Below are 54,884 nucleotides of genomic sequence, written 5' to 3'. Positions count from 1 at the left end.
ACGCGGCGCAGCAGGCGCTGATCCTGGAGCTGTCGGCCCGCATCGAGCAGCTTGAAGAGAGCGCCGCGGACTGATCCGCCGCCCGAGCATTTGAAACCGATGAAACGCCGCCCTGAAAGGGGCGGCGTTTTGCATGACGGACGGGGGCTTTTTCAGCGGTCCTGATGCCGGTCTTGCCCCGGATGCTCCGGGGTTTTCCCCTGATCGGGAACATGACATACAGGGCCGTATGAAAACGCTGTTTTTGCACATTGGCCGCGGGAAAACCGGCACCACGGCGCAGCAAAAAGCACTCGCGGCTCACCGCGAGACCTTATTGGCTCAGGGCATCGATTATATCCTCGCAGGGGACGAAGGGCGCGGTGGCGGGCATCAGGACTTCGCCAAGAGTTTTATAGACGAGCGGCCCGGCTATATGGTGCCTCCCGCGAACCCCGAGGCGCTGCGTGCCGAGACCGCGCGGCAGATTGTCGAAAGCCCGGCACAGGCCGTCCTGCTCAGCTCCGAGAATTTTCCGCTTGTGAACAAAGCGGCGCTGAAGGCCTGGATCGAGGCGCTTGGGGTCATCGCATCGGTCAGGGTGATCCTGTTTGCCCGGTCCCAGGACGAGCTGGCGGAATCCGAATACAACCAGATGGTCAAGGTCGGGGCCGAGACAGGGTCTGCGATGGCTTATGCCGAAACCCTCGAGGGGGCCGATTTCTTTGCCGAAGCGGAAGCATGGGCTGCGCATTTTGGCCGGGATGCCATGATCGCGCGTCTGTACGACGGCAAGGCGCAGGATGCTTTGGCAAAGATGGCGTCCTGCCTGCCCGGTCAGCCTGACTTGCAGCCTGCCGAACGCGCGGCCACCCGCCAGGGCGCGAACCGGTCTCTTGGCGCGCGCGCGCTGACCGTGGCAAGGCTCATGAACGGGGCCGGTGTTTCCGATCACCGTCTGCGGCATCCGATTTTCCAGGCCTTTGACGGGAAAGACCGCCCCGCCGTGCTGTTCACGGCACAGGACGCGGCCACCATTCGCGCGCGCTTTGCCGAAAGCAACAGGCGTTTTGCCCGGCGCTATCTCGGGAACCCTTGTGATGGTGATCTCGGCGGGCGGCGCTACGACGATGCAACCCGCGACCGGCTCCATGCCGAAGCGCAGGACCTTTTCAGTACCTGACACAGGATCAAAGGACATCTTGATGCACGACAGCCCGTCCCAGCCGTCCCTCGAATTCCGCATTCCGCTCAGTCCGAGTGACAGCATGATGCGCATGGTTCGGTATTTTCTCGAATCCATCCAGGAGTTTGGCGGGCCTATCGGAAAATCCGCCCATTGCGCCCTGGTTGTCGGGGATGAGACCCCGCCCTTTGATCTCAGGGAGACATACCCCTGGATGAACGATCATGACATGTCGGTGCATTGGGTCGATCAGGAGAACTTTGCCAAGTGGAAGTACGACGCCACCGGGTTCGAGCGCTTCTGGGTCGAATCCCGGGCGGATGTGGTGGCCATGATCGATGCGGATCTGCTCGTGACGGGGGATTTCGACGATGTGATCCTGCAGGCGCACAGGGATCAGACGATCCTTGGGGTGATCGCCCATGTGTCGCCCTTCGGGCGGACCAATTCCGATGGCCGTCCGTCCGCCGCATGGTGGCAGGATATCTTTGACGCCGCCGGTGTGGACATGCCGCCTTTGGAGTTCGAGTGCTCGGCATGGGGCATCAATTTTCGCACCATCCCCGGTTTTGAGCGGACAAACATCATTTTTGGCGATGAGGCGCATCGCTATGGACCGGCTTATTTCAACGCCGGTGTGGTGATCGGCCCGCGGGCGCATTTCGACACGATGGGGCGCACGTTTGTCGACGACCTGACGCTTGTGCACCGCTTCCAGCAGACCCATTTTGCCTATCAGATGGCGCATCCGGTCTGCTGCGCCCGCCACGGGTTTCGCTGTGAAACGATCCCGGTTGATTACAACTTCGCCCTCAACATACCGACAGACCTGTACCGCTCCCTGAATCCGGGCCCCGACGGCCCCGGCACGCATGAGGACACCAGGATTTTTCACTACATTGGTGGCGGCAAATACTTCACCGGAGAGGATGCGGTGGATGAGCTGATCGAGAATGGCAGGGATGACGGCGCCTGGCCTGTCTTCCGCGCGCGCCTGGGCCGGGTGCGGGAGAGGATCAGACAGCAGGATAGCCGGCCCTAGACGATCCAGAAATCGCCCGCGCCCAGCTCTGACAGCTGGGTATCCTGCAGCGTGACATCGCCGCCCGGCAGGCGCAGCACCACGTCCTGGCCGACCTGATCCATCTCGATCTGGGAGAAATTGCTGATCCCCGGCACGCCGATCTTGATCAGGTCGACCCCGTCTTCGAAATCGGTGATCGTGTCGTTGCCATGCCCGGCGTAGAAGGCAAAGGTATCCGCGCCCCAGCCGCCGTAAAGCGTGTCATTGCCCGCGTCCCCGCCGAGCGTGTCATTGCCGTTGCCGCCAAAGAGCTGATCACTCCCCTCCCCGCCCCAGAGCGCATCGGCACCGTCATTGCCATAGAGCGTGTCACTGCCCGCCCCGCCGGCCAGCGTGTCGTCACCGGCCTCGCCGTTGAGCAGGTCCGCGCCCGCGTCCCCCCAGACCCTGTCATTGCCGTCCCCGCCCCAGAGCGTGTCCTGACCATCGCCGCCTCCAAGCGTGTCATTGCCCCAGCCGCCGCTGCCAAGGTCATTGCCGGCATCGCCCCAGACCTTGTCATTGCCGCCGCCGCCCCAGAGCGTGTCATCGCCGTCGTTGCCGCCAAGCGTGTCATAGCCCGCGCCGCCCCGGACCAGATCGTTCAACCCTCCGGCCCAGATCTTGTCGGCGCCGTTGCCGCCATCCAGCGTGTCATTGCCGTAGCCCCCGAGCAGCGTGTCATTGCCATCCCCGCCGAGGATCTCGTCATCGCCATTGCCGCCGTCGAGGCTGTCATTGCCCCTGTCGCCGCCCAGGATGTCATCGCCATCCCCGCCCCAGCCGCTGTCGTTGCCGTCATTGCCCCAGAGCCGGTCATCGCCATCGTTGCCGTGCATCCGGTCATGGCCGTTGCCCCCGGCCATGGTGTCATGGCCGGCGTGGCCGTGCAGATGGTCCTGGTCATGGCCGCCCCAGAGCTTGTCGTTGCCGTCCTCGCCCCAGAGCGTGTCATTGCCGATATCACCGCCAAGCGTGTCGTCATTGGCGCCGCCGGAGGCGAAATCGTTGCCCGCGTCGCCCCAGACCTTGTCCATGCCGTCTTCGCCGTAGAGGCTGTCATGGCCGGAGCCGCCGCCGAGCACATCGTCGCCGTATCCGCCCCAGGCGCGGTCCTGGCCCGCATCGCCCCAAAGCTGATCGTTGCCGCCATCGCCCCAGAGCAGATCATTGCCGTTTTGCCCGCCCAGGGTGTCATTGTCGCCGCCGCCGCGCAGCGTGTCATTGCCGTCGCCGGACCAGATCAGATCGCTGCCGCCCTCGCCCAGCAGGCTGTCATTGCCCGCCTCGCCGGTGATGGTGTCGCCCAAGAAGGTGCCGGTCAGCACGTCATCGGCCGGGTTGCCTGCCATCACCGCGCCGGTGGGCGGCGGCGAGGGCATGATGTGATCGGCCCAGGTGAAACCGTTCGGAAAGATGTCCGCCTCGCTGAGCGGCCCGCCGCCGCCGGAGGTCACGTCGATGATGGTGTCGCGGATGGTGATCCGTGCCCCCCAGGTGGTGGGGGTGATGGTCAGCTGCGCGGTGGAGCGCAGCATGGCAAAGCCCGAAAGATCGAGGCTGTCCTGTCCGGGGGTGAAATCCAGAATGCGCACGCGCTGAGCCGTATCACCTTCACAGATCACGAAGGTGTCGGAGCCCGCGCCGCCATGCAGCGTTGTCCCTTCGGTGCCCGCCACCAGGATGTCATTGCCGCCGTGGCCATACAGCGTGTCCTGCCCGGTCCCGCTGGCGGCGATCAGGTCATCGCCCGCGGTGCCGTCAAAGCGCGTGTTCGCCGGGCTGGTGTCGTGGATGGCCTGCCCGAGGTTGCCCAGGGAGACCGAAAGCTGGGTCACCCCGTCATCGGTGCCGCTGGTGACGAAGATCTGCAGTTCCGTGCCGACCACCGTCGCGGCGATGGCGGTGACATTCTCCAGCCCGAGGCCGATGTCATGCTCGATCGTGTCGAGATGCAAAAGCCGCCCGTCCGGCAGCAGGGTAAAGAGGCTGAGCCCGTCATCGCCGCCGCCCGCGACGACAAAGACCTGCCCATCGACCTCGGCCACGGCCATGGCCTGCACATTGCCAAAGCGGGTGGTCAGCCCGTCGACCACGTGATCGACCGGGGCAAGCCCGCCGCCGGGGTTGACCTTGAACACGCTCAGCGAAGAACTGTCCGCCGAGGCCACAAGCGCCCATGTGGTGCCAAAGGCGGTGACCGTTTCCAGCGCGGTCGGGGTGGCGATCCCCATGCCTTTTTCCGCGCCTTCGTAATCCACCGGGCTCAGCGCGCCGGTGACGCCGTCCACGGCATAGCTGAGGATCCCGCCCCGGTCCGGATCGGTGGCCAGCAGGATCTCCTGCCCGTTCACGTCCGTGATGGCAAGCTCGACCCCGACCCCAAGCTCGAAACTCGCGCCGGTCTGGCTCAGCCCGCCGCCCGCAGACGGCACGTAGCAGCGCAGCATGCCGGTGGTGGCATCCACCACGTAGAGCGTGCCCCAGGCGCTGCCGGAGGTGACCACATCGGAGATGTTCCAGGTCCCGCTTGTCAGCCCGGTGTTCTGATCGAGCCAGTTGATCCGGCCATCGGTGCCGATCTGGTAGCCGCGCAGCATGCCGGTGCCGGTGGGCGAGCCGCCGCCGATCAGCAGCTGGGTTGTGCCATCGACCACCGCGTATTCGAGGATGTCCCCCGCCGTGCCGCCGAGCCATGAGGGGAAATAAAGCGTATCAAGCCGCGTCGGCAGACCACCCGCAGGGTTGAGCGCATAGGCGGTGATGCCGCCGCCCTGCCCGGTCCCGGCATAGAGCACCGGGCCGGACGCCGTGATCACGATTTCCAGAGAGTGCAGGTTGTTGTCGAGGAACACATCCCCGGCACTGATGCGGCCATCCCATTCGAGTTTCATCAAAGCGCCCCACGCGGCAGGTTTCTGACCGCAGGCATGCCTGGGCAAAGCGGATGCAGGAGGCCCGGATTGGGGCAAAACGGGGCGGTTTCTTTAGGGTTTGTTTAAACTGCGCGGGGGTTTGAGGGCCGGTTTGGGGGCTTTGGCGGTCATTGAGCCTATCCCGTCCCGGACTTGATCCGGGCCCTCATGACCACAGGACAAGCCGTGCCCATCATGCTGGAAGCATGTCTCCGACATGACGGGCCGTGGTGCGGCGATGCACTCGTTGATCCCCTTGATTTATACCGGCCACTGGCGCGCTAGACAGGTGTGGCTCGTTACGACAACCCAATCGCCGTGCCGTCACGCCAAAGGCGTGCCGAGAGCATGTCGGCGCACCTTTGGTGCGACGGGACGGCCCGTCGATGGCACGGCGCCCTTCGGGCTTGATTCCGCGCTGGGGTGCAAAGAACCAATGACCGCTTCAGCCCCAAAACCACCCCGCCCGCCGCACGCGTGAGACATCTCCGATGACCCGTTTCAAATCGGATCGAAAACACTCTAGGTTGCCTCCGAGTCGACAGGCAGGCAGGACACCATGCAGATCACCATTGTTGGAGCGGGGCTTTCCGGGGCCGTGGCCGGGCGCACGCTGGCCGAGGCCGGTCACCATGTGACGATCCACGACAGCCGCCCCCATGTGGCCGGGAACTGCCATACCGAGCGCTGCGATGAGACCGGCGTCATGGTGCATCTCTATGGCCCGCACATCTTTCACACCGGCGATGCCGAGGTCTGGGACTATGTGAACCGCTTCACAACCTTCCGACCCTATCGCCACCAGGTGAAAACCACCGTTCAGGGCGCGGTCTATGCCATGCCCATCGGGCTGCACACGATCAATCAGTTCTTTGGCAAGACCTTCCGCCCGGAGGAAGCCCGCCAGTTCATCGAAGAGCATGAGGCGGACCTGAGCATCACGGACCCGCAAAGCTTTGAGGAACAGGCCCTGCGCTTTGTCGGCCCGCGGCTCTACGAGGCTTTCTTCAAGGGCTATACCGAAAAGCAATGGGGGATGAGCCCCAAGGCCCTGCCCGCCTCCATCCTCAAACGCCTGCCGCTGCGGTTTGACTATAACGACAACTACTTTGCCCATGCCTTTCAGGGCATGCCCGAGAACGGCTATACGCCGATGGTCGAAGGCATTCTGGACCATCCGAACATTGATCTGCACCTTGGGTCCGCGCTGGATGCCGCGAGCGCTGGAACAGGCGATCACCTGATCTGGACCGGGCCGCTGGATGCCTATTATGGCGGGCGGTTCGGCGCGCTTGGCTATCGCACGCTGGATTTCGAGCGGTTTACCAGCACCGGCGACTGGCAGGGCTGCGCGGTGATGAACTACGGGGATCCGGATGTACCGTTCACCCGCATCACCGAACACAAGCATTTCGCGCCTTGGGAAGAGCACGAGGGCACGGTTTTGTACCGCGAGGTCTCCCGCGCCTGCGAGGCGGGGGATATTCCCTATTACCCGATCCGCCTGACCGGCGAGATGGCGATGCTGGCGCAATACGAGGCTTTGGCCGAGGCGGAAGAAAACGTCACCTTCCTCGGGCGGCTCGGGCGCTATGCCTACATGGACATGGACGTGACAATCCGGGCGGCTCTGGATGTGTCTCGGGGGTTGGCCCAGCGGTTTGAGTGAGGTCTGACGGAGTGGCCCCATGCTGAAGAAGACACGGGCTCTCCTGAGCCTCCTCGTCCCGCAGTCCTGGCTGTCCACGGCCTATATCACTGAGCGCCTTTCCATCCTGATGGACGATCCTGCCACATGCGAGCATGACTGGTACGTGGTTGCAGGCATCCTTGATACTGTCGAGTTGCAGGTTCAGTGCATGAAATGCGGGACCTACAGCGAGGTTCCGGAGCCGACACAGGAAGAGTGGAACGCCTGCGCCGGAGCCATGGAAAACCCCTATCCTTGGGAGGACACCTCCCGGATCAGATACTATCAGACAGACGAGGCAGCCCACTGACTCAGCATGAGGCGCGGTTTGGGTGAGGTTTTTGGCTCTGAGTCGGTTGGAACTGAGTGCCTATCGGTGAAATCTGTCCCCCGGATCGCTTGCCGAGCCAGAGCGATTAGATACTGGCGACATCCAGACCGGCGTCCTTGAGACACGGCGCGATCTCCCTCAGTTCTGAAAAGTTCGAACGCCCCCTCTCCCCGCTCCAAAAGTCGGCCTTGAGGTGCTTTCGTTTTGCTGTATTCCACAGGCATGGTTGGGTTGATCAAAACCTTTGTTGTTTTTCCCATGCTGATCGCTGGGTTGCTGGTGCCGAAGGTTTCGGCGCTGGCGCTGCATCTCAACCCGAACATCATGGCCATCGTCATCTGTACCGGAACCGAGATGGTGACCATTCACATTGGCGCCGATGGCGAGCCCGTCGAGACAACGGAAGCCGGTCAGGCGTCCTGTGTTCTGGCCGATCCGAACGCCGGGGCCAATCCCGCCTACGCTGTCTGGACCCAGGCCCCGCGCAGCTATCGCGCGAGCTTTGTCGAGATCGCCAACAGCGCCCGGACCGAAGCCGAAGTGGGGCTTCTCCCCGATCTCAGGGGGCCTCCGCGTGTGATCTGATCCACCAGTTCTGATCAAATCACACACGAAAGAGACCCGATGACTGACTCCACCTACCAGGGGGGGCAAACCCGTGCCGATGCCACGGGGGGCCTGCTCTACCGCCTTGTCTGGAAATGGCATTTCCTGGCTTCCCTTTACGTTCTGCCCTTCATGCTGATGCTTTCGCTGACCGGCGGGATCTACCTGTACAAACCCCAGATCGAAGCCTGGCTGTATGCCGATGCCTTCACCGTGACGCCGGCGGGGCAAACCCTGCCTTACGAAGACCAGATTGCCGCCGTCGAAGAGGCCGCCGGCATCACCCGCCTGCGCGGGGTGACCGCCTATGATGACCCGGCCCGCTCCACCCTGATCGAGTTCAACGATGCGGACAAGGTGCGCTCCTACGCCTGGGTGAACCCCTATACCGGCGCGGTGCTGAAGATCGCCGCGCGCGATGACATGGCGATGCGCGTCCTGCGCAAGTTCCACGGAGAGCTGCTCCTGGGAAGTGTCGGCACCAAGTTCGTCGAAGCGGCGGCGCATTGGGCGGTGGTGATGTTTGTCACCGGCCTGTACCTGTGGTGGCCGCGCGGGCAGCGCAGCCTGGCCAAGGCGGTGAGCCTGCCCACCGGCAAGGGCCGCAGCTGGTGGCGCGAGACGCATTTGTTCACCGGCTTTCTGGCGACCATCCTGATCGTGCCGATCCTCGTCTCCGGTCTGCCGTGGACGGATGTCTGGGGCGGCGGGCTGTCTTATGTGCAGGAACAGACCGGCACGAAGTCCAAAAGCCTGCGGTTTGGCGGCAATGTGCCGAATTCGACCGCCGACACGGGCGAGACCATCGCCTATGCGCAGGTGTTTGACATCGCCCGGGCGGAGGGGCTGCACGCCCCCTACGAGATGCGCCCGCCCAAGACCAACGAGGCGGCCTTCTGGCTGCGCTCGGCCAGCGTCCACCGGGCCGAGCAGACCGAGCTGATCATTGATCAGTACTCCGGCGCGCTGCTGAAACGGCACGATTTCGGCGACAATCCGGGTGTGGCGCAGGCCGTGTCCTACGGGATTTCCTTCCACCAGGGCGAGCTTTATGGCTGGCTCAACATCGCGCAGAACACGCTGGCTGCGCTGCTGGGCGTGGTGCTGTCCGTCAGCGGCTTTGTCGCCTGGTGGATGCGCCGTCCGGCGGGCAGCCTTGGCGTGCCTGCCGCCCCGGACGCCGCCCTGCCGGGTGGGATCATCGTTCTGGCGATTGGCCTTGCGATTGTCTTCCCGCTGATGGGAGGCACCCTGATCGCGGCGCTGCTGCTTGATTGGCTGATCTTCCGGCGCCTTGGCTGGTTCAGGGCAAAAACCGCCTGACCTTGCAAAGAGGCCGCCATGTGCGGCCTCTTTCTTGGTCCAGGACCCTCACACCAAAGAGCGCAGGCGTCCTTCCCAATCCGCCGCCGCGCCGCCCGCCTTGCCCATCGCCTGTTTGCCGAAATAGAGGTGCAGGATCAGGTCGGCGGTTTCCGGCAGGGTCCGGTCCGGAGACGGGGAGGCGAAGTGCTCAAGCACGGACAGGATGGCGCGGCGCAGGCGGTCTGCCATGGCGCGGGTTTTCTGGGCCGCTTCCGGGTGCTCTGGCCCCATCTCCACCATGGCGTTGCAGATAAAGCAGCCGCGGGTGTCGGCCTCCGAGCTTTGGAACATCGGCAGCAGGCAAGCCACCGCAGAGGGCGCGGCGCAGCGGCCCAGCCTGTCGACAACCGTGCTCACCACGGCGGTGTCATAATAGTCGAGCGCCGCGAGGTAGGTCGCTTCCTTGTCGCCAAAGGCCTGATAGAAACTGCCCCGCGTCATCCCCATCGCCGCCAGCAGGTCCGGCAGGGTCGTGCCCCGGTATCCCCTTTGCCAGAAGATCTCCATCGCCCCGCGCAGGGCGTCGTCATAGTTGAACTCGCGGGGGCGGGCCATGTTTGTTCCTTCGGATCGGTGCGTTTTGTGTCTAACAAAATAATCGCGGGACAGGCTCACGAAAATTGACATTTAGTTGTTTTGTACCATTCGGTCTTAAACGCTATCCCTTCTCCTGCACGGGGCAGCCGGGACCCGGGTCTGGACATCCGGCGCTGTTCACGCCCCGCACTCAGGAAAGGAAATGCCATGTCTCTCTTCAAATCCGCGGGGATCGCCGCCGCTTTGACCTTCGCCGTTGCCAGCGCCGCCCTGGCCGCGGGCCCCGAACTGAATGCGTCCTCCACCGGTCTTGCCTTGCAGGGCTATGATCCGGTTGCCTATTTCACCGAAGGGCAGGCCACCAAAGGCAACTACACGATCACCGCCACCCATGAGGAGGCAACCTATTGGTTCTCCAGCGAAGAGCACAAAGCCGCGTTTGAAGCGAACCCCGATGCCTATGCGCCGGAATACGGCGGCTATTGCGCCTTTGGCGCGGCCATGGGCTTCAAGTTTGACGGCGATCCGCACCACTGGAAGATCGTGGATGGCGAGCTGTATCTGAACCTGTCCAAGGACATTCAGGAGCGTTGGTCCGAAAACATCCCCGGCTTCATCGAACAGGCGGACGCCAACTGGGTCACCATCGAATCCGCGACGCCAGCCTCGCTGCAGAACTGACGCGATACCATGGCGTGGGTGCCCCTCACGCCATGACGGCGGCGCGCCAGACTGTCCCCCTGAACGTTGCAGCGCCGCCCGCCCCGGGCTCCGGTTGGAGCCCGGGAATGCTTTTTGAAGCGCCCCGTCCCGGACCTGATCCGGGACCTCATGGCCAGCGCACAAGCCGCGCCTATTGACGGGCCGTGGCGCGGCGATCCGCCTTAAGATCCCCTCGATTTATCTCAGAAACTGGCGCGCTAGACTGGTGTGGCGCCCAGCAACAACCCAATCGCCGGGCCGCGGGGACGGCCCGTCAATAGGCGCGGCGGCCTGCGGCCTTGATTCCGCGCCTGGGGTGAGTGGAACGCGCCCTCTCCCCCTTTACCCAATCTTAGCCCTCACCGGGCTCTATGAGGATCACTCGCATTTTCCTCAAAAAGGACGAATCCCCGGTGTTTCTCTCCCAACGCGCTGCTGCCCCTTCCCTGTCCCCTGATGCCAAGGAGGAGGCCGAGGCGCTTGTCCGGCAAGCCAGTGAGCAGCCGCTCACCGATGGTGGGCTTGTCACCGATCATCTGCTGACCGAGGCGCTCCGGCGCGATCCGGCGAACCATGCGGCGCGCACCCTGCGCGAGCGGCTTTACCAGATGTTCGTGCCGCGCTGGCATTTCCCCATGCTGGGGGATACGCGGCGCAATCACGCCTATGCCCGCGCCATCGCCGCGCGTGTGCGGCCCGGGGATATCGTGCTTGATATCGGCACCGGCGCGGGGCTGACCGCGATGCTGGCGGCAAGGGCCGGGGCGGGGCATGTCTATACCTGCGAGATGCAGCCGATGATTGCCGAAGCGGCGCGCCATGTGATCGCCACCAATGGGCTGTCGGAGAAGATCACGGTGATCTGCAAACCTTCTCAGGCGCTGGAACTGGGGGTGGATCTGCCGGAGCGGGCAGATGTGGTGATCTCGGAGATTGTCGATAGCGTTCTCTTGGGCGAAGGGGCGCTTGGGGCGCTGGCCCATGCCATGCGCGAGCTTGCCAAACCGGGCGCGCGGGCGATCCCCGAACGCGGACGGCTCATGGCGCAGCCGGTGGAAAGCGCGGGGCTGCTGGACCTCTGGCGGCCTGCCCGTGCCGAAGGGTTTGATCTCAGCGCCTTTCACCGGTTTGCCTCTGTCGCACAGCTGACGCCCAATGATTTTATCGCCACCGCCCCGCGCGCGCTTGGTGAGCCTGTGCGGCTGTTCGATTTTGATTTCACCCGGCCCGATACCGATCCGGACCGGCGGGATGTGGCGCTTCCCTGTTCCGAAGATGGCACGGCGCATGCGGTTCTGGTGAGTTTTCGCATGGCGCTGTCTCCGGGCATTCACCTCTCGAACGGGATCCATGCGACCGGGCATTGGGGGCGGATTGCGGTGCTGTGTGACCGGCCTGAAGCGGTCACCCCCGGCGATGTGCTGCCGGTGACCGCCCAGCACGACGCGGCGCAGCTCAGCCTGTGTATCCACCCGGTGAGCAGGGCGGCGCAGGAAAGCCTGCAGCCGCTGCCGGTGAATGGCCTCACGGCGGGCACCATCACCCTGTGTCAAAACGCCCCGTAACCCGGGCGCGGGCGGCGGGCGGGACCACCGTACGGTGCGTTTGGACCCTGTAAACGGATGCGCTCAATGCTTGTGCGCGACCCGGATCAGGAGCCCGTTTCATGGATACATCAGCCCGCCTCTCCCTGCCCTACCTCATGCCCGCACAGGCGCAGAAGCATGTCACCCACAATGCCGCGCTGGAGCGGCTTGATATCGTGGTGCAACTGACAATCGAAGAATTTGACGCAAGCGCCCCGCCCGTCACCCCCGTGGCGGGGGGTGTCTGGGCGCTTGGGCTTGCGCCTTCGGGGGCCTGGGACGGCCACGGCGGGGATCTCGCCGCCTGGATCGATGACACCTGGATCTTCGTGACCCCGGTCGAAGGCTGGATCGCAACGGACAAGCCCGGCGGCGGATTGCGTCTCTATGCCGGCGGAATATGGTCCGCGCTGAGCACCGGCGGGGGCGGCGGCGGCGGGGGAACGCCTTCGTTCGACAATCTCGATGGCATCGGCATCGGGACCACCCATGACACCACCAACCGCCTGTCCGTTGTCGCGGACGCCAGCCTGCTCAGCCATGACGGCACGGGCCACCAGATGAAGATCAACAAGGCCAGCGCCACGGACACCGCCAGCCTGCTGTTCCAGACAAACTGGTCCGGCCGCGCCGAGATGGGCACCACCGGATCGGACAATTTCGCGGTGAAGGTCTCCGCCGACGGCACCGCCTGGACCGAGGCGATGGTGATCGATGGCGCCAATGGCAACATCGGACTCGGCATGGACAGCCCCAATTACCCGCTGCACATTCACCGCCCCGGCGGGCAGGGCGCAGCGCTGCAGATGAGCAATGACAACAGCGGCTCGGGGACGTCTGACGGCTTCTGGTTTGGCTTCTCGAACCGGGCCTATTTCTGGAACTACGAGGCCACGGACATCCAGTTCGCCACGGACAATGCCGCGCGCATGACAATTGCGCCTGATGGCAAGGTCGGCATCGGCACCACCACGCCTGCCTCGACGCTGGACGTGTCCGGGCCGGTGCGCTGCGGCGCCTATGCCAGCGGTGCCCGCCCGGATGCCGCCGCGGCCGGCGCTGGTGCGATGATCTATGACAGCACTTTGAACAAACCGCTCTGGAGTGACGGGACGATCTGGCGCCTGTCCGGCGGCGCCGCCGCCTGACCCAGGGTCCTGGCCCTGGACCAATACACGTCTGCGCTGAACCGGCCCGATCCTCGCGGATGGGCCGGTTTTTTCATCTCCTGCCGTTTTCGCCCGTGTTTTCCCCGCGCAGCCCCCGCCTTGCGCGGGGTCTTCGTATTGTGACCTTCGGGGGTTTGGGGTAGAGACGGGCTGCCGGGCGGGAGCCCTGCGCCTGCCCTGTCAGGCAACCAAGAACAGACAACCAAGAGCCGAGTATGCCCTCAGCGATCCATGCGGTTATCATCAGCTGGGAAGGCCAACATGACCGGGCGCAGGACATTGCCCGCCAGCTGACAGGCGTGGTCGATAAACTCACGGTTCTCTACTCCAACACCGCCGAAGCGCCGGAAGACGGGCCGGGCAGCTGGGTACAGGTGCCGCAGAGCTGGTATTTCGGGCGCAAGTTCCGCGCCGCGCTTGATCTCGTGGAGCCCGGCGACATCCAGCTGCAGATCCAGGCCGACGTCTCTTATGACGATTGGCCGCGGCTGGTGGCGGACTGCGAAAAGGCCTTTGCCGGACATCCCGATGTCGGCGTCTGGGCCCCGGACCTGACCTGGACCCCCTACCCCACCGCGGACGTCTCCGAAGGCCCGCTGGAAGGCAGCGGCCTGACGCGCGTGGCGCAGACCGACGGCGTGGTCTGGGCCTTTGGTCCGCGTGTTGCAGAGCACATGCGCGGGCTCGACTATGAGGGCAACAATCTCGGCTGGGGCATCGACTGGGTTGCGCTCAGCTTTGCGCGGCAGGGCGGCCAATGCGCGGTGCGCGACACGGCCCATCTCGTCACCCATCCCGAAAGCCGCGGCTATCACGGCGGTGAAGCCGCGCAGCACATGAAAACCTTCCTGTCTCAGCTGCCCAAGGCCATGCAGGCGGATATCCTGACTTTGCACGCCCGGCTGCAGGATCGTAAGAAGGCCTCCTTTATGCCGGGGTCCTCCTCCGGCATGACCAAACCATCAACAAAGACTCTTATGGATACCTCCCAGATGTTTAAATCGAAGTCTGCCAAAACCAACCTGTGCGAAATTTCCTTTGCCGGGGGCACGGTTTTTGCCAAGGCTGGCCCTGATTTCCTCTCCACGGGGCCGCATCTTGTCAGTGGCCGCACCGAGGTGACCTTTGCACCGGCTGATCCTGTCCCGACGCTGGATGACATGTCCCGCAGCTTCCCGCTTGGCGTGGCCGCCGATCCCGTGGGCGGCCAGAAATTCAACGAACTGGACGAATGGCAGGTGCGCGGCTGGAACACCCTGCGCGTTGTCATGGACCCGAGCATCGGCGCGCAGCCCGTGCCGCTTGGCGGCGAGATGGCGCTGAGCCCGGCCGATGGCGATGTGATCTTCATGGCGGAGCTGGCCTGCCACCGCGCGCGCGGCGCGCTGGTGCTGCGGCTCGAAGACGCGGACGGCAACGCGGTCTGGAGCAACCGGGTCAATTTCGACCGCAGCGCGCTTGGCGGGGCCAATGCCGCAGGCTACCAGTCGGTGCAGATGCGCCTGCCCGCCCGCCGCGGCGACCAGATCCTGAAGCTGGAGATTGACTATACCGGCGGCGACAGCACCGCCTCGGGCGACCCGCATGTCTTCTTCGTGGCGCGCCCTTGCGTGACCCGCGCAGGCAGCTCCGGCCTGCAGGTGCCCGTGGGGATGCATCTGGACAATGACACCACCGGCACCGCCGTCTGGTATCGCGCCGATCTCGACGTGGCCAAGCTGAACCCCGGCGATGACATCGTGCTGAAGGTCGATGGCACCTCCATGGTGCTGCAGCCCGGCCATGTGGTGGGCGTGCACATCCACAAGGACTGGGGCCATGTGCTCGAGTTTCACGCCAATGGCCCGGTCAAGGCCGTGGCCTGGATCAATGGCAAGCCGGCTTTCCCGGTGCGCCTTGAGGATGGCAACAACATGCTGCGCGTGCCGCAGACCCATCTGACCGGCCAGCACAGCTGGCTTGAGCTGCGCGATCCCTCGGGCAACCGCGTCTACTGGGCCAACTGGTTCCTGCCGCCGCGCCAGCTGACCCCGGTGCCGGTGCTCCAGCACGAAGGCGCAAAGGCGATCGGCAGCGATCTTTTCCCGCAGTCGCCGCTGCGCTTCAAGGCGCTGCGCGCCCATATGAAGGCGGGCACCCCGACCGAGGAGATGGCCCAGCTCTCGATGGCTTTGGAGGCGCTGGAACGCGGCTATGAGAAGCTCTCGATGAAGCCGCTGAAATTCCCCGAGGTGGAAAACCCCGATGTCAGCATCGTCATCCCCGCGCATAACAAGGTGAAGGTCACCTATGCCGGGCTCTGTGCGCTGCTTCTGGCCTGGAACAAGGCCAGCTTCGAGGTGATCCTCGTCGATGACGCCTCCACCGATGAGACCGCCACCATCGAAGAGCTGGTCAGCGGCATCACCGTGATCCACAACGAAGAGCCGATGCGCTTCATCCGCGCCTGCAACGCCGGCGTGGCGCGGGCGAAGGGCAAATACGTGGTGCTTCTGAACAACGACACCGAGCCGACCGTGGGCTGGCTCGATGCGCTGATCGACGGCTTTGACCGGTTCCCGAATGTGGGCCTTGTGGGCTCCAAGCTGCTCTATCCCGATGGCACCCTGCAGGAAGCGGGCGGCATCATCTGGGGCTCGGGCGATCCGTGGAACTACGGCAACCGCCAGAACCCGCATGAGCCGCGCTTCAGCTATGCGCGCCAGGCCGATTACCTGTCCGGTGCCGCCGTGATGACCACCCGCGAGATCTGGGAAGAGGTGGGCGGGCTGTCGTCCTACCTCGAGCCGATGTATTTCGAGGACACGGACCTGTCCTTCAAGGTGCGCGATGCGGGGTACACCACCTGGTTTATCCCCTCGTCGGTTGTCTACCACTACGAAGGCATGACCAGCGGCACCAGCACCTCCTCGGGCTTCAAGCGCTTTCAGGAGGTCAACCGGCCCAAGTTCAAGCGCCGCTGGGCCGCCGCCTATGCGAATTTCTCCAAGGTCGGCACCGCGCCGGACCTGGAAAAGGACCGCGGCATCGCGGGCCGTGTGCTGTTTGTCGATTACACCACCCCCACGCCGGACCAGAGCGCGGGCAGCTATGCCGCCCTGCAGGAAATCCGGCTGGTGCAGTCGCTGGGCTACAAGATCACCTTCCTGCCCGAGAACCTCGCGCATCTGGGCGGCTATACCGAAGAGCTGCAGAACATGGGGGTCGAGGTCATCCTCTCGCCCTTCTACCGCTCCATCGATGAATTCCTCGCCGAGCGCGGGGCGGAGTTCGACGCCTTCTACATCACCCGCTACCACGTGGTGAATTCGGTGGTCAGCCAGATCCGCGCCGCCAATCCGCAGGCACCGATCCTGATGAACAACGCCGACCTGCATTACCTGCGCCTTTTGCGCAAAGCCGTGGCCGAGCAGGACGAAAACCAGAAAGAAGCCGCCCGCGCGGTGCAGGCCGAGGAGTTTTCGGCCATGCGCAGCGTCGATGCGGTGCTCTCCTACAACGAAATGGAGCATTCGGTCATCGAGGCCCAGTCCGAAGGCGCGATCAAGGTGCTGCCCTGCCCCTGGGTGCTGGACCTGCCGGACACCGTGCCGCCGCGCGACGGGCGCAAAGGGATTTCCTTCCTTGGCGGCTTCCAGCATCACCCGAATGTCGAAGGCGTGGAATGGTTCGCCAAATCGGTCATGTCGCGGCTGGCCAACTCCCGCCCGGAGATCACCCTGTCGATCTATGGCTCGCGCATGGGGGCCGATGTCGAGGCGCTGGAGGCGCCGAACGTTGCGCCCATCGGCTTTGTCGAGGAAATCGAAGACGCCTATGACCAGCACATGGTCTTTGTCGCGCCGCTGCTTTCGGGCGCGGGCATCAAGGGCAAGGTGCTGAGCGCCCTGGCGAGCGGCATTCCCTGCGTGCTCAGCCCGCTGGCCGCCGAAGGCATTGGCCTGCTGCACGGGCGCGACTGCCTGATCGCCAAGACACCCGAGGAATGGGAGGAGTCGATCACCCGGCTCTACGACGATCCCGAGCTGTGGCAGAAACTGGTGACCAACGCCCGCGATCTGGCCGCCCTGCGCTTCTCCTTCGAGGTGGGCCAGGAGCAGATGCGCGATGCCTTCGAGGCCATCGGCCTGTTCTCCAGCACCCGCCCCTGGGCCAAGTAACGGAGCAGGCGCTTCATGCCGATCATCCGCATTTCGGGCAAGCTCGTCTATTTCGCCCATGTGCCCCGCGCTGCGGGCACCTCGGTCGAACGCTACCTGCGCGCCCGCTTCGGCCCGCTGGCCTTTGCCGATCCGGGCTATCTCTCGGTGCCGGAGGGCGCGCGCTGGACGCGCTCTTCGCCGCAGCATGTCACGCGCGATGCGCTGGACCGGCTCTTTCCGGCCGGGTTCTTCGACGCCAGTTTCGCCATCGTCCGCAACCCCTACGACCGGCTGCACAGCGTGTTCCTGCGCCAGCGCGACATCGAGCAGACGATCCCGGCGGACATGTCCTTTGCGGATTGGGTCGGCAGCCTGCCGCAGCCACGCTTCGCGCTCGACAACCACACCCGCCCGATGCTGGATTTCATCCCGAAGGGCGCGCGCATCTTCCGGCTGGAGGACGGGCTGGGGCAGGTGGTGGACTGGCTGGATGACCTGGCGGGCAACAGCCGCGGCCCGCGCGAGATCGGCGTCTCCAACAGCCACGCGGAACGGCTGGCCTTTCTGGGGCGCGAGACGGACACCCAGATCCCGCAAACCGATGAAAGCCTGCGCCGGGCGATCATCGACCGCTACGCCGCAGACGTATATTGGTGTGGGTACACGCCACGCAAAGAAAGACCGAGTATGACGAACGAACAGCCCACCCGGACGGTTATCCTGCACTATCACCTGTTCAAGAACGCGGGCACCTCGCTGGACGAAATCCTCAAGCGCAACTTTCAGGAGCGCTGGGTCACGCGCGAGTTTTCCATGGCGGGCGGCGACAACAGCGCCGAGCTGGCGAAATGGATCGAAAGCGAGCCGGAGGCGGTGGCCTTCTCGACCCACACCGGCATCGGTCCGGTGCCGGAGGTGCCGGGCGTGCGCATCCTCACCGTCATGATCCTGCGCGATCCGATTGCCCGCATCCGCTCCGCCTATCGTTTCGAGCGCAACCAGAAGGCCGACACCTTCGGCGCGCGGCTGGCCAAGGAAACCGATCTCGAAGGCTATGTGCGCACCCGCCTGAAGAACCCCGCCGACCGCCAGTGCCGGGATTTCCAGTGCTCGCGCCTTGCACCGATGATCCCCGGCGAGGCGCCGGAGCTTGACCGCGCCATCGCCGCCGCCCGCGATCTGGACGCCCTGGGCAACGTGGCGGATTTCGACGGCTTCCTGGCCCGGCTCGCCGAGGTGCTCAAGGAGCCGTTCCCCGAGTTCACCTGGGAAAGCGTGCAGGCCAATGTCTCCAAACCGGCGAAAAAGGCCGAGGCCAACAGCGAAGAGGTCACCGCGCTTCTGGAGAAGGCCAATCAGAACGATCTGAAGCTGGTCGACGTGCTGTTCCCTGAAAAACCCGCGCCCGCTGACTGAGCCATCACGGCAGCCCCGGCCCCTCTTTCGCACAGGATTTCCAAATGCTTTTCCCCTTTCTTCGCCCCGCACTGCCCGAACCTGAAAGCTGGACGCCGTATCTGACGACCTCCTACGATCAGCGCTATTTCTCCAATTTCGGCCCGCTGGCCACGGATCTCGCCGACCGGATGAGCAAGGCCTACCTCACCGAGGACTATCGCGGGCTGCTCTGCGCCAGCGCGACCGCCGGGCTGGTGGCCGTGCTGCAGGCGCTGGACGTCTACGGCAAGAAGGTCGCCCTGCCCGATTTCACCTTTGCCGCGACGGTGCAGGCGGTCTTTGCCGCCGGCGCAACGCCGGTCATCTGCGACATCGACCCCGACCGCTGGGAGCTTTGCCCGAACAGTCTCGAATCCGCCTTTGCGGAGCATCCGGACATCGCCTGCGTCATCCACGTGCGCCCCTTCGGCCTGCGCCGTGACATCAGCGCGCAAAAGGCGGTCTGCCGCGCCCATGGCGTGCCGCTCATCGTGGATGCGGCCGCCGGTCTGGGCGCACCGAACAGCGGCCATCCCTTCGGGTCGGAGGATGGCGAGATCGAGGTCTTCTCGCTGCATGCCACCAAGGTCTTTGCCATCGGGGAAGGCGGGCTGATCGCCGCGCCCCGGGCGATGATCGGGGCGATCAAGGCAGCGATGAACTTCGGCTTCCAGGCGGACCGGACCTATGGCGAAGGCCAGAACGCCAAGGTTGACGAGTTTCGCGCTGCCATCGGTCTTGCGATGCTCGAACGCATGACTGCGATCACCGAGACCCGCAGCCGTCACGCGGCCTTCTACGACACGGTCTTTGCCGGGCTGGACGGGTTTCAGACCGCGCAGGATCCGGGGCCGACCCCATGGTCGAACTACCCCGTGGTCTTTGACGAGGAGGTGACCAAGGAAACCCTTGGCGCCTTTGCCGACAATGGCATCGAGATCAAGAAATACTACTGGCCCGGCGTGCTGAAGGGCTACACCGGTCCGCGCCCGGTGCTCTCGGTGCCGACCCCGGTCAGCTTTTCGCTGCAGGACCGCTGTGCCTGTTTCCCGGTCTATTCGGATTTCACCGCCGAGACGGGACTGATGATACAGGAACGCATCGAACGCACCCTCGATCTGCTGGCAAGGACGCGCCCATGACAGAGCCCAAGACCCTGCCGCTGGGCATGACGGATGCCGATGTCCAGCTGCACGCCTGTCTCGATCTGCTGCTGATGAAGGCGGCGATGGACCATCCCGGATTCCAGGCGCTGGCGATGGAGCTGATGACCTCGGACATCGTGCTCGAGACCGAACAGGGCACCCCGGGCTGGGCCTATCACATCGCCCGCCGCAGCGGCATGGGATTTGACGCGCGGTTCATGATGGGGGTCATCCTGTCACGGCTCACCCGCAAGCCGGAAATCCTGCACAAGCTTCTTGATGTCGAACTGGAAGCGCTCGACGCCGAGGACCCGGATCTCGAACTGATGCGCCGCATGCATGCCGCGATGACCGGCGCGCTGCTGCGTCCGCTGCTGAAGACGGCATTGGGGGCCTCGCCCACCGATCAATTCCGGCTGGTGTCGGAATCCCACCGGGTTCTGGACAACATGCAGGACTGGACCAAAAAGCATATTGCGCCCCCGTCCCCGTCCCGGCAGGCCGCGGCAAAAGACGGCACGTCGATCCTGCTGCTGCTGTCCTGGGTGCCTGCCGAGCCCAACACCGGCGCCCATCTCAAGCAGCTGGCCAGCTATACCCACGGGCTGATGATGGCCGGGCAGGCGCAGGGCCGCGGCCCGGTGCGGGTCAAGCTCATGCTGACCTATGACAATCACACCACCTGGCTGGTGCGCAATTATCAGGCCTATTCCAAGAATTCCGCCGCGATCATCGAGACCGCCGTCAAGGACGCGCTTGGCCCGGAGCTGGCCGAGCAGTTCTCGGTCGAACATATCCTGCCGCCGCACCATGACAGTGCCGCAGACTGGGTCCGGCACATTGTCAAAAGCGCCGAGGACTTCAACCCTGACGCCATCCTGCGCTGGTACGGGTTTTACGCCTCGAACGTGGCAGTTCCGGCGCTGCACCAGCGTTTTCCGATCCTCGGCATCCAGTTCAACGCCAAGAACCCGGTTGATGCCTACTCTGACATCCTGCTCAATCAGGGCGAGCTGGCCCCGGAAAAGGCCGACGATCCGCGCTGGCGCGAGCACCGCACGCCGATCGAAGTGCCCCCGCGCCGGCTTGACCTCACAAGAGAAGAGCTTGATCTGCCCGCAGGCGCGCGCACCCTGGTCAGCACGCTCAGCGGCGGCCGTCTCGAAAAAGCGATCCAGCTGCTGCCGCCCGACGCGCGCGGCCAACTGCTCGATTTGTTCGAAAAATACCCCGATCTTGTCTGGTTCTGGGTTGGTGTCGCCGATGAGGCAGGCCTGCGCGCCCTCGATCCCCGGCTGCAGAGCCTGATCGAAACCGGCCGGATCCGCTGCCTGCAGTTCTCTGACGATCTGCGCGCCCTCTACCAGCACTGCGATCTCTATGTGCACCTGCCCGCGATGCACGGCGGCGGCATGGGCGTCGCCATGGCTGTCGAAGAAGGCAAACCGGTGCTGTGCCACGCGGGCGCCGACCCCTGCAACTTCCTGCCGGGCAACACCATCCCAACCTCCTGGCCCGGCTTCCTGGCCGAACTCGAGCAGCTGATCGCCTCTGAACAGACACGGGGAACCTACGCCAGCCAGCAATCGGACTGGATGCGGGACAAGCACAGCCTTGCCGGTGTCGGGGGCGAGGTGCTTGGTTACATCGACGAGGCCGTCGCCCTGCACCGGGCCGCCGCCAGCTCCCAACAAACCGAGCCCACCTCATGATCACGCTTCACCTCGGCCAGCCCAAAACCGGCACCAGCATCCTGCAATCGGCGCTTTTCCTGCTCTCCGAAGAGTCCGACAGCTTCGTCTACCCCAAGGCATTTCAGGGCCCCGGCCGAGGCCATCACACCCTGGTCCACAAGCTGCGGCAGCCCGGAGGCTTCGAGGAAATCCGCCCCGAACTGAAGGCGCTCCTCACGCGCGAGGCCGCGCGGGACATCGTGTTTTCAACCGAGGAATTCTGCAATCTCATCGGCCCCCGGCACCAGCCGGTCCTGCGCCGTCTTGCCGGGGTCTGCGCCAGACATGCCGAGGTTCAGGGCGTCCTCTACCTGCGCCGCTATGACGACTTCTTCAATTCGATGATGCTGCAAAGCATGCGCTACGGGGATTTCCACGGCTCGCCGGAGGATTACGTCTTCATGCGGCTGAGCGACATCTACGTGTTCTTTGCCAGCCTCAAAAAATTGCGCGAAGAGGCCGCCATGACGCTGCGGCTGGTCCCCTATGGCCCCGGTTTCGACATCTTGCAGAACTTTCAGGAGGTCTGCCCGGCGACGCGGGGGCTCGATGCCGTGGGGCCGCTGCCAAAAACCGAGAAATTCAGCTGGAAACAGCAGGTCTTTATCGCCCAGTCGCCCGACATCCTCGGCACACGCCTGTCGCGGGCGCAGATGGAGAAAATGATCATCGCAATGCGCGAGGCGGGCACAGGGCTTGAGGGTGATCTGACGAACTACTGCATCATCCCGCCAGAGCTTGATCAGGTGGTGAACGATGCGGCGCTGATTGCGGCCCGCACCCAGGGCATCACCGAATACAGCGAAGCCTTCTCCGCCCCGGGCGACAAGGAAAAGCACTACGTGCCCTTCGATCGCAGCATCCTGACCAAACAGGACATCGCGATCCTGTCCGAGATGGCCGGCGTGACGCCTCTTGCCCCCTAGGAAGGGCTGTGCGTTTCTGGACCTGTACACTGGTAACGAAAACACCCTCGGGAGGCTGACGTGGAAAACCCCTTTGATGCTGGCTACTACCACAGCGAAGAGCTGCGGACCTTCGGGTTTGCCGAGGTCGGCGATGACGTGATGATCGCGCGGAACTGCACCATCATCGGGCTTCCCAACATTTCGATCGGGCACAATGTGCGCATCGACGGCGGCACGACAATCGCGGCGGCGCGCGGGCGCTGTTCCATCGGCTCTTTCATCCACATCGGCGGCGGCTGCCATCTTGCCTGCGTGTCCGATGTGACGCTCGAGGATTTCACCGGCCTCTCCCAGGGGGTCAAACTCTACTCGGCTTCGGATGATTACTCCGGTCGCAGCCTGACCAACCCGACAATCCCGCCTGAGTTCCAGACGATCCACAGCGCGCCGATCCGGCTGGGGCGGCATGTGATCATCGGCTCCGGCAGCGTCATCCTGCCCGGGGTGCATATCGGCGAGGGGTCCTCCGTCGGGGCCCTGTCCCTGGTCGGCAAATCCCTTGATCCCTGGGGCATCTACTCCGGCATTCCGGTGCGCCGGGTCAAGGACCGGCGCAAGGATCTGCTGGCCTCCGAGGCACAACTCCTGCAAAGCCGCGGCCTCTGATCCCCGCGCGGCCGCCGACAAGACCGAGACCGGCCTCAGGCCCCGGGCAATACGGAACAAGAAGACCATGAGCCAGACGCCCTCCCCCCTGATCTCGGTGATTGTTCCCGTCTACAATGTCGAAGCGCATGTCGGGGCCTGTCTGGCCAGCCTGCGGGCGCAGACCTTTGACAATTTCGAAGTTCTGGTCATCGACGATGGTGCCACCGATGCCAGCGCCGCGCGGGCACAGGAGGTGATCGCCGGAGATGCGCGCTTTTCGCTGATCCAGCAGGACAACCGCGGCCTGTCCGGCGCACGCAACACCGGGCTGGATCATGCGCGCGGGGATTTCATCGCCTTTGTCGACAGCGACGACCGCGTCACCCCCGATTATCTCATGCAGCTCTATCAGGCTTTGCAGACCAGCGGTGCCGATTGGGCCGCCTGTGCCGTGCGCTCCTGTTTTGCAGGCAGCCCCAGCCACGTGCATTCCGCCATCCATGACGCGCCGCAGATCGGCAGCCACCCGACCGCCCGCCGCTTTGGCCTGAATACGTGGTCCGATGTCATCCGGCATTTCCCCTCCGCCTGGAACAAGCTCTACCGCCGCACGCTGATCGAAGGGCTGCGTTTCGAGATCGGCACCTGGTTCGAGGATCACGGCTTCTTCTACCGCGCCGCCGCCCGCACCGATCATATCGTGCATGTCCCGCAGCCCTTGTACCTGCAAACCCGCGGCCGCGACGGGCAGATCACCGCCAGCGATGACGAGCGGGTCTTTGAACAGTTGGACGTTTTGCGCGACATGCGCACCATCATGGATGAGGGTGGCAAGCCCGGCAGCGATGAGGCCTTTGCCCGCATCGCCTCGCGCCTGCTGTTCGAGCGCTCCTCTGCCCTGAAAACTCCGGAGCGCCGCGCCCGCTTTGCCAAGGCCGCAAACGGTTTTCTGCAGGAACAGGGTCTGATTTTCACGCCGGACTGGGACGACGGCATCGCCCGCGCCTGGGGTCTGGAGATGGACGGTGAGTTGCCGCTCAGCGTGGTGATTCCATGGGACGGGATTGACCCGGGCGCGCTCAAACGCACTCTCACCAGCCTTGCCGAGCAGGACGGACCGGGCCGCGAAGTGCTGCTGGTCACCAAAGCCACCCCCGAGGCGCAGACCCTCGCCAAAGCCTTCCCCGGCACCCGCCTCCTGCCCCCTTCAGGCGCGCCTTTGCAGGCCGGGGCCGAGGCGGCGCAGGGTCTCTATCTCACCTTCCTGCAATCCGGCGATCTGCTCAAACCTTCCGCCCTGCGCGATTGGGTGGAGGTCATGCTGCGCACAGGCGCGGACAGCGGGCTTTGCCCGTTCTGGCAAGGCACCGATGCCGATGCCCTGCCCCACAATGGCTTTGACGACATGCGCGCCCTGCCCGGCGGCACCCCTCTGGCCGGTCTGCTCGATCTGACACCCGCCGCCGTGCTTGGCATGAGCCCGATCCTCTCAACCCGCATCTTCCGCCGCGCCGCGCTGAACGCCCTGCCCGGTTTCACCAAAGGCCCGCGCGCCCATTGGGCGCTCTGCCTTGCCGCGCCGCTGATGGGGCCGTGCGCCTATATCGACTGGGCCGGTGTCGCCGTGGATCTTGCGCCAGATGGCGCACGCGGGCGGGCCTGCCCGCAGAGCAGCCGCGCGCTGAGCAAAGCCCATGATGCGCTGATCCGCGCCCTGCCCGAGCCGGTCAAAACCCGCCTGCCCAAAGGCTGGCAGCGCCGTCTTTACGCCCGCGCCATGCGCGATCAGGTCACCTTCGGCCTGCCCGCCTCGAAACCGCGCAAGGCTTTGCTGCTGGGTGGCCTCACGCTTGGTGCCGCCACCCGGGGCCTGACCGGCGCAGGGCGCGATCCCGCCGGGTTCGATCCTGCCTTTGGTCCCGGCCTCGCCCGCCTGCTGCACCCGGTCAGCCTCCTGCGCGGCGCGCCGCTGCAACCGCATGTCTCGGGGCTGTTCCCCTCGGGTCAGGACGCCCCGATCGCCGAGGCCACCGCCGGCGCGCATCTGCTCTATGCCTTCCCGCTGCAGGGCACCGGCCTCTTCCGCTTCCGCGCCGATTTCCACGCCGACCCTTTTGCCAACCTCTCCTTTGTTGCCGAGGATGGGGTCGAAGTGCCTTTCCACCTCTCCCTGCGCCAGAAAGACGGGCTGATCGTCGCCAATGACAGCCGCCCCGATGGCGCGTGGCGGGCCGAGCGGCCAATCCCCTGCCCGCTCCCCCAAAATGGCACCGAGGTCACCGTCGAGATCACCCCGCCGCAGGTGCGCGTCACGGTGAACGGCCAGGAGGTGCTGAGCCTTGGCCGCCGCACCGCGCGAAACCGCACCGGGCTCACCGGACTTGAGCGCATCACGTGGCTCGCCGCGCAAGGCGGCGTGACCGTGCTCGACATCCTGCCCTGCCCCGCAGGCCCCGCCTATGCGCTTGATCCGCGCCTGCAACTGCGCGCTTCCATGCTGCCTGAAAACCCCGTCCTGCATGTGGCCCATTCCGGCGAAACAGTCTCTGTTACGGCCCAAAACGGCACCGACAGCCTTGTCGATCTGCCCGGTCGGCACTGGCAGGGCCTCGCGCCGGACGCCCCGCTGGAACTGACCAATGACAGCGGCGCAGTGGTTTTCTCCCTCACCCGCGAAGCGCTGGCGCAGCGCATCAACCAGCTCATGACAGCGCCCCCCGGCCCCGCCGACAGCGCGCTTGTGCTGACCCTCTTTGACCACCTGCGCTTTGGCGGCCTGCACGCGCATCTCACCCCCGAGACCCGGCAGGCCCTGCACGCGCTGGCCGAACACTATGATCTGGGCAGCTACATCGCCGGGGCCGGCGAGACCCCGCCCCGCCCGCTCGGCGCCACCGAGACAGACGCGGCGCGCATCGACGCCGCGCTGACCCGCTTTGCCCTCAGCCAGCAAAACACCCCCGCCCCCGATCCGCTCGACGTGGTGCGCGAGCTGGACTTGCCCGCCTCCGCGCAGCGCGGCGCGTATCTGACGCTCACGGATGTCTTCTGCCGCGAGGGGCAGGATTTTGACGGGTTTTATGCGCTGACCGATCCCGCCCTCTGGACGGATCCGGACCTGCCCGAAGACGCCTGGACCCGCTCCGCCATCCTGCCGTTCCTGATCAAGGCCGGGCGGTTTGACGAGGCCGCCGCCTGCCTGAAGGCCATCGCCTACCCCGCCCCCGGCTGGGTCATGACCCCGGCCATCGCATGGGCCGCCCGCCGCGCCGCGCAGGACCCTTCCATGCCGGAGCCCGCGCGTGCGGCGATCATCGAGGCGTTCCTGTCCTTCGTCACGGAGCGCGCCGCGCTCTATTGGAGCCGCACGCCCTGCGCGGCGCTGACCGCCGCCATGGTCTCCTTGCTGCTCGACCTGCCCCGGAGCGATGCCCTGTCGCAGCGCATCACGGGGGCCGCCCTCAAGGCTTACGGCCTGTCGCGGCAGTTCTGGCGGCTGATGGCCGCGCGCGCGCCGCTGCCCCTGCCCCTCCAGACCGCCCAGAGCCTCTTTGCGGTGATCGAAGAGGGCCGCGATCCCGTAGCCGTGGACGAGTCCCTGCGCTTCTTTGAACGCGCCGGGTGCCTTGATGCCCCGCGCCTGCGGCTGGAGCGGCTTGGCCCCTCTGGTCTGCCACTGAACGGCGCGGCCCCGGACGCCCCGGCGCTGATCCAATCGAGCAAGACCCCCGCCGAGGCCGCCCTGCGCCACATGGCCTGCCCCGGCGCGGCAGAGGTCTCCGGCGCTGTCTCGGACCTCGCCGCCTCCGCCCTGCCAAAGCTCTACGCGCCCACGGCCGAGGCGCCTTATGAGGCCCTGCAAAGGGATCTCGGTCAGCGCATCCTGCATATGCTCAAAACCGGCGATTGCGCAGAAATAGACTCTGTATTGCACAGCTGCGCCCGCCTCTCCGATCAGGGGCTCGGCCTTGGGCTGGCGCTGCTTTTGAAGGACATCGCGCCGGAGCCTGTCCTGACCTTCCTCACCGAACAGCTTGCCGCCCTGCCCGAGGACGCGCGCACCGCGCGGCTCATGGCCCCTGCCCCGCGCGCCGCGCTTTCCCGCCTCAAAGACGATGACCCGCTGCTTGCCCTGTTCGGCGGCAAACCGGCTCTGCCGGAGGCCCCGGACCTCTCCCATGGCAACCCGCTCTATGACACGCTGGTCGTGGTCTTCTCCTGCAAGCCTTATCTGGGTACCCGCATCCCTGCCCTGCAAAACGGCTGGCTCTCGCTGCTTGATGCGCTCGACATCCCCTATATCGTTGTGGTTGGCGACGGCGACGGACGGCGCGAGGGACACATCGTGCACCTTGATGCCCCCGACGATTACGAAGGTCTGCCGCAAAAGACCCTCGCCGCCATCCGCTGGGTGCATGACAACACGGCCTTTGGCCACATGCTGAAGATCGACGACGATTGCTTCCTCAACGCGCCGCTGTTCTTCGAGGGGCTGACCTGGCGCAAACACGATTACTATGGCCGCAAGCTGACCCGCGGCGTCGGCCAGATGGACCGCGTCTGGCATCAGGGCAAATCCGCCTCCGCACGCGGGCAGTTCGAGCTGGACCGCTCGCCGGAGCCGTCTTTCTACGCCGATGGCGGCTCGGGGTATACGCTCAGCCGCCGGGCCATGGGTGAGGCGCTGGCCGCCGCAGACAGCCCCGCCGGGCAACGGCTTATCCAATTGTCCTTCATGGAAGACAAAATGCTGGGCGATCTTCTGGCCCTGCGCGGCATCCATGTGATGGACGAAGGCTATCGCGTCTCCGTCCGCCGCCGCACCTTTGGCGCCGCAACGCCGGTGGCGGCCTGGGTCAATTCCTTCTTCCCCGGCCCTTCTGCGCCCCTGCAACTGATCCATCTCGACACCGAAAAGGATCAGCACTTTGCGCTGGAACGGCTGGGAACCCCCGGCCTTCACCCGCCGAAAATCTGGCCGAGCTATCAGCCGGTCAAGCTTGGCTACCAGAGCAACGCGCTGGAACTGCTCTCGCCCCCCGAGACGATTCAACGGGCAAAAGAGGCCGAAGTCGCCGTCGCCGCCGTGATGCGCAACGAGATGTTCATGCTGCCGCATTTCCTCGCCCATTACCGCGCGCTTGGCGTGACCAGCTTCCTGATCGCCGACAACGCCTCGGACGATGGCACGCGCGAATACCTGCTTGAACAGCCCGACGTGGCGCTTTTCTCCGTCGACACCGATTACAAGCAATCGCATTACGGCGTGGCCTGGCAGCAGGCAATGATCTCTGCTTTCCGCACCCATAAATGGACGCTGGTCGCCGATGCGGATGAATTGCTGGTCTGGCAGGAAAAACAGAGCCAAACCTTGCCCGATCTGCTCAAAACAGAGGCTTTCAGGGACGCCGAAGCCGCGCGGATTTTCATGCTCGACATGTATCCCCAAGGGCCTTTGGAAGCGGTGGATTTCGCCAGCGGCGATCCTTTTGCCGAGGCCGGCTTTTGCGACGCCCAGCCTTTCCTGACAAACACGCCTGCGCGCGGACCTTATTCGGACAATCCCACATGGACCTCCGCCCTGCGCCACCGGCTGATCCCCGGCTCACGGGCGACGCTCTTTGTGGCGCAGAAGCTGGCCTTGCTGAAATACCACCCCTTCATGCGGCTCTCGGACGGGCTGCATTATGTCGGTGACGCCAAACTGGCGGAGCGCGAGCTGCTCTTTGCCCATTTCAAATACAACGCCGCCTTCCGCGAAAAGGCCCAGACCGAGGTTACCCGCCGCCAGCACTTCAACGATGCCGAGGAATACCGCAAATACCTCGCCCTCGCCTCCGAAGGGCGCAGCGTGATCTATGATCCGGACCTGTCGGTGCCATGGGCCGACTGTGCCTTTGCCAAGGCCCGGTTGGGGTGAGCGGCACGCAAAACCCGGTCTTTGCTGTGCGCAGCCTGGAGTTATGAAAGCACGAAGATGACCCGAATTGTTTCGTTTTCCGGATCCGGCCTTGACCTCGGCGCTTTGCATGACGCCATGCTTGCCGCGTTTTCTGACTATATCGTTCCGTTGCAACCAGATGCCGCCACGTTCAAAGCGGCGCTGAGTGCGAGAGGGTTTGACCCCGAGGCGTCCTTCGTCGCCATCGACGACAATGAAGTCATCGGGTTTTGGAACGTCGCGACGCGGAACACCAAACGGTATCTGATAGGCAGCGGAACACGGATTGAGCACAGAGGCCGGGGATTGGCGTCTCGTTTGGGCATGGCGGCGATCGCTGCGGCCCAGAATGCCGGGATCGAGAGCTTTTGGCTTGAGGTTATCGAGGGAAACACAGGCGCTGAACGTCTCTATCGGAAGCTGGGATTTGAGGTGGCCAGAAAGCTCGACTGCTATCGGCTTGAACACCCCTCTCCTGACCGGTCCTCATGCGCCTTGTCGGATTTCGGCACCGTGGCCACTGTCATTCAGCGCTATGCGACCTGGACGCCATCTTGGCAAAACGCCACCGACTCCCTTGACGGCGCACAGCTGACGCCCCTCCTTCATGAAAAAGGCGGCGTCCTCATCGGCGCCGGTGGCCTCGTGCATCAGATTGCCGCCAGCGATCCCTGTGCCTTGGAAGAGCTCCTCGCTGCGGCAGCCACAGTCGGCTCGCTGACATTGGTCAATGTCGATTCCGCGGACAGCGCCTTGTGTTCTCTTTTGCAAAAACTCGGCGCGCATCGCTTTATCGTTCAGTCCGAAATGCGCCTGTCGTTGCCAAACGTCTCCTAGGGTCAGGGCCCTAGCGCGTTCGCGCCCGGCGCCCCCTCAGTGCGTCAGCCGCTTGCCCATGATCTGCGCCACCGCACCCGCGTCATAGGGCTCGCCCAGCTTCTCGAACAAAGGCCTCAGAATCTCGGGATCGGCCACCAGCTCTTCGTATTGCACGTGATGGGCAATGCGCGGGTGGTTGGTGGAGAAGCGCGTGAAAATCTCGTCGGCGCGCTCAAGCTGCGGGCGGATCACCGCCTCGGGATGATCGGCCCACCATTTCGATTTGCACACATCGCCATGATTGCGCGAGTTGAACACGAAAAACGGGTTGTGAAACACCCGGCGGCAGAAATTCAGGAACTGCGGCAGGTTCGCGCCCATCTGCAGATAGCGCACCTCCTTGAAGCCAACCCAGCGCGCGCCTTCCGGCGGGCGCAGGATCTCTTCCATGAACACATGCGCCAGACGCCGCTCATAGGCGCTCACGTCGATCTCGGCCATGCCGTGCCAGGGATGATCGGCAGGCTGCGCCTGAAGCCCGTGTTCGCCATGGGCGCGGCGCAGCGGCGTCGCCGATTGGAACAATCCCTGCAGCGCCCCGCCATTCTCACCGCGCAGGCACGCGCCGGGAATGGTCTGCAACAGACTTTGCAGCAACGTCGAACCGGACCGGCCATAGGTCACCACAAAGAGCGTGCCCTTGAGGGTCTGTCCCTCTCCTGCGCCTGCGGGCTTGATCATGCGGGGTCGTCTCCTGTTGGTGCGCTTTGGCCTTTAATTGGCAAAAGCCGCGCCAGAGGCAACCGGTTCCGTAACCGGCGCGCGATAATGTGCCATAAGATCCGCAAGGTGCGTCTGCATCTCCACGGGCGCGCGCGCGCCCTGCCAATAGGCGTCCATGTCGACCTCCCCATGCAAAAGCGCGCGAATACGATCATGGAACGAGGCCACGTCCCCGGCGGCAAAGCTCATCTGCGCTGAGTTGCCCAGCTCCTGCGCCCCGCCCATGTCGGAACAGAGCAGCGGGATATGGCGCGCGTGCATCTCGATCGCCACTTGCGGCAGGTTGTCATGCCAGAGCACCGGGATCAGCCCCACGTCCACCTGCGCCAGCAGCCTGTCGAGATCGTCATGGGAATAGCCATCCGCATGGGTCAGCCCCGCCAGCCGCCCCGACAGCTCGGACAGCCGGTCCATGGTGGCCCGATCGCTGCGCCTGGCCGCCACTTCGAGCCTGAGCCGCCCGGCCAGCTCGCGCGGCATGGTCTCAAGCGCGTTCAGCAGGAAGTAAAACCCCTTGTCGCGCCGCATATAGCCCAAATAGGCCAGCCGCAGCGTGCCATCCGAGGCAATCGGGAAGATCCGCGGTTTTGTCTCATGCCAGGCCGAGGCCTCGCGGGTGCCGATATAGCTGGTGTGCACAAGGCTCTCGCTCACGCCAAAGCGCCGCGCCAGATCACAGACCGCGTCCGACACCCCCAGCACCACATGACAGTGTTCATTGATCAGCCGCACGATCTCGGCCCGCCGCGCGGCAAAGGGCGCACCATCCGGCGGGGCCATGGGGCGCAGCTGCCCCGGTTTGCCGCCCCGGCGCAGACGCCGCGCGCCCTGCCCCTTGATTTTGCGCAGAAGCCGCGAGGCGCGCCCGCCGATCCGCATGGTCCAGCGATAGGCCTGGTCAAAGGCCCATGTCCCCGGCGTCAGCCCCATCAGCCGCAGCTTGTACCCAAGGCCCCCCGACAGGCGCATATGGCGCGGATCGTGTACATGCGGCAGGCAATGCACGCATTTGCGCCCCTCGCCAAAATCGGCGCAGGTCTCACGTTCCTGGTGCCACAGGTTCACCTGCGGGCAGAACGGATAGTAGTTGTGCAAGGACAGGATCACCCGCATCTGCGGCCAGAGGCGGCAGCGCTCCAGCACCTTGGCGGGCAGCCCTTCGAGCGTGTTGAAATGGATCACGTCATAGGGGCCGGTCTTGTCGATGAAATCCACAAAAGCCGCTTCGGTGTCTTCGTCCGAGACCTGCGCCTCATTGCCAAAGCCATGATGCGCCGGGGCGAGCACGCCCGAATTGACGATCTCGAAGCGCCGCGCCCTGTCCTGATCCGGCCCGTGCCGCACCGTCTCCCAACGCGGCGCCCCGCCGCGCGGGAAATCGTAGGACACACCGGAGAACAGGAAACTGGCCTCGACATCCGGCTCGCCCGCCAGCGCCCGCATCAGGTTGCGCTGATAGACCGACACGCCGCCGCCGCGGCGCTCCTCGTCGAGATAATCGACCCAGTTATAATAGAGGATGCGCACCGTCAGCTGTCCCGCCCTTCAAGCCGCGCTTCCAGCGCCGCAACCCGGTCGCGCAGCTCGACCATACGTTTGTGGATGCTCTCGCGCTGCAGGTTCTGTTCGCGCAGGAGCGTGGCCAGCACCAGCCCCAGCTCCGCGCGCCACGGCACCTCCGCACGGGGCAGATCCGCCTTGAAAGCGGCGATGTCCACCGCCGAGCCCGGCAGATCCGCCAGCCCGTCGAGCCCCTGCTCCACGGTCCGGATCACCGCCTCAAAGCTCTGCGCGCCGCTGGCGATCTCCGCGTCCTGCCGCTCCAGCATCTCCCCGGCCCGCTTCACGACCCACGGCGCGACATTGTTTGGCACCTCCGCCAGCTTCAGCGCCCGCGACAGCTCCAGCAGGCGATCGTCCATGCGCGGGTTCACGTCCTCTTGCGGCGCAGACCAGCTGCTCAGCCCCGGCGGCTTGTCATAGTCGAACCCCAGCAGCGGCAGGAAATCCCGGAACAACCCGCCGTTCTCGCGCATCTTTTCGTGGTAGGGCCGCACGATCACCGCCTCTGCCCCGAAAATCTCGACCCAGGGCTTCAACGCGAGGGCATAATCGCTGTGCACCGGCTCCATGCCCTGCTGCACCGCGTGGTTATAATCGCCGGTTGTGGCCCCCATCTTGACCATCTGGTTGTACCACGAGCGCAGATGGGCATCGGGGCTGCGCAGATAGGCGATGATGCGAAAATCAAGCTGATCGCGCACGCCGTCGATGATGGCCCCCAGCCGCTCCGCCGCCGCCGGATAGGCCCCCAGCCGCATGAACTCCTCGGTGCTGATCATCACCCGGTCCGAGGCGCTGGCCTCTACCGCCTCGAACAGCCGCCCCCAGAGCGTTTCGGGGTCCGTGGGGTTGTTATAGCCATGCATCAGGGTCTTCACGCGGGCGGCGCGATAAAGCGCAAAGGCGTACATCGAGTGCTTTTGATGATGCTGGCACAGATCGGTGTAATCGAGCCCGTGGCGGCGCAGCTTGCGGGCATTGTTGCCCAAGAAGACCTGAAGCGCGGTGGTGCCGGTCTTGTAGTGGCCCACGTGGATAAAAAGAGTTTTACGCTGGCGCATCGACTTCTGATCTCATCATCACTCCTGAACGCGGGCGTCCCAGGTTCACGCCTTATGGCGGAGCGCGGCTTGCGTTTCAAGCGGGCCGCAGCGGCAAGCACCCCGCCGCGCTTACCGGTCCCGGATCAATGTCAGATGCGCTTCGATCGCCTCGTCGATGTCCTCGAAATAGGTCAGCTTGCCCTCCGACAACAGCACCCCGGCATCACAGAAGTCGCGCATCTGCGACATGTCGTGCGAGACGAGAATGGCGCTGGCGTTCTTCACCCGATCGGCAAAATAGCGCTGGCTCTTCCAGCGGAACGCGGCATCGCCCACCGAGGTCGCCTCATCCACCAGGTAGGTGTCAAAGCGAATGCCCATGGAGGCGCCAAAGGCCAGACGCGAGCGCATGCCCGAAGAATAGCTGCGCACCGGCATGTGGAAATGTTTGCCCAGTTCGGCGAAATCCGCGACGAAATCCACCAGCTCATCGGAATCCACACCATAAATCCGCGCAATGAACCGCACGTTCTCCGCGCCGGTCAGCTGACCATGGAACGAGCCGGCAAAGCCTACGGGCCAGGAAATGGTCCCGTCCGAGAACACCTCGCCGGTGTCCGGGCGCAGGTTGCCCGCGATGATCGACATCAAGGTCGACTTGCCCGCCCCGTTGCGCCCCAGAAGGCCCAGCGACTTGCCGGTCGGCAGGGTGCTGTTGAGGTGGTCGATCACCACCTTGCGCTCGCCGCGCACCCAGAAGCTTTTGCTCAGGTTGTCAAAGCGGATCATGACGCGGGCCCGGGATCACGAAACATGGCGTCCATCCTACCCCTTACCGACGATCGCGGATCGAGTAGTAGACCAGCGCGCAGATCGACCACAGCAGCAGCAGGAAAATCCCCGCCAGCAGCGAAATCGTCAGGCGCTGCGGGTACTCGCTGCTTTCGGCCCGGGTGGGCTGCACGTAGGTCGCCAGATAGCGGCTCTGCCGCGAGGCCTTGGCCCGCGCCACATCCACCGCCGCCAGCGAGGCGCGATAGCTTTCCTCGGCAAACTCCCGGTCCACCACAAGCCCTTCGTATTCGGCGATCAAGGTCGGGTAATCCTCGCCGTCGGTGCTGTTGGTGGTGGTGTCCGAGGTAAAGGCCTGCCGCTCTTCGTCGATGCGGTTGCGGATGGCATCGATGCGGCGGCGCACCTGGGTGATGCGCGGATCGTCCTCGTTGGTCTGCTCGCGCAGAAGATCATATTCGATAAGCGCCGTGGCGAGCTGCTGCTGCAGCCCGTTCATCACCCCCATGCGCCCCTGAAGGTCAGCCCCCGGATCCACGATGGTGGTGCGCGTGCGGAAATTGGTCAGCGCCTCGCGCGCCTCCTTGAGGCGGGCCACCGCCTCGTCCAGCTCCACCTCCGCATAGCGCATGGCGTCCTCGCGCGCCTGCTCGTTCAGCGCGTTGATCATCGCCTGCCCTTCAAGGATGATCTGCCGGGCAATGGCCTGTGCCTTGTCCGGGTCAAAGGCCAGCACCCGCACATCCATCAGACCAGAGCCCTGATCATAGGAAATGCGCACGATGCGCTCCCAGTATTCCTGCAGGTCCTCGATGGTGGCCTCCGGGCTGAGCGCAAACACCGGGTCATCGTCCCAATAGGCGCTGTAATGCCCCTTCAGGCCGACCTTTTCGTCGATGGTGCGCACCAGTGCCTGGCTGAGAATGAACTCGTAGAGAATATCACTGTCCGAAGAGGTGCTGGAGCCCGCCAGCTGCGCCAGCCCGCCCAGCACCGCCGAGGCGCCGCCATCCTCTTCCTGCCGCACGGTGAACCCGACGGTGGAGGCGTATTGATCCTCGGCCACCAGCCACATGTACAAAAGCACCAGCATCAGCGGCGCGATGACCATCAGGCCAAAGGAGACGATCAACCCCCAGTGGCGCCGCTTCATGCGCGCCGGACCGGCCATTTCACGCACCGGTGGCGGCTGCCACTTTTTCTTGGGCTCCTGCTGCTCGCCGGGGGCCTTGGGGGGATTCGGGTGCGGTTGATTTGGACCTGTGGCCTGACCGGCCGGGACCGGCTTCGGCGCGGCAACCACGGGCCCCGGCGCATTCGCCCCACCGCCCTGTGCTGCATCATTCATGTGGATCAACAATAAGCTGTTTTGATTTGTGCGCGACTTTTACATATTGGTCGGATGAAGCCAATACGGATGCACCCATGACGCAGCTGCCGCCGCTGACCGCCCCGCAAAGACCCAAACCCCTGCCCCGGCGGTCCTTTGGCAGTTTCCGCTCGATTTCGGCTCTGATTCTGCGGGAAATGGCCACACGCTATGGCAACTCGCCGGGCGGCTATCTCTGGGCCATCCTGGAACCGATCGGCGTGATCGTGGTCATGGCGCTGGCGTTTTCGCTGCTGATCCGCAATCCGCCGCTCGGCAACAACTTCATCCTGTTCTACGCCACCGGCTTCATGCCGTTCCTTTTGTACCTGAACGTCTCCAACATGACGACCAATGCGATCATCTTCTCCAGGCCGTTGCTGCAATATCCCGCGGTCACATGGGTTGATGCCATTGTCGCGCGCCTCCTGCTGAACGCGCTGACCGGGATGCTTGTGACGCTGATCGTGCTGTTCACGATTCTCACCGCAACCGAGGCCCGCGTCCTGCTCGACCTGTCCCCCGTTCTGGTCGCCATGGGCCTCGCCATCCTCATCGGGGCGGGTGTCGGCACGGTCAATTGCGTCCTGTTTGGCCTGTTCCCCGTCTGGGGACAGATCTGGGGCATTCTCAACCGGCCTCTGGTGATCGCCTCGGGGGTGATCTTTCTCTATGAAAACCTGCCGCCAAGCGTTCAGGGCTTTTTGTGGTACAACCCGCTCATGCATATAACCGGCTGGATGCGGACCGGGTTCTACCAGACCTACAAGGCCGATTACGTGATGCTCGCCTATCCTGCGCTCTTTGGCCTGATCACGCTGTTTTTCGGCGTTCTGCTGCTGGGCCGGCACCACCGCGATCTGCTCAACAACCGGTAACGGAGCGCAAGGGGCAGCGCCTCAGCGCCTGCCCTTCGCCCACTCCAGCACCTGCGCGTGGGGCACATCGGTGCGGCTGAGCAGCCCGTCACGCAGCGCCCTGAGCACCAGCCCGGTAAAGGCCAGCCGCTCGCCGCCATGATAGCGCACCTTCAAAAGCCACTTGCCGGAGGCGGCCAGCAGCACCAGCGGGAACAGTTTGCCTGACGCCATGCGGTAGACCATCAGCAGGTTGCGGTAGTGGTAATAGCTCTTCCACAAGGGCCGGAACCGCTGATCGCCATCGGTCATGGTGGAGAAATCATGCTCGAACCGCAGGGTCGGGTCGAACAGGATCCGCCCCCCCGCCCGCGTCAAACCCAGCGTATAGAGCACGTCATCGCCGTAGATAAAGAGCGAGCCATCGGGATAACCCGCGAGCCGCATCCCCGCGCGCGAGACAAAGAAGCCGACAAAAGACGTGCCATCAATGGCCACCGGGGCGGTCCCCTCATACTCGGCCTTGCCGATGTGAAACCCGTCACGCCCCTTGCCCGAAATCGTCCGCCAGAGCACATCGCGGTGCCAGAACGGATTGATCGACGGGCGGTTCATATCACAGATGCGCCCATCGAGATGATAGACCGCCGCCGCCCAGGCCTCTGCCCCGCTGCGATCCTCGGCCTGAAACCGCGCCAACACGCCCGGCTCGGGCCGCGCGTCATCATCCATGACCACCACCCAATCGGGATCATAGCGGTCCACAGCGGCGCGCATGCCGGTCTCGAACCCGCCTGCCCCGCCCAGATTTGCCTCAAGGCGCAACACATCGAGCCGCGGCGCATCCTGCCCGTCCAGCCATTCCCCGGTGCCGTCGCTCGAGGCGTTGTCGACCACGATCACCGCCTCCAGATCGCCCTCGGCACTCTCCAGCAAACGCGGCAAAGTCACCTGCAATTGCGCCAGCCGGTTGTAGGTGACAACCACCGCCACCAGCCGCCCCGCCCGCTGCTTTTTGCTCAATGTCATGGCCCTTCTGACCTCTGCCCGTGCGCCCTGTCCACAGCGCGCAAAGGTCATGAAACACCTCCCTTGTCAAATGGCGGCGAAACCCTCAGGTTGGCGCCGCGCCTCAGGCCCCCCGGATTGACCCGAAAAAAGGATTGCGGACCCCATGGAAATCGAAACCACGGCAATTGATGGCCTGGTCTTCCTGACCCCCAAACGCTTCGGCGACAATCGTGGCTTCTTCTGCGAAAGCTGGAACGCGGACCGCATGCGCGCAGCAGGCTATGACATTGATTTTGTGCAAGATAACCATTCGATGTCCGAACAGGTCGGCACCCTGCGGGGCCTGCACTTCCAGGCGCCGCCACACGCCCAGGCGAAACTTGTTCGCTGCGGACGCGGGCGCCTGTTTGACGTGGCCGTGGACGTCCGGCGCGGCAGCCCGACCTACGGCCAATGGGTGGGTGCGGAACTGAGCTTTGACAATGGCCGCCAACTCCTGATTCCCGAAGGGTTCCTGCATGGCTTTGTCACGCTCGAGCCGATGACGGAAATCATCTACAAATGCTCCCACGGCTACGCGCCCGAGGCGGACGGCTCCGTCCACTGGGACAGCTGCGGCATCGACTGGCCGCTGACCGGCACGCCCACCCTGTCGGAGAAAGACGAAAAGGCCGTCTCCCTCGCGGATTTCGACAGCCCCTTTGAGATCTAGCATGATGGAACCAAAGCCCCTACCTCGAAACAAGGCCCCCGGATCGCTTGCGATCCGGTTCGCGCCCGGCCTCGCCCCCGTTTCGCCGGAGGCGAACCTTTGGTTCGACGGCGGGCGCGAAGTGGCGGAACGCTGCTACGGGTTGCGACGTGGATGCTTTGAAGAGATGTCGGCGCAAGCTGCATGGCCCGCCCTCGAGGCCGGGCGCGAACCTCTGTCAGCGCTCCCCTTCAACACTGCTAATTCCGTTTCCGGATGACCAAGGATAAACACATGAAACTTCTTGTGACCGGCGGTGCCGGCTTTATCGGCTCGGCGGTTGTGCGTCTGGCCATGGCGCGCGGCCATGAGGTGGTGAACCTCGACGCGCTGACCTACGCCGCCTGCCTTGAAAACGTGGCGAGTGTCGCCGATCTGCCCGGCTATGTCTTTGTGCAGGCCGACATCCGCGACCGCGCCGCGCTCGATGCGGTCTTTGCCGAGCACAAGCCCGATGCGGTGATGCACCTTGCCGCCGAAAGCCACGTGGACCGCTCCATCGACGGCCCCGGCGATTTCATCGAGACCAACATCACCGGCACCTACAACATGCTCGAGGCCGCCCGCACCTATTGGACCAATGCAGGCAAGCCCGAGGATTTCCGCTTTCACCACATCTCCACCGATGAGGTCTTCGGCTCCCTGCCCGCTGATCCTTCCGTGATGTTCACCGAAGACACGCCCTACGATCCGCGCAGCCCCTATTCCGCCTCCAAAGCCTCCTCGGACCATCTGGTCCGCGCATGGGCCGAGACCTACGGGCTGCCGGTGGTGCTGACCAACTGCTCGAACAACTACGGCCCTTTCCACTTCCCGGAAAAGCTTATCCCCGTGGTCATCCTCAACGCGCTCGCGGGCAAGCCGCTGCCGATCTACGGCGATGGCTCCAACGTGCGGGATTGGCTCTATGTCGAGGACCACGCCGACGCTTTGCTGACCGTGGTCGCCCGTGGTCAGCTGGGCCGCTCCTACAACATCGGCGGCGAGAACGAGCGCAGCAATCTGGAGCTGGTTCAGACCCTGTGTGAATTGCTTGATGAGCTCAGCCCGCGCGCCGATGGCAAGGCTTACGCCGAGCAGATCACCTTTGTCACCGATCGCCCCGGCCATGACGCGCGCTATGCGATTGACCCGTCCCGCATTCGCAGCGAACTGGGCTGGCGCCCCTCTGTGACCGTCGAAGAGGGGCTGCGCCGCACGGTGCAGTGGTATCTCAATAACGAAGACTGGTGGAAAGCGCTGCAAGCCCGCCACGGCGTGGGTGAGCGGCTCGGGGTCAAGGCATGATCCTTGTCTTCGGCAAAACCGGGCAGGTGGCCTCCGAACTGGCGCGCCGCGCGCCTGAGGCTGTCTTCCTCGGGCGCGATCAGGCCGACCTGAGCAACCCCGCCGCCTGCGCCGAAGCGATCCGTCAGCATCAACCCAAAGCCGTGATCAACGCCGCCGCCTATACCGCCGTCGACAAGGCCGAAGAGGAAGAGGCGCTGGCCACCGTGATCAACGGGGATGCGCCCACGGCCATGGCGCGGGCCTGCGCGGGTTTGGGCATCCCTTTCATCCATATCTCCACCGATTACGTCTTTGACGGCTCCGGTGAGACCCCGTGGCAGCCCTCCGATCCGGTTGCGCCTCTGGGCGCTTACGGCCGCAGCAAACTGGCCGGCGAGCAGGGCATTCTCGGCACCGCTGCACAGGCCACGATCCTGCGCACGTCGTGGGTTTTTTCCGCCCATGGCAATAACTTCGTCAAAACCATGCTGCGCCTTGCGGAAACCCGCGACGCTTTGAACGTGGTTGATGACCAGATCGGCGGCCCAACCCCCGCGTCGGGCATCGCCGAGGCCTGCCTGACAATTGCTGAAAAAATGATGAGCGGGCAGGGCGGTGGTGTTTACCACTACGGCGGACAGCCCCCCGCAAGCTGGGCCTGTTTCGCGCGCGAAACATTTGCCCTCGCAGGCAAAGAAGTGGCTGTGACGGGCATCCCCTCAAGCGACTATCCCACCCCTGCAGCCCGCCCTCTGAACTCCCGCCTGAACTGCGAGTCCCTGACCGCGGATTTCGGCATTTCACCCCCCGATTGGAAGGCCGCATTGGCCGAAACTGTGACTGAATTGGTATCATGACACAACGCAAAGGCATTGTCCTCGCAGGGGGCTCCGGCACCCGCCTTCACCCCATCACCACCGGCGTCTCCAAGCAGCTGATGCCGATCTATGACAAGCCGATGATCTACTATCCGCTGAGCGTGTTGATGCTCTCCGGCATCCGCGAGATTGCGATCATCACCACCCCGCAGGATCAGGAGCAGTTCAAACGCACCCTTGGCGATGGTTCGCAATGGGGGCTGGAATTCACCTACATCGAACAACCTTCCCCCGACGGTCTGGCGCAGGCTTATATTCTGGCCGAAGACTTCCTCGATGGCGCGCCGTCTGCGATGGTTCTGGGGGATAACATCTTCTTTGGCCATGGCCTTCCGGAACTGCTGGATGCGGCCAATGACACGCCCGGTGGGTCTGTGTTCGGCTACCGTGTGACCGATCCGGAACGCTATGGCGTGGTGGATTTCGATCAGGATGGCACCGTCAAAGCCATCGTCGAAAAACCCGAAGTCCCGCCCTCCTCCTACGCCGTCACCGGGCTCTATTTCCTTGACGGCACCGCCCCGGAACGCGCCCATAAAGTGCAGCCGTCAGAGCGGGGCGAGCTTGAGATCACATCGCTTCTGGAGACCTACCTGCACGACGGGATGCTCAGCGTGCAACAGCTTGGCCGCGGCTATGCCTGGCTCGACACGGGCACCCATGCCAGCCTCCTGGATGCGGGCAATTTTGTGCGGACACTGGTGACCCGTCAGGGGCTTCAGGTCGGCTGCCCGGAAGAGATCGCTTATGCGCAAGGCTTCATCGACGCCGAGACCCTGCGGGGCCATGGGGAAAAGTTCAAAAAGACCGCTTACGGGCAGTACCTTCTGGGCCTGCTGAAGTAAGGGTTTGGGGCGGAATAGAGACTGTTTTAAGCTCTGATCCGCCTCCCTCCCCAAAGGTTAAGAAAGTGTTTCGCGCGCGAAACGTTTGGGGAGGCAAGGGGAGAGAGTTCTGCGCCGGAGCGTGATATGCAAGCAAGGTACTTTCAAGCGCATAAGGCCGACTCCGTTCTGGGGCGAACAGGCGTGACACTCGACTGGCCCAGATCAATACCAAGTTTTGACCCCAAGTTCTGGGACGGCTATGTGGCAACACCACCGCACAACTCCAATTGGCATGACCATTTAAAAAATGGGACACAAATGGTGGTACGCAATGCGGTCCAACCGTTTGCTCTATACTATGAGAACCCGTGCAACCTCGTACTGCTTTCCGAGGAACTCCACGAAAGCATCGGAGATTGGAACGGAACCATCGAAGGCGTCAAAGATGGAGAAATCTCTTTTGGAAACCAGCGACGGCCTTATCGCTTCGCCAGCCTCTGCTTTCCGAACGTCTTGGGTGCCTCTCACTTTTCGCCAATGAACCGATTTTCTCGGTTTGAAGCTTCCGAGTATCATGCGCACGGAACACGCGTTTTAAGGGGCATGGAGACGACAGGTCAAATCCCCAAGGCCTTAGAAGAAGACCTCTCGTTTGCGGACAGGGACGCGTTCAACAACGCTTGGCAAAATCTCACGAAACTTGTTCCACAGCACATGGAGTTTAAGGCCGAAAGACCGCCAAAGCTTTTCGCAACCGGCTCCGACTTGTTCGTGATTGATCAGGTGGTCGATGCGCTTTCGAAACTGCCGACTCCCGGCATCACTTTCCCATATCCACCAATCTCAGTGACTGTCGATGGTAGCGGCGGAAGTTGAATTTTGCAGACCGCGTGGCCGATCACCCCAACCACTCTGCTCAAGCCGCGCCAATCGACGGGCCGCCCCCCGGCGCGGCGATGGGCGCGGCGGCCTGCGGCCTTGATTCCGCGCCTGTGGTGAGGTGGTTTAGCTTTCCCGCGAAGCCAGCCACGCCGCCAGTTCCTCGCGCAACGCGTCTGTCAGGCCTGCGCCGCTGATCTCCAAACGATTGTCCTTTGCGTGGTAGCGCAGGCGCATGTCGGGGCGGGGGCGGGTCTCCAAGGGGGGAGGGGGTTTGGGCTTTTTAGGGCGGGTTAGAGACTGTTCCCCCGCTTCCTCGGCCTCGCACCCAGACACCCAGGCGGTGAGGAAGGCGAGTTCGTCCTCCGACGTTTCAAACCGCTCCATGACCAGATCGCCGCGCAGGTGCTGGGCCTTGTCTTCGTAGCTCTCAAGCTGGCGCGAGAGGCGCAGGCCGAGGCGCTCGCCGATGGCTTCGGGAAATTTCAGGTGGCCGTCTAGATGCTCGACCACGGTGATGAAGCTGCCAATCTTGGAGCGCTTGGGGCGGGAGGCGGTGCCAAAAAGACCCTGTAGAGCCGCGCGTTTCGTCTCGAACACGCCTTGATTCACCGCAACGGCCACAATGCGGGCGCGCTCAAAATAGCTCAGGTCCGCGCGGATTTCGTTCTCTTCGACCATGGCCTGATAGGCCTCTGCCGCGCCTTCGGGGCGGCGTTCGAGGGCCAGCACCATGCCATCGCCCACCTCCCAATCGCGCAGGCGGGCAATGGCCTTGCAGCGCCGCCAGCCGGAGATCAGCCCATAGCGGCCATCACCCAAGGGCGTGACCTCGATCGGGGTTTGCTGGCCGCGTTTTTGCAGGGAGGTGGTGAGCGCCTCCATGTCTTCTTCGTTCACGGCGGTGCGGTCGCGCACGAGGTGGCCCATGTCGATCTGATCAACCGGGATGCGCAGGATCATGCGGCCGCTTTCCCGCGCCTCGGCCAGTTCGCTGGCCATGGCCTCTATGGCGGCGGTGGAGGCGCTTTCGGCGGCGACATTGGCGATGGGAGGGCGGTTTTGCGGCGTGTTAGGCTCTGTTTTGCCGCCATCGCTCGTGTCGAGGAAGAGCGGGTTGGCGGGGGTCAGGCGTTTGCGGGCCATGGCGGGCCTCCTACTCTGCGGCGGCGGTGGTTGCGGCCAGTTCGTCGCGCCGCCAGCTGCCCACGAGGAGCTGTTTGAAGGCGGCATAGGTGGCGTCGAATGTTTCGCGCCCGCGCACATAGGTTTCGCGGTTGAAATCGCGGTAGTCGGCCTCGTAGATGCCACGCACCTGCTCGCCGGCCTGGCCGATGAGGGCGGTGAAGTCCTGCTTATGCGGGGAGAGGGTGGGGCCGAGGTAGCTTTGCATGAGGGCAGACAGCTCGGCCTGTTGTGCGCCGTCGTAGCGGGTGATCACGGCCCGAACCGCGTCCCATTCGAAATTGAGTTCACTGCGCCCCAGAGCGCGGGCGGCGAGGTTTTCGGCTTCTTCGATGGAGCCGAAGGTGGCGTGCAGCATGTCGAAGAAGCGGCCGGTGGAGTCAAATTCGAGGAAAGAAGCGCCGAGCGGGACCAGCAGGATATCGGCGGCGGCCAGCCCGTTGATGGTGAGGTAGCCGAGGGCAGGGGGGGTGTCGATGAAGATGACATCGTATTGGTCCAGGAGGCCATCGCGTTCGAAGCTGTCGGTGAGCGCCTCCCAGAGCTTCCAGCCGCGCGCCTGCATGCGCCAGACGGGGACCTGAAATTCGGCCCAGTAGAGATTGAGCTGAGCGCCGATCAGGTCGATGTTGGGCCAGTGGGTTTTCTGGACGAGATCGGTGGCGTTGACGGAGAGGGCCTCGGTGAGGGTTTCATCGAGCGGGACGGGGGCCTCGCCGAGATCGGCGCGGCGCTGGTTGGCCTCACGCAGGTGCGAGGCGTAGTGGCGGGCGAAGAGAGGGAAGACGGTTTGCCATTCGTCCTCGACCTTGCCGCCGAAGATGGAGGTCATGGAGCCTTGGGAATCCAGATCGACCACGAGGGTTTTGTACCCGTCCAGAGCGGCGGACATGGCGAGATGGGCGGCGGTGGAGGTCTTGCCCACGCCGCCTTTGAAGTTGGCGACGGCGACCATCTTGGCGGGCAGGCCTTCGGGGCGGTAGGGGAGGTACTCCTTGGATTTGGAGCCCTCGGTCCCGAAATGGGCCTTGAGGCGGAGCACCTCGTCGAAGGTGAACCATTTCGCGCCGCCGGTGGTTTCCGAGACGCCCTGCGGCAGCTCGGGGTTCTGTTTGAGCACCCGGCGGAAATGCCCTTGGGCGACGGGGATCAGGTAGCGGCAGATCTCCCATGTGGAGAAGCGGCGGAGCTGACGCGCGCCGCTGTCCTCAAGACCCCGGTTCGCCAGATCGCTGCGTCCGGCTTCGCAGGCCTGCGCGACCGATTGAAAGCCGCGCGTGGTGGCCGGGTTGCCCAGGGCGGCCAGCGCCTCATCGGGATTGATGTTGAAATAGGGGGGCAGATCGCCCTTGGTGTCCGCTCGCATAAGATGTCCTCAAACCGCCTGCGCCTCTTTGAGCGCTTGGGAAAACGCTGTGATGTGCGCTCTTTTGGTCAGTGTAGCGAAAAACGGCGAACATGGAAGAGAAAGCTCAACACCGAGGTGATTTTCTCTGCAATTCAAAGGCTTCGATGCAGCGCAGGCCCCGAATTTCCAGGCGCAGCATGACACAAAACGGGGCGAAGATCAGTTATTTTTTGTTAATTAAGAGTTACAGGAGTCATCGGTTTGGTGCAAATCTCTGAAAACCTTTAGAGAATTTGCGCTTTGAAAGAGGAGGGCGACTCTGAACCCCCGATAAGATGACTCTGAAGCCCCGAAGGGATGACTCCAATCCCCCGAAGCCGCGCTGGACGCATCCTGTGGATAACTCTAGGGTGAGTGTCACTGAAACCCCGAAAGGAATCGGGGCAGACAAAAGCCGCATCAGACGGCGTATCGAGCGGACAGCAAGGGCAGGGACATGCCCGAAGGCAGGCAGTGATGACAACAGCCACAGGGGCAGGGGGGCTTATGCCCGACCGCCACCCGACGGGGGATTTCTTCGTCTGTGATCTCTTCGGGGCCAGCCCGAAAGATGATCTGGGCACCATGGAACACCCGATCTTTTCGCTTTCGACCCGGCCGGACCGGCGCATCCTGAATTACACGCACAATGGGGTGGAGGTCTCGGTGACGCCTTCGGTCAAAGGGCGCGCGACGATCCATGACAAGGATATCCTGATCTATTGCATCAGCCAGCTTGTGGCGGCGCTCAATGCGGGGCGCGCGATCAGCCGGACGCTGACCCTGCGGGCGCATGATCTTCTGGTGGCCACCAACCGCGACACCTCGGGGGATGGCTATACGCGGCTCAAGGAAGCCTTCGAGCGGCTGGCGGGCACGCGCATCACCACCAACATCCAGACCGGGGGCATGGAGACCACCAGCGGCTTTGGCCTGATCGAAGCCTGGGAGATCCGCCGCCGCAGCCGGGGCGGTCGCATGGTCTCGGTCTCGGTCACGCTCAGCGACTGGCTGTTCCGCGCGGTCGAGGCGCGCTCCGTGCTGACGCTCAGCCGTGATTATTTCCGGCTCCGGAAACCTCTGGAGCGGCGCATCTACGAGCTGGCGCGCAAACATTGCGGCCGCCAGCCCGCGTGGAAAATCAGCCTCGCCACATTGCACAAGAAAGCCGGGAGTGCGGCGCCGATCCGCGTGTTCCGCGCGGCCATGCGGCGGATGGCCGCCGAGAACCACCTGCCCGATTACGAGATGATTGAAGGTGAGGGAGATATTTACCAATTCTCCCGTAGAGAGACCGTGACGGAGCCGGTCCCCAGAGACGCGCTGATGCCGCAGACCCTTGATGCGGCGCGGGCGCTGTGGCCGGGGGCCGATGTCTATGCGCTCGAAGCCGAATGGCGGGCAGGCGCCGCCGCCCGCGGGCCGGGCGGTGATGGGAACAAGGCGTTTTTGAACTGGGTCAGGGCGCGCCGCTCTGCGGGCTGATCCGGGAAAGCGGGAAAGAGGGAGAGGGCATGCGCGGATCGGTTCTTGGGTTTGTCATGGGGGTGTTGCCCTGTCTTGCGCCGGCAGAGGCCGGGGCAGGGGGCGCGGGCCAGGGCGGCCTTGCGCTGGACTGCCGCCTGCCGGAAGAGGCGGGGGCGCTGACAGCGGATATGCTCTGCACGGCGATGACCGCCTCGCTTGAACAGAGCGCCCCGGGCCTGCGCATCACCGGGCGGGACGGGCGCGCGGCGCTGATGCTTGTGGTGCAGGTCACCGGGGCGGATGCGCGCGGGCTGCGCGGGCATCTGTGGTGGGACAGGGCGCAGGACGCCGATCCGCAAAGCGGCCCCGAGGTGCGGTTCCGCCTTGTGGATGCGGCGCTTGATGCGGGCAAGCTGCAGGGGTTTACCGACGCGCTTCTGGCCTCCGAGCCGGGCCTTGCCCCCGCGCTCAAGGCGGCGCTGGACTGAGAGCCAGGTGCAGAGCATTCAACAGAAATTGAACACACGCGGCCTCAATGAAGCCATAAAAAGGGTTCAGAGGGCGGATAAACAAACAGGCGAGACCCTTCCGGCGCAGATCACTCCAACACGCGCCGCTTGCCTTAGAACAAGACGTACGAGCACTGGTGAAGAGACATGACGACCAATATCTTTGAACTCCTCAAGGATGCCGCGACGGAGCTGCCCCATATCGAGATGACGCGTTCCTGCCATTGCCCCGGCTGTGGTGGCGCGTCGATCGGACCGGGCACCGCGGGCACCGGCACGGCGGGGGCCGTGACCGCAACGCTTGACGAGATGGCCAATTACCTGACCACCGGTTTCTGGGGCGGGCCGAACGACAACGGGCAGTGGGACACGTCGGCCAGCAATGTCATCACCGTCAACATCTCCGGCCTGACCGCCGAGGGCCAGCAGCTGGCCCGCTGGGCGCTGGAAGCCTGGGAGTCGGTGGCCGACCTGCAGTTTGTCGAGGTGACGAGCGGTGGCGATATCACCTTCCAGGACAATGATTCCGGGGCCTATGCCTTCTGGAACAGCACCAATGGTTATATCACCAGCGCCACGGTCAACGTGCACTGGAGCTGGATCACCGAAGGGGCGACCATCGATTCCTACGCCTTTTCGACCTACATCCACGAGATCGGCCATGCGCTGGGTCTTGGCCACCAGGGCCCCTATGACGGCAATGCCACCTATGGCGTGGACAATATCTTTACCAATGACAGCTGGCAGATGTCGGTGATGTCCTACTTCGACCAGAACGACAACACCGCCACCAATGCCAGCCTGGCCGATGTGCTGACCCCGATGATCGTCGACATCATCGCGATCCAGAATCTCTATGGCGCGCCGGGAGCCAGCAGCGAGACCGCCGGCGATACGGTCTGGGGCGCGAACAGCACGCTTGGCGGCTACATGGGCAGCTTCTTCAACTCGCTGCCCAATGGCACGGGCGCGGCGCTCTACAAGGGCGGCTCGACCACCTATACGATCTATGACCGCGACGGCACCGATACCCTGGATCTGAGCTATACCGACGTGGCGGGCCGGATCAATCTGAACGACGAGGCGATCTCCGATGTGGGCGGGCTGACCGGCAACCTGATCATCGCGCGCGGCACGGTGATCGAGAACCTGACCACCGGGGGCGGCAACGATACGGTCACCGGCAATGAAGCGGACAACGTGATCTACACCAACGGCGGCGTCGATGACATCGTTGCAGGCGATGGCAATGACCTTGTCTACAGCGGCGCGGGCAATGACCGGCTGTTCGGCGGCAATGGCAACGACAGCCTCTATGGCGGCAGCGGCCATGACCTGATCGGCGGCGCGGCGGGCCACGACAGCCTGTTCGGGGCCGATGGCAACGACTCGATCTACGCCGGGTCCGGCAATGACATGCTGGGCGGGGTCGATGGCAATGACAGCCTGTTCGGCGCGGACGGGCAGGACAGCCTGTTTGGCGGCAACGGCAACGACACGCTGGGCGGGGTCAATGGCCACGATATCGCCTATGGCGGCAACGGCGACGATGCCATCTACGGCGGCGGCGGCAATGACCAGCTGGGCGGCATGGCGGGCAGCGACACCATCTATGGCGGCGATGGCAATGACGCGATCTACGGCGGCAGCGGCAACGATCTGATCCTGGGCTTTGCGGACAATGACACGATCTACGGTGGGACGGGCAATGACACCATGTCGGGCGGCACGGGCGTGGACGAGTTCTTCTTTGCCACCGGCTTCGGCAGCGACGAGATCACCGATTTCAGCCTGGCCGAGGGCGATGTGCTCAAGCTCGATGATGCGCTCTGGACCAGCACCCACGGCACGCTGAGCGATGCCCAGATCATCGCCGAGTTTGCCGACATCGACGCCAGCGGCAACGTGATCCTGGATTTCGGCGGTGGCAACACCATCACCCTGACCGGCGTGACCAGCACGACCGGGCTTGAAGCCGGGATCGATATCTTCTGAGGCCTCCCGGCCCTCTTTCATGACATAATCCGCGTTATAGGTCTTGTCCCGGTGCCCCCTGTGGTTCCGGGACAAGACCCTTGCGCGTGCAACAGGCTGGCGGTTGTTCCTCTTTTGCGCCACCGATACCATGGGCGCGCCCCACAGGATCGGGGCGCAAGGGAAAGGGCCGCCGCGTGGTCAAGCTGTCGATCATCCTCAACACCTATGCCATGCAGCGCGAAGCGCCCCGGACGCTGCGCTCGATGCTGCCGCCTTTGCAAAAGGAGGTCTGTGCGACGGACTACGAGGTGATTGTCATCGACAATGGATCGCCGCAGGCGCTGTCTCTCGCAGGGGTGGATTTCGGCGGGGTGCCTGTCTGCCTGCACCGGATTGCCCCGGAACAGAGCCACCCTTCCCCGGTTTTTGCCATGAACGCCTGCGCGGCAGATCAGGCGCGGGGGCGGTTTGTCATGCTCTGCATTGATGGCGCGCGCATGTTCAGCCCCTATCTGGTGCGCCGCACGATCGATGCGCTGGAGCGCGCGCCCGGGGCCTGCACCTATGTGGCCTCGCGCCACCTTGGCCCCGAAGTGCAGATGCGCTCGGTGCAGAAAGGCTATGATCAGGCCGCCGAAGACGCGCTGCTGGCGGGCGCGGGCTGGGAGGCGGATCTGGACCGGCTCAACGCGGTCAGCGTCTGGGCCGGGGCGCATCGGCATGGCACTGTCTATACCCAGAACGAAAGCAACGCCTTTGCCCTGGAGCGCGCGCTCTGGCTGGAGATGGGGGGCTATCGCGAAGGCTTTGCCCGCTCGGGCGGCGGGCTGTGTAACCTCGAGGCCTTCAACAGGGCCATGGAACGCCCCGGGGCCCGCAATATCCTGCTCTGGGGCGAGGCGACCTTTCACCAGGTGCATGGTGGCGTGGCGACCTCGAAAGAAGGGTTCTTCCGCGACAGCCAGGAGGAATTCCGGCAGGCGGCGGGCTATGACTACCGCTTCCCGCGCTATGATTTCGAGGTCGACATGGGGCTGGCCTACGGGCGCGAGGAAGCCGTCGGGGAATGGTATTGGCGGTAAGGGTTGGCCGCGTGGGGGAGCGGTCTGGCGTCGCGAGGGGTTTTGCAGAAGTTGAGCACAGCCCGCGCCATCGACGGGCCGTGGTACGGCGATCCTACCTCAAATCCCCTCGATTTATCCCAGCCACTGGCGCGTTCGTCATGTGTGGCTCGATACAACAACCCAATCGCCGTGCCGTGGGGACGGCCCGTCGATGGCGCGGCGCCCTTCGGGCTTGATTCCGCGCTGGGGTGCAAAGAACGAACGGCCACTGCTCCCCTTCGCCTAATGCCAATTCAGAACGCCACAGGCGCAAGCCGCCCTTTCCTGGCGTCTGCGAAAACAATGCGCCTGTGACCGACCAATACAGGTTTCAGGCCCGCGCGGCCGTGGTCTTGCGCAAGCGGTCTTCAGGGCCGAAGGTGCGGACATGACAACGGAGCTGGAATTCTCTTACGCGGCGCTGACCGCTCCGGCGCGGCGGCACATCCGGGTGTTTCAGCGCCACCAGTTTCTCGATCGCCTTGCCATGGGTCTGACGGTTGCCGTTGTTGCGCTGGCGCTGCGGGATCGCGGCATGGACCTGTTCCAGATCTCGCTCCTGTTTGGGGTCTACTCCCTGACGACCATGGCGCTGGAGCTCCCTTTTGGCGGATTGGCCGACAGCATCGGGCGCAAGCCGGTCTTTCTGGCCGCGGTTGTTGCCAGCGTGCTCTCTCTTGTCCTGTTTCTGGGCGCGCGCGATTTCCCGGTTCTTGCGCTCTCTTTTGCCTTCATCGGCCTTGGACGCGCCCTGCGCTCGGGCACGCTGGATGCCTGGTTTGTCGAAACCTTCAAGGCGGCGGCCCCGGATGTGGATGTCCAGCCCGCGCTGGCCAAGGCGCAATGGGCCGGGGCCATGGGCCTGGCGGTGGGGGCGGTTCTGGGCGGGCTTCTGCCCGATCTTCTTGGCCCGCTGGCCGAGCGGCTGGGAGGCCATGCCTATGACGTGTCTTATGTGGCGAGCCTTGCGGTGATGCTGGGCGTGTTTGTCTACACCCTGGTTTTCATCGTGGAGCCGCCGCGCGCCCTGAACCCCAAGGCGCTGAGGCAGGGGTTTGCAGCTGTCCCGGCGGTGATCCGGGACGCGGGGCGGCTTGCCCTGCGGCATCCGGCCTTGTCGGTGCTTCTGGCGGCCCTGGCGTTTTTCCTGATGGCGAGCAACCCGGTCGAGGTGATCTGGCCCACCCATGCCAAGCCTTTGCTGGAGGAGGGCACCGCAAACACGTTCATCGGTGTGCTGACCGCCGCCTATTTCTTCTCGATTGCATTTGGCGCGGCGCTGTCTGCGCGCATCAGCCGGATGTTCCGGCGGCGGCATGCGGTGATGCTTGCGGCGGCGTTTGCCTCTCTGGCGGGGGTTCAGATCGTTTTGGCCGTGCAGGGCGGCATCACCGGCTTTGCGGCGGCTTTCATCCTCTATTCCATGATCCTTGGTCTGTGTGAGACCCCGGCCAGCAGCATTCTGCACAGATGTGTCGAAGACCGCCAACGCGCCACCATGCTGTCTCTGCGCTCGCTGATACAGCAACTTGGGGCGGCCCTGGGCCTGATTCTGGCGGGTGCCATCGCCGATGTTTACGGCACCCCCATGGCCTGGATGCTCGGCGCGGTGTGGCTTGTCATCGCCGCGCTTCTGATTGGCCTTCTGGCCAAACGGCTTGGGTCACGCTCTGCCGGATGGCCGTGAGCAGGGCCGTCTCCTGCGCCTCGGGGCCGAAGCGGTCCAGTGCGGTTTCATGGGCGGCATTGGCGAGGATGTGCCGGGTGTCTGCGTCCGAGATCAGGGCGGTCAGGCGGTCCTGCCAGTCCTGAGCGCTGCGGGCGAGAAAGCCGGTGGTGCCGTCTTGCATGGCGGCGGCGAAAGGCGGGGTGGGGCTGGCCACGCTCACGCCGCCGACCAGCGCGGATTCAAAGAATTTCAGCTCGCTCTTGGCCGCGCAGAAGGGGTTATCTGCCTCCAGCGGCGCGAGGTTGATGTCAATGCCGAGGAGAGCCTCGGGCAGGTCTTCGAAGGGCACTTCGGGGCGCTGTTCGATCTGCGCCATCACCGGGGCCAGCGCGGGGAAGCGGGCGGCGTCGATATGGCCAAGCAGCACGAGGCGCAGCGCCGGATTGCCCGCCAGCAGCCCGGCCAGCACCGGCGCGAGGGGGGCGAAATCGCGGTCATGGGTGGGGGTGCCGCTGGCGTAACCGATGCGGAGAAGACCATCATTGGGCCGGGTTAGAGACTGTTTCCAGAGAGTCTTCGCGCGGCGCGCCCTGCCGAGGCTGATCCCGTTCGGCACCACCTGAACCGTCGGGTTGAAGCGGCGGGCGTGTCCGGCCAGCGCCTCGGTTGAAACCCAGACACCATCGGCGCCGCAGAGCGCGCGGCGGTAGTTCTCGGCGCGCCCCTCCCAGACCGCGCGCTGATGCGGGGTCATGCCGTCGAGAAGCGAGAGAAACTCCGGTTTCATGTAATCGGGGTCAAAGACCAGATCGTCTATGTCGAAGATCACCGGCACGCCGCGGGCGCGGGCGGCGGCATAAAGCGCCTCTGTGGCCGCAGAAGCCTCGGCGCGGAACAGCACGATCAGATCGGCGGCTTCGGCGATGGCCTCGGGGTCATCCTCACCCAGCGTGGCACAGGCCCCGGCGATGGGTGTGTGCATCAGCGTCTCGATCCGGTTCTGCACGCGGTAGATATGCCCCTTGGAGAGCGGCGCGCCGGAGAGGAACACCACCTGCTTTGCGGGCTCTGTGGCATAGGCGCGTTCGAGCGTGGCAAGGGCGACGCCGGTCTCCTGCGCCTGCGGCGCGCGGGGGCGCAGGGCATCGGTTTCGGCCTTGAGCGTTTCGAAGGCGTCATAGGTGGCATCCAGCGCGGCGCTGTCTTCGGGCGCGGTGCGGAGCTGATCGTAAATGCGGGTGGCGAACCCCGCGCTGGCCCAGAGATCGGACGGCGCCTGAACCGCGCGCTGGCGGCGCAGGGCGGGATCGACAAGCGCGGGGCTGTCCGCCTCGGGGTGCAGCGGGATGTCCGCCTCCCGCAGGGCGCGGGCCAGTTCGGCCTGCGGGGTCTCCAGCAGCGCGGCAAAATCGACAAAGCCGCGTTTTGTCCCGCGCGTGTGGCGCTCCGCCTCGAGCATGTAGCGGGCGGCGAGCGTGTGGGCCTTGGTGGCGCTGGGGATCGCGGCGGGGCGAAAGGCGGTGGTGTGCAGGCGCTGGAACAGGGAGCGGGCGACCTCGGCGGGAGGACGGATGGCGATCAGGCTGCGGGCCTCGGCCCCGATCTCCGCCGCCGCCGCCAGCCAGAGCGGCAGCAAGAGCGACAGGCGCGGGTCTTTGAGGGCGACAAGTGTCCCGGCGGCGCTGAGCCCGCGCAGGGTCTCGGTGATCTCGGCCCCATGATCCCGCCCGAGGGCGTCCAGCGCACCGGCGGGCAGCGCGCGATCATCGCACCAGTGCCGCCCGGCCGCCACAAGCAGCCGGTTGTTGAGCTGCACCACGTCCCGCGCTTCCCAGTAGCCTGTCGGGTTGTCCTCGTTTTCGGGCAGCATGTCGCCGGGCACCACGGCCCCGGCCTGTTTGAGCAGGCGCATCAGCACGGAGGTCCCGCTGCGGTGCATACCGGCGACAAAAATCAGCAAGGCGGACACTCCATCGAGGTCTGAAACGGAAGGGTTGTTCGGGGTTGTAGGGTCAGGCTGCATGGATTGCACCCTCTGAGCGCCGGAAAATCCCGTGGCGGGGCCGGTTTGCCCGCGTTTTGGTCCCTGAGATGTGCGCTGGCGCGCGGGTCTTTGTGGTCTTTGTAGGCTGACGGGTGGGCGGAGTATTTCCGTTTCTGGTTCTCTGAACGGTTGTGTCCGAGATCACAATTGGGCACAGTGACCTATGGTAAACTTTGCACAGGTGCCGTTTGAAACAATGTTTTTTGAAGTTTTTTCTTGAGTGAGCCGGGGCGAAGGCATCAAACCCTTTAGGCAAAGACAGACAGTCAGGGGGTAGCCCCCGCATTGGGACATGAGGAGATGGTCATGACTAATCACAAATTCCGCATCAGGGCGGCGGTGCTGGGGGCCAGCGCGCTTGTTGCTCTGAGCGCCAGCACCGCATCGGCTGATCAGCTCATTCTTGACGATCTGATCGTTGATGGCTCGATCTGCGTGGGCCAGGACTGTGTCAACGGCGAGAGCTTTGGCTTTGACACGCTCCGCCTGAAAGAGAACAACCTGCGGATCAAGGCGCAGGATACCTCGAACAGCGCGTCCTTCCCGACAAACGACTGGCAGATCACCTTCAACGATTCATCGAATGGCGGGCAGAACAAGTTCTCCATCGATGACATCGACGGTGGCCGCACGCCCTTCACCATCGAAGCCAGCGCGCCGAACCATTCGCTTTACGTGGATGATGGTGGCCGGATTGGTGTCGGCACGTCGACACCGGTTGTGGAAATCCACGTGCCCAATGGCGACACGCCGACCTTGCGTCTTGAGCAGGACGGCACCTCCGGCTTCACCCCCCAGACCTGGGACGTGGCGGGCAACGAGACGAACTTCTTTGTGCGCGATGCCACCAATGGCTCGCGCCTGCCGTTCAGGATCCGCCCCTCTGCCCCGAGCAACTCGCTCTATGTCAACACCGACGGGAACATTGGCTTTGGCACCGCCTCTCCGGAGGCCAAGCTGCATGTCTTAGGAGGTTCCGGCGGGGCCTATGAAGGCCTGCGGGTGGAAAACAATGGTGGCTCTTATGTGACCTTTGAAAACAACAGTACCGGCAGAAGCTGGTTTTTCACCCATGAAAACGCGGCGGCTGGCCGGTTTATCATTTCCCGCGATGATGCCCCGACCGAGGGGATGTTCTTTGAAGCCGATGGCTCGTTCCGCGTGGGCGGCGACGGCACCGCCGCGCAGGGTGGCATGGCGCTTGACGCGACCGGCAACCTGACCATCGGCGGCACCCTGACGCAAAGCTCGGACAAGAACGCCAAGATGGCGATTGTCCCGGTGGATGGCGCCGAGGTTCTGGAAAAGGTCGCGGCCCTGCCGCTGAGCGCCTGGACCTACAAGAGCGAAGCCGAGGCCGGTGTGCGCCACATGGGCCCGATGGCGCAGGACTTCCGCGCGGCCTTTGGTCTTGGTCACAACGACACCACGATCTCGACGCTCGACACCTCCGGCGTGGCGCTGGCCGCCATTCAGGCGCTGAACGCCCAGAACGCGGCGCAGCAGGCGCTGATCCTGGAGCTGTCGGCCCGCATCGAGCAGCTTGAAGAGAGCGCCGCGGACTGATCCGCCGCCCGAGCATTTGAAACCGATGAAACGCCGCCCTGAAAGGGGCGGCG

Annotated in this window: 40 protein-coding genes; 29 read left to right on the top strand and 11 right to left on the bottom strand. The window is 64.3% G+C overall.

Features of this window, described 5'->3' with window-relative positions; all coding sequences use genetic code 11:
- Positions 1 to 229 precede the first annotated feature (229 nt).
- Both E4662_RS23950 and E4662_RS23945 read left to right on the top strand, forming a co-directional pair.
- On the top strand, positions 230 to 1,162 hold the full coding sequence (locus E4662_RS23950) for a hypothetical protein (protein ID WP_136444172.1): 933 nt from the start codon (positions 230 to 232) through the stop codon (positions 1,160 to 1,162).
- 22 nt (positions 1,163 to 1,184) lie between these two features.
- Positions 1,185 to 2,207 carry a hypothetical protein gene (locus E4662_RS23945; RefSeq protein ID WP_136444171.1) on the top strand — a complete coding sequence of 341 codons (1,023 nt, stop codon included), beginning with the start codon at positions 1,185 to 1,187 and terminating at the stop codon, positions 2,205 to 2,207.
- Here E4662_RS23945 and E4662_RS24455 read toward each other — a convergent pair.
- Positions 2,204 to 5,122: a calcium-binding protein gene (locus tag E4662_RS24455; RefSeq protein WP_136444170.1), complete on the bottom strand. Its 2,919-nt coding sequence runs from the start codon at positions 5,120 to 5,122 to the stop codon at positions 2,204 to 2,206. The two genes, E4662_RS23945 and E4662_RS24455, sit on opposite strands and share 4 nt — an antisense overlap.
- A 580-nt stretch (positions 5,123 to 5,702) precedes the next feature.
- Between E4662_RS24455 and glf the strand changes: the two genes are divergently transcribed.
- The 4 genes from glf to E4662_RS23920 all read left to right on the top strand — a co-directional run bounded on the left by glf (position 5,703) and on the right by E4662_RS23920 (position 9,093).
- Positions 5,703 to 6,812, top strand: coding sequence for a UDP-galactopyranose mutase (glf, locus tag E4662_RS23935; RefSeq protein WP_136444169.1), 1,110 nt, complete (start codon positions 5,703 to 5,705; stop codon positions 6,810 to 6,812).
- A gap of 19 nt (positions 6,813 to 6,831) precedes the next feature.
- Entirely contained in the window at positions 6,832 to 7,143 is a 312-nt protein-coding gene (locus E4662_RS23930) for a hypothetical protein (protein WP_136444168.1), read from the top strand.
- Between the two features lie 225 nt (positions 7,144 to 7,368).
- Positions 7,369 to 7,749 (top strand): hypothetical protein, encoded by a 381-nt coding sequence (locus tag E4662_RS23925; RefSeq protein WP_168798085.1) that lies wholly within the window; start codon positions 7,369 to 7,371, stop codon positions 7,747 to 7,749.
- A 39-nt stretch (positions 7,750 to 7,788) separates the two neighbouring features.
- Complete coding sequence (locus tag E4662_RS23920; protein ID WP_136444166.1) at positions 7,789 to 9,093, top strand: PepSY-associated TM helix domain-containing protein; 1,305 nt, start codon at positions 7,789 to 7,791, stop codon at positions 9,091 to 9,093.
- 48 nt (positions 9,094 to 9,141) lie between these two features.
- Here E4662_RS23920 and E4662_RS23915 read toward each other — a convergent pair whose 3' ends face one another.
- On the bottom strand, positions 9,142 to 9,690 hold the full coding sequence (locus E4662_RS23915; protein ID WP_168798084.1) for a TetR/AcrR family transcriptional regulator: 549 nt from the start codon (positions 9,688 to 9,690) through the stop codon (positions 9,142 to 9,144).
- A 189-nt stretch (positions 9,691 to 9,879) separates the two neighbouring features.
- Here E4662_RS23915 and E4662_RS23910 point away from each other — a divergent pair, with 189 nt between their 5' ends.
- The 11 genes from E4662_RS23910 to E4662_RS23860 all read left to right on the top strand — a co-directional run bounded on the left by E4662_RS23910 (position 9,880) and on the right by E4662_RS23860 (position 29,920).
- Positions 9,880 to 10,353 carry a YHS domain-containing (seleno)protein gene (locus tag E4662_RS23910; protein WP_136444164.1) on the top strand — a complete coding sequence of 158 codons (474 nt, stop codon included), beginning with the start codon at positions 9,880 to 9,882 and terminating at the stop codon, positions 10,351 to 10,353.
- Between the two features lie 434 nt (positions 10,354 to 10,787).
- Positions 10,788 to 11,939 carry a class I SAM-dependent methyltransferase gene (locus tag E4662_RS23905; protein WP_240705313.1) on the top strand — a complete coding sequence of 384 codons (1,152 nt, stop codon included), beginning with the start codon at positions 10,788 to 10,790 and terminating at the stop codon, positions 11,937 to 11,939.
- Positions 11,940 to 12,040: 101 nt separating this feature from the next.
- On the top strand, positions 12,041 to 13,108 hold the full coding sequence (locus E4662_RS23900) for a DUF2793 domain-containing protein (protein WP_136444162.1): 1,068 nt from the start codon (positions 12,041 to 12,043) through the stop codon (positions 13,106 to 13,108).
- Between the two features lie 236 nt (positions 13,109 to 13,344).
- A complete protein-coding gene (locus E4662_RS23895; protein ID WP_136444161.1) occupies positions 13,345 to 17,289 on the top strand; it encodes a glycosyltransferase in 3,945 nt (1,314 codons plus the stop codon).
- A gap of 15 nt (positions 17,290 to 17,304) precedes the next feature.
- The gene (locus E4662_RS23890; RefSeq protein ID WP_136444160.1) at positions 17,305 to 18,687 is read left to right on the top strand and encodes a sulfotransferase family 2 domain-containing protein; all 1,383 of its coding nucleotides are present in this window, start codon (positions 17,305 to 17,307) and stop codon (positions 18,685 to 18,687) included.
- A gap of 44 nt (positions 18,688 to 18,731) precedes the next feature.
- Positions 18,732 to 19,850: a DegT/DnrJ/EryC1/StrS family aminotransferase gene (locus E4662_RS23885; RefSeq protein ID WP_136444159.1), complete on the top strand. Its 1,119-nt coding sequence runs from the start codon at positions 18,732 to 18,734 to the stop codon at positions 19,848 to 19,850.
- Positions 19,847 to 21,565, top strand: a complete 1,719-nt coding sequence (locus E4662_RS23880; RefSeq protein WP_136444158.1) for a glycosyltransferase family protein — start codon at positions 19,847 to 19,849, stop codon at positions 21,563 to 21,565. Before E4662_RS23885 ends, E4662_RS23880 begins: the two co-directional genes overlap by 4 nt.
- The gene (locus tag E4662_RS23875) at positions 21,562 to 22,512 is read left to right on the top strand and encodes a hypothetical protein (RefSeq protein ID WP_136444157.1); all 951 of its coding nucleotides are present in this window, start codon (positions 21,562 to 21,564) and stop codon (positions 22,510 to 22,512) included. Before E4662_RS23880 ends, E4662_RS23875 begins: the two co-directional genes overlap by 4 nt.
- A 60-nt stretch (positions 22,513 to 22,572) precedes the next feature.
- Positions 22,573 to 23,160 (top strand): acyltransferase, encoded by a 588-nt coding sequence (locus E4662_RS23870; RefSeq protein ID WP_206080352.1) that lies wholly within the window; start codon positions 22,573 to 22,575, stop codon positions 23,158 to 23,160.
- A gap of 67 nt (positions 23,161 to 23,227) precedes the next feature.
- Positions 23,228 to 29,062 (top strand): glycosyltransferase, encoded by a 5,835-nt coding sequence (locus E4662_RS23865; RefSeq protein WP_136444156.1) that lies wholly within the window; start codon positions 23,228 to 23,230, stop codon positions 29,060 to 29,062.
- 117 nt (positions 29,063 to 29,179) lie between these two features.
- A complete protein-coding gene (locus E4662_RS23860) occupies positions 29,180 to 29,920 on the top strand; it encodes a GNAT family N-acetyltransferase (RefSeq protein WP_168798083.1) in 741 nt (246 codons plus the stop codon).
- Between the two features lie 36 nt (positions 29,921 to 29,956).
- Here E4662_RS23860 and E4662_RS23855 read toward each other — a convergent pair whose 3' ends face one another.
- From E4662_RS23855 to E4662_RS23835, 5 genes are all read right to left on the bottom strand, one after another.
- The gene (locus E4662_RS23855) at positions 29,957 to 30,643 is read right to left on the bottom strand and encodes a sulfotransferase (protein WP_136444154.1); all 687 of its coding nucleotides are present in this window, start codon (positions 30,641 to 30,643) and stop codon (positions 29,957 to 29,959) included.
- Between the two features lie 33 nt (positions 30,644 to 30,676).
- Complete coding sequence (locus E4662_RS23850) at positions 30,677 to 32,212, bottom strand: glycosyltransferase (RefSeq protein ID WP_136444153.1); 1,536 nt, start codon at positions 32,210 to 32,212, stop codon at positions 30,677 to 30,679.
- 2 nt (positions 32,213 to 32,214) lie between these two features.
- Complete coding sequence (locus E4662_RS23845) at positions 32,215 to 33,309, bottom strand: hypothetical protein (RefSeq protein WP_136444152.1); 1,095 nt, start codon at positions 33,307 to 33,309, stop codon at positions 32,215 to 32,217.
- 111 nt (positions 33,310 to 33,420) lie between these two features.
- On the bottom strand, positions 33,421 to 34,080 hold the full coding sequence (locus E4662_RS23840; protein ID WP_136444151.1) for an ABC transporter ATP-binding protein: 660 nt from the start codon (positions 34,078 to 34,080) through the stop codon (positions 33,421 to 33,423).
- Between the two features lie 43 nt (positions 34,081 to 34,123).
- Positions 34,124 to 35,431 carry a KpsE/RkpR family capsule polysaccharide export protein gene (locus tag E4662_RS23835; protein ID WP_136444150.1) on the bottom strand — a complete coding sequence of 436 codons (1,308 nt, stop codon included), beginning with the start codon at positions 35,429 to 35,431 and terminating at the stop codon, positions 34,124 to 34,126.
- 77 nt (positions 35,432 to 35,508) lie between these two features.
- Here E4662_RS23835 and E4662_RS23830 point away from each other — a divergent pair, with 77 nt between their 5' ends.
- Complete coding sequence (locus tag E4662_RS23830) at positions 35,509 to 36,330, top strand: ABC transporter permease (protein WP_136444149.1); 822 nt, start codon at positions 35,509 to 35,511, stop codon at positions 36,328 to 36,330.
- A 21-nt stretch (positions 36,331 to 36,351) separates the two neighbouring features.
- On the opposite strand, the gene E4662_RS23825 is transcribed toward E4662_RS23830, so the two are convergent.
- Positions 36,352 to 37,338 carry a glycosyltransferase gene (locus E4662_RS23825; protein ID WP_240705312.1) on the bottom strand — a complete coding sequence of 329 codons (987 nt, stop codon included), beginning with the start codon at positions 37,336 to 37,338 and terminating at the stop codon, positions 36,352 to 36,354.
- A 145-nt stretch (positions 37,339 to 37,483) separates the two neighbouring features.
- On the opposite strand from E4662_RS23825, the gene rfbC reads away from it, so the two are divergent.
- The 5 genes from rfbC to E4662_RS23800 all read left to right on the top strand — a co-directional run bounded on the left by rfbC (position 37,484) and on the right by E4662_RS23800 (position 41,921).
- Positions 37,484 to 38,032 (top strand): dTDP-4-dehydrorhamnose 3,5-epimerase, encoded by a 549-nt coding sequence (gene rfbC / locus E4662_RS23820; RefSeq protein ID WP_136444147.1) that lies wholly within the window; start codon positions 37,484 to 37,486, stop codon positions 38,030 to 38,032.
- A 273-nt stretch (positions 38,033 to 38,305) separates the two neighbouring features.
- Complete coding sequence (gene rfbB / locus E4662_RS23815; protein ID WP_136444146.1) at positions 38,306 to 39,358, top strand: dTDP-glucose 4,6-dehydratase; 1,053 nt, start codon at positions 38,306 to 38,308, stop codon at positions 39,356 to 39,358.
- A complete protein-coding gene (gene rfbD / locus E4662_RS23810; RefSeq protein ID WP_136444145.1) occupies positions 39,355 to 40,197 on the top strand; it encodes a dTDP-4-dehydrorhamnose reductase in 843 nt (280 codons plus the stop codon). The genes rfbB and rfbD overlap by 4 nt, the downstream gene beginning before the upstream one ends.
- Positions 40,194 to 41,063, top strand: coding sequence for a glucose-1-phosphate thymidylyltransferase RfbA (rfbA, locus tag E4662_RS23805; RefSeq protein WP_136444144.1), 870 nt, complete (start codon positions 40,194 to 40,196; stop codon positions 41,061 to 41,063). Before rfbD ends, rfbA begins: the two co-directional genes overlap by 4 nt.
- 183 nt (positions 41,064 to 41,246) lie before the next feature.
- Complete coding sequence (locus E4662_RS23800; RefSeq protein ID WP_136444143.1) at positions 41,247 to 41,921, top strand: hypothetical protein; 675 nt, start codon at positions 41,247 to 41,249, stop codon at positions 41,919 to 41,921.
- A gap of 129 nt (positions 41,922 to 42,050) precedes the next feature.
- On the opposite strand, the gene E4662_RS23795 is transcribed toward E4662_RS23800, so the two are convergent.
- Together E4662_RS23795 and E4662_RS23790 are read right to left on the bottom strand one after the other, a co-directional pair.
- Positions 42,051 to 43,070: a ParB/RepB/Spo0J family partition protein gene (locus E4662_RS23795; protein ID WP_168798082.1), complete on the bottom strand. Its 1,020-nt coding sequence runs from the start codon at positions 43,068 to 43,070 to the stop codon at positions 42,051 to 42,053.
- A gap of 10 nt (positions 43,071 to 43,080) precedes the next feature.
- Positions 43,081 to 44,475 (bottom strand): AAA family ATPase, encoded by a 1,395-nt coding sequence (locus E4662_RS23790; RefSeq protein ID WP_136444141.1) that lies wholly within the window; start codon positions 44,473 to 44,475, stop codon positions 43,081 to 43,083.
- A gap of 498 nt (positions 44,476 to 44,973) precedes the next feature.
- On the opposite strand from E4662_RS23790, the gene E4662_RS23785 reads away from it, so the two are divergent.
- The 5 genes from E4662_RS23785 to E4662_RS23765 all read left to right on the top strand — a co-directional run bounded on the left by E4662_RS23785 (position 44,974) and on the right by E4662_RS23765 (position 51,239).
- Complete coding sequence (locus E4662_RS23785; protein WP_240705311.1) at positions 44,974 to 45,981, top strand: replication initiator protein A; 1,008 nt, start codon at positions 44,974 to 44,976, stop codon at positions 45,979 to 45,981.
- A gap of 29 nt (positions 45,982 to 46,010) precedes the next feature.
- A complete protein-coding gene (locus E4662_RS23780) occupies positions 46,011 to 46,451 on the top strand; it encodes a hypothetical protein (protein ID WP_136444140.1) in 441 nt (146 codons plus the stop codon).
- A gap of 168 nt (positions 46,452 to 46,619) precedes the next feature.
- Entirely contained in the window at positions 46,620 to 48,467 is a 1,848-nt protein-coding gene (locus E4662_RS23775) for a M10 family metallopeptidase (RefSeq protein ID WP_136444139.1), read from the top strand.
- 176 nt (positions 48,468 to 48,643) lie between these two features.
- Positions 48,644 to 49,531, top strand: coding sequence for a glycosyltransferase family A protein (locus tag E4662_RS23770; protein WP_136444138.1), 888 nt, complete (start codon positions 48,644 to 48,646; stop codon positions 49,529 to 49,531).
- A gap of 409 nt (positions 49,532 to 49,940) precedes the next feature.
- Positions 49,941 to 51,239, top strand: coding sequence for an MFS transporter (locus tag E4662_RS23765; RefSeq protein WP_136444137.1), 1,299 nt, complete (start codon positions 49,941 to 49,943; stop codon positions 51,237 to 51,239).
- Here the strand turns inward: E4662_RS23765 and E4662_RS23760 are convergent.
- On the bottom strand, positions 51,172 to 53,244 hold the full coding sequence (locus E4662_RS23760) for a sulfotransferase (protein WP_136444136.1): 2,073 nt from the start codon (positions 53,242 to 53,244) through the stop codon (positions 51,172 to 51,174). The two genes, E4662_RS23765 and E4662_RS23760, sit on opposite strands and share 68 nt — an antisense overlap.
- A gap of 327 nt (positions 53,245 to 53,571) precedes the next feature.
- Here E4662_RS23760 and E4662_RS24255 point away from each other — a divergent pair, with 327 nt between their 5' ends.
- Complete coding sequence (locus tag E4662_RS24255; RefSeq protein WP_206080351.1) at positions 53,572 to 54,831, top strand: tail fiber domain-containing protein; 1,260 nt, start codon at positions 53,572 to 53,574, stop codon at positions 54,829 to 54,831.
- The last annotated feature ends 53 nt before the right edge of the window (positions 54,832 to 54,884 follow it).

The sequence above is a fragment of the Pacificoceanicola onchidii genome (genome assembly GCF_004804335.1).
In the GTDB taxonomy this organism is placed as follows: domain Bacteria; phylum Pseudomonadota; class Alphaproteobacteria; order Rhodobacterales; family Rhodobacteraceae; genus Pacificoceanicola; species Pacificoceanicola onchidii.
The sequence above is the reverse complement of the archived record's forward strand: the minus strand, read 5'-3'. Positions and strand labels throughout refer to the sequence as shown.

Coding starts and splice junctions, on each gene's coding strand:
- E4662_RS23860 (WP_168798083.1), top strand. CDS start 29,180: ATGCTTGCCGCGTTTTCTGACTATATCGTTCCGTTGCAACCAGATGCC.
- E4662_RS23920 (WP_136444166.1), top strand. CDS start 7,789: ATGACTGACTCCACCTACCAGGGGGGGCAAACCCGTGCCGATGCCACG.
- E4662_RS23830 (WP_136444149.1), top strand. CDS start 35,509: ATGACGCAGCTGCCGCCGCTGACCGCCCCGCAAAGACCCAAACCCCTG.
- E4662_RS23780 (WP_136444140.1), top strand. CDS start 46,011: ATGCGCGGATCGGTTCTTGGGTTTGTCATGGGGGTGTTGCCCTGTCTT.
- E4662_RS23760 (WP_136444136.1), bottom strand. CDS start 53,244: ATGCAGCCTGACCCTACAACCCCGAACAACCCTTCCGTTTCAGACCTC.
- E4662_RS23930 (WP_136444168.1), top strand. CDS start 6,832: ATGCTGAAGAAGACACGGGCTCTCCTGAGCCTCCTCGTCCCGCAGTCC.
- E4662_RS24255 (WP_206080351.1), top strand. CDS start 53,572: ATGACTAATCACAAATTCCGCATCAGGGCGGCGGTGCTGGGGGCCAGC.
- E4662_RS23785 (WP_240705311.1), top strand. CDS start 44,974: ATGACAACAGCCACAGGGGCAGGGGGGCTTATGCCCGACCGCCACCCG.
- E4662_RS23855 (WP_136444154.1), bottom strand. CDS start 30,643: ATGATCAAGCCCGCAGGCGCAGGAGAGGGACAGACCCTCAAGGGCACG.
- E4662_RS23840 (WP_136444151.1), bottom strand. CDS start 34,080: ATGATCCGCTTTGACAACCTGAGCAAAAGCTTCTGGGTGCGCGGCGAG.
- rfbA (WP_136444144.1), top strand. CDS start 40,194: ATGACACAACGCAAAGGCATTGTCCTCGCAGGGGGCTCCGGCACCCGC.
- E4662_RS23885 (WP_136444159.1), top strand. CDS start 18,732: ATGCTTTTCCCCTTTCTTCGCCCCGCACTGCCCGAACCTGAAAGCTGG.
- E4662_RS23895 (WP_136444161.1), top strand. CDS start 13,345: ATGCCCTCAGCGATCCATGCGGTTATCATCAGCTGGGAAGGCCAACAT.
- E4662_RS23790 (WP_136444141.1), bottom strand. CDS start 44,475: ATGCGAGCGGACACCAAGGGCGATCTGCCCCCCTATTTCAACATCAAT.
- E4662_RS23910 (WP_136444164.1), top strand. CDS start 9,880: ATGTCTCTCTTCAAATCCGCGGGGATCGCCGCCGCTTTGACCTTCGCC.
- E4662_RS23915 (WP_168798084.1), bottom strand. CDS start 9,690: ATGGCCCGCCCCCGCGAGTTCAACTATGACGACGCCCTGCGCGGGGCG.
- E4662_RS23765 (WP_136444137.1), top strand. CDS start 49,941: ATGACAACGGAGCTGGAATTCTCTTACGCGGCGCTGACCGCTCCGGCG.
- E4662_RS23865 (WP_136444156.1), top strand. CDS start 23,228: ATGAGCCAGACGCCCTCCCCCCTGATCTCGGTGATTGTTCCCGTCTAC.
- E4662_RS23900 (WP_136444162.1), top strand. CDS start 12,041: ATGGATACATCAGCCCGCCTCTCCCTGCCCTACCTCATGCCCGCACAG.
- E4662_RS23950 (WP_136444172.1), top strand. CDS start 230: ATGAAAACGCTGTTTTTGCACATTGGCCGCGGGAAAACCGGCACCACG.
- E4662_RS24455 (WP_136444170.1), bottom strand. CDS start 5,122: ATGAAACTCGAATGGGATGGCCGCATCAGTGCCGGGGATGTGTTCCTC.
- E4662_RS23825 (WP_240705312.1), bottom strand. CDS start 37,338: ATGACATTGAGCAAAAAGCAGCGGGCGGGGCGGCTGGTGGCGGTGGTT.
- E4662_RS23890 (WP_136444160.1), top strand. CDS start 17,305: ATGCCGATCATCCGCATTTCGGGCAAGCTCGTCTATTTCGCCCATGTG.
- E4662_RS23775 (WP_136444139.1), top strand. CDS start 46,620: ATGACGACCAATATCTTTGAACTCCTCAAGGATGCCGCGACGGAGCTG.
- E4662_RS23835 (WP_136444150.1), bottom strand. CDS start 35,431: ATGAATGATGCAGCACAGGGCGGTGGGGCGAATGCGCCGGGGCCCGTG.
- E4662_RS23845 (WP_136444152.1), bottom strand. CDS start 33,309: ATGCGCCAGCGTAAAACTCTTTTTATCCACGTGGGCCACTACAAGACC.
- E4662_RS23880 (WP_136444158.1), top strand. CDS start 19,847: ATGACAGAGCCCAAGACCCTGCCGCTGGGCATGACGGATGCCGATGTC.
- E4662_RS23795 (WP_168798082.1), bottom strand. CDS start 43,070: ATGGCCCGCAAACGCCTGACCCCCGCCAACCCGCTCTTCCTCGACACG.
- rfbC (WP_136444147.1), top strand. CDS start 37,484: ATGGAAATCGAAACCACGGCAATTGATGGCCTGGTCTTCCTGACCCCC.
- rfbD (WP_136444145.1), top strand. CDS start 39,355: ATGATCCTTGTCTTCGGCAAAACCGGGCAGGTGGCCTCCGAACTGGCG.
- rfbB (WP_136444146.1), top strand. CDS start 38,306: ATGAAACTTCTTGTGACCGGCGGTGCCGGCTTTATCGGCTCGGCGGTT.
- glf (WP_136444169.1), top strand. CDS start 5,703: ATGCAGATCACCATTGTTGGAGCGGGGCTTTCCGGGGCCGTGGCCGGG.
- E4662_RS23875 (WP_136444157.1), top strand. CDS start 21,562: ATGATCACGCTTCACCTCGGCCAGCCCAAAACCGGCACCAGCATCCTG.
- E4662_RS23945 (WP_136444171.1), top strand. CDS start 1,185: ATGCACGACAGCCCGTCCCAGCCGTCCCTCGAATTCCGCATTCCGCTC.